The sequence below is a fragment of the Paraburkholderia sp. J10-1 genome, from assembly GCF_905220165.1.
Lineage (GTDB): Bacteria > Pseudomonadota > Gammaproteobacteria > Burkholderiales > Burkholderiaceae > Paraburkholderia.
Genome location: NZ_CAJMYW010000010.1, coordinates 115,344 through 171,545, shown reverse-complemented (window position 1 = coordinate 171,545; position 56,202 = coordinate 115,344). Strand labels below are relative to the sequence as shown.

Sequence of the window (56,202 nt, the reverse complement as noted above, 5' to 3'; positions counted from 1 at the left end):
CACAGCGGCGCGCCATGATGCGCCCCGACAAGGCCGACGACATCAAGCTCGGGCGCGGCGGGATTCGCGAGATCGAATTCAGCGCCCAGGTGTTCCAGCTCATTCGCGGCGGCCAGGATGCGGGCTTTCGCGTGCGTCCGACGCTCGCCGTGCTCGGCTACGCCGCCGCGCGCGGACTGATCGCGCCCGAGGTGTGCGGCGAGCTCACGCGCGCCTACAACTTTCTGCGCGAACTGGAGCATCGCCTGCAGTATCGCGACGATGCGCAAACGCACGCCATGCCCGTTGACGCCGAGGAGCGCGCCGCGCTCGCGAAATCGATGGGCTTCGCCGACTACGCCGCGCTGATGACGACGCTCGACGGCCACCGCGACAAGGTCGAGCGCCAGTTCGTGCAGATCTTCTCCGACAAGGTCGGCGGCGAGGGCGGCTGCCGCGCCTCTGAAGACGGCGCAGCGGCGTGGGTGTGGAGCGGCGCGCTCGCGGAAGAGGGCGCCGACGACTCGTTGCTCGAACGCCTGATGGAGCTGGGTGTCGACAACCCGGCGCCATTGCTTGCGCGTCTGCGAGGGCTTTGGCAGTCGTCGCGTTACGCCGGGCTCCCCGAAAAGAGCCGCGAGCGCTTCGACAGCGTCGCGCAGCGCGCGCTCGAATCCGCGCCTACGCTGGAGCCGCGCGAGCGGCGCGCCGACACGCTCGCGCGCATGTTCGACCTGCTCGAAGCCGTGATCCGGCGCGGCGCGTATCTCGCGCTGCTCTGCGAATATCCGGACGCGCTCGACCGCGTGCTCAAGGTGCTGGGCGGCTCGCGCTGGGCGGCGGGCTACCTGATCCGCCACCCGCAACTGCTCGACGAACTGCTCGACGACGAGGCGATGGCCACGCCCTTCGACTGGCCCGAGTTCTCGCGCCTGTTGCGCGCGCGTCTGGCCGCCGCCGCCGACGTCGAGCAACAGATGGATCTGCTGCGCCACGCGCACCAGGCCGAAGTGTTCCGCATCCTGCTCAACGACCTGGCGGGACGGCTGTCGGTTGAGCACGTGAGCGACCGGCTCTCCGAGCTTGCCGACGCCGTGCTCGACGTGACCATCGAGACCGTGTGGAAGCAGTTCGCGAAGCGCCACCGCGAGGTGCCGCGCTTCGCGGCGATCGCCTACGGCAAGCTTGGCGGCAAGGAGCTAGGCTACGCGTCGGACCTCGACATCATCTTCCTGTACGAAGACGACGACGAGCACGCCTCGGAAATCTACGCGACCTTCGCGCGCCGCCTCATCACGTGGCTCACTACGGCCACCGGTGCGGGCACGCTGTTCGATGTCGACTTGCGCTTGCGGCCGAACGGCGAGTCGGGGCTGCTCGTGACCGATCTCGACGCGTTCCGCCGCTACCAGTTGCGCGAAGGCGACGCCGCGAACACGGCTTGGGTCTGGGAGCACCAGGCGCTCACACGTGCGCGCTTCTCGGCCGGGGACGCCGCGATCGGCAACGCGTTCGAGGCGATCCGCGTGCAGGTGCTGACCACGCCGCGCGATGCCGCGCCGCTCGCGAAGGAAATCGTCGAAATGCGCCAGCGCGTGGAAGACGGCCACCCGAACCGCACCGAACTCTTCGACCTGAAGCACGACCGCGGCGGCATGGTGGACATCGAGTTTCTCGTGCAGTACTGGGTGCTGCTGCACGCGGCGCAGGACCCGGAGCTGATCCGCAACACGGGCAATATCGCGCTGCTGCGCGAGGTGTCGCGCTTCGGGCTGATGAGCGAGGAGGAAGCCGAGACGATAGGCTCGGCGTACCGGCTTTATCGCAAGCTGCAGCACCAGTTGCGCCTCGACGGCATGGAGAAGGCGCGTGTGAATCCGGCGCGTGTGGAGCGCGAGCGCGAGGCGGTGCTGGCGTTGTGGAAGCGGGTGTTCGGGGAGCGCGGGGAGGCTTAGGGCGAGTGCGCTACGCGCCAATGGCCGGTGCGGCTGGCGCGTGAGGCGCAGCCTTCCTCAAGCTGCCAACATCTCTTTCGCATGCCGCCTGGTGGTCGCGGTAATCTCCAGCCCGCCCAGCATGCGCGCGACTTCTTCCACGCGGCCGCCCTTGTCGAGCGGCGTGACGGCCGAAACTGTGCCGCCGTTGCCGTCGCCGGACTTCGCCACCTGGAAGTGGTGATCGCCGCGCGCCGCGACCTGCGGCAAGTGCGTGACGCACAGCACCTGGCGCGCGCGCCCGAGCTGGTGCAGCAAACGCCCGACCACTTCGGCCACGCCGCCGCCAATGCCCGTATCGACTTCGTCGAAGATCAGTGTGGGCGTGGGGCTCGCCGCGCTCGCGATCACGGCGAGCGCGAGGCTGATGCGCGCGAGTTCGCCGCCTGAGGCGATCTTCGCGAGCGGGCGCAGCGGCACGCCGGCATGGCCCGCCACGCGGAATTCGATCTGCTCCAGACCGTGCGCGCCGCCGATCGGCTCGCCAGTCGAACTGTTGCCAAGCGCCACGAGCGCGACTTCGAAGCTGCCGCCCGCCATCGACAGTTCCTGCATGCCCTGCGTGACCGCCGCGCCGAGCGCCTTCGCCGCCTTGGCGCGCGCCTTCGAAAGCTGGCGTGCCTGTACGAGATACGCCTCCTGCGCCTTGTGCTCGGCGGCGCGCAGGCCGTCGAGATCGGCCGCGGCGTCGAGCGCCGCTAGCTGCTGGCGGCGTGCCGCGTGTTCCTCGGGCAGCGTTTCTGCCGGGAGGCGGAACTTGCGCGCCGTCGAATGCAGCGCGTCGAGGCGCCGTTCAACCTGCGCGAGATGTTGCGGATCGAGATCGAGACGCTGCGCGTAGTGCGAGAGCGAGTACGCCGCTTCCTGGATCTGGATTGCGGCCGGTTCGAGCGCCGCGAGTGCGTCGTTGAGTTCGGCGTCGACCTCGGCGAGACTTCGCAGCTTCGAGACGATCGAGTTCAGCTGCGAGAGCATCGCCTCGTCGGATTCGGACAGCGCCGCGAGCGCGCCTTGCACGCCTTCGATCAGGTTGGCCGAGTTCGAAAGCCGCACGTGTTCCGCGTTCACTTCTTCCCATTCGCCCGGCTGCGGCGCGAGCTTGTCGAGTTCGGCGAGCTGCCACGCAAGGCGCTCGCGCTCGAGCTGCAATTCGCGGTCGCGCGACATGGCGCTTTGCAGCGCGAGACGAGCATCGCGTGCGTCGCGCCACGCACTCGTGACGGTTGCGGCGAGATCCGTGAGGCCTGCGTGCGTGTCGAACAGTTCGCGCTGTGCGTCGGGGCGCATGAGCAGCTGGTGCGCATGCTGGCCGTGGATGTCCACGAGCATTTCGCCCAGTTCGCGCAACTGCGCGAGCGTCGCGGGCGTCCCGTTGATGAAGGCGCGCGAGCGCCCGCCGCTATCCACCACGCGGCGCATCATGACGGTCTGCTCGCCGTCCCCGTTCGCGAGTGCTTGCTCGTCGAGCCAAAGCGCTGCGTGCGGCGGCACATCGAACTCGGCGGTGATGTCGGCGCGGCTCTCGCCCGTGCGCACGACGCTCGCGTCGGCGCGCGTGCCGAGCGTGAGCGCGAGGGCGTCGATCAGGATCGACTTGCCCGCGCCCGTCTCGCCGGAAAACACGGTGAAGCCGCTGTCGAATTCGAGGTCGAGCGCCGCGACGATCACGAAGTCGCGAATCGAAAGATGGCGAAGCATGGCGTCTGGTTCTGCTTGTTTTGGTTGGCTTGGGTTACCGTGGGACTGCTGGCGGCGTGGCAACTGCATGGCAACTGCGTGGCAACTGCGTGGCAACGACCACGCGCGCTTCACGCGAAGACGCGGGTTTAGTCCTCCGGATCGCCCTGCAGCGAGGGGTGCTCGTTCCAGTGCAGTTTCTTGCGCAGCGTGCGGAAGTAGCTATAGCCGACCGGGTGCAGGAAGGGCACCGTGTGGCGCGAGCGGCGCACCTCGATCACGTCGTTCAGTTCGAGTGCCGTGAACGATTGCATGTCGAAGTTCACGTTGACGTCGCGGCCCGCCACGATCTGGATGCTCACCTTGGAGTCGTCGGGCAGCACGATCGGGCGGTTCGAGAGCGCGTGCGGCGCGATCGGCACGAGCACGATGCCTTGCAGCTGCGGATGCAGGATCGGCCCCTGCGACGAGAGCGCGTAAGCGGTCGAGCCGGTGGGCGTCGCGACGATCAAACCGTCCGAGCGCTGGTTGTACATGAAGCGGCCATCCACGTTCACGCGCAGCTCGGCCATGCCGGAAAAGCCGCTGCGGTTCACGACCACGTCGTTGAAGGCTAGCGCGTGGTAGATCGGGTCGCCGTCGCGCGTGATGCGCGACTCCAGCAGCGAACGCTCCTCGCGCTCGAACGAGCCCGCGAGCAGTTGCGGCACGACTTCCTGCATCTCGGAGAACGCGATGTCGGTAATGAAGCCGAGCCGCCCATGGTTGATGCCGATGAGCGGCGTGCGGTACGGCGCGAGCTGGCGGCCGATGCCGAGCATCGTGCCGTCGCCGCCGAGCACGACAGCCACGTCCGCGCGCGCCCCGATCTCGGCGGGTTGCAGCGCGGGATAGCCTTGCGTGCCGATTTCCTCTGCGGTCTGCGCTTCGAACACGACCTCGAAGCCGCGCTTCGAAATGGTCTGGGCGAGCGCCATCAGCGGCTCGGCGATGCCTGGCGTATTGCTGCGCCCAACGAGCGCAACAGTCTTGAACTGGCTCTGGATCTTCTGGATCTGCATGCCGGCATTACACCATAGTCACGTCGCGAAAAGAACCTGGCGCAGACCGGGACAGGCCCGCCGGGCCTTGCGCGCCACGCCTTCCAGCCCGCCGCCGGTGACACGGCGATGACAAGGCGCGAGCTATCGCGCGAAGTACCGGGGCGCCGCACCCCGAGCCGAAGGTACGCCCGCCAGGCACGGTCTGGCGGCGCACTCGCGGCCAACCCGCCGTTAGGCTAAAATTTTGAGTCATGCTAGATCCTCGCGCACAAACCCTCCTCAAAACGCTGATCGAGCGCTACATCGCCGAAGGTCAGCCGGTCGGCTCGCGCACGCTGTCGCGCTATTCCGGCCTGGAATTGAGCCCGGCGACGATCCGCAACGTCATGTCTGACCTCGAGGAGCTGGGTCTCGTGTCCAGCCCGCATACGTCGGCGGGGCGTGTGCCCACGCCGCGCGGGTATCGCCTGTTCGTCGACACCATGCTCACCGTCGAGCCCGGCTCCGACGACGACGCGGTGACGCGCGCGGTGAAGACCACGCTACGCCCCGGCGAGCCGCAGAAGGTGGTGGCGGCCGCCGCCAGCGTGCTCTCGAACCTCTCGCAGTTCGCGGGCGTGGTGCTGACGCCCCGGCGCAGCCACGTGTTCAAGCAGATCGAGTTCATGCGCCTGTCCGACAAGCGCATCCTGCTGATCATCGTGACGCCCGAAGGCGATGTGCAGAACCGCATCATGGCGACGCAGCGCGACTTCTCGCCTTCCGAGCTCGTCGAAGCTTCGAATTACATCAACGCGCACTTCGCTGGCCTGTCGTTCGACGAGGTGCGCCGCCGCCTGCGCGAGGAAATCGACGCGCTGCGCGGCGACATGACCTCGCTCATGCACGCGGCCGTGACCGCGAGCACCGAAGAGCCCGAAAGCGGCGACACCTTGCTCATTTCCGGCGAACGCAACCTGCTCGAAGTGGCCGATCTTTCGTCGGACATGGCGCGCCTGCGCAAGCTCTTCGACGTGTTCGACCAGAAAACCAGCCTCCTGCAGCTGCTCGACGTCTCGAGCCACGCGCAGGGCGTGCAGATTTTCATTGGCGGCGAGTCCCAACTCGTGCCGATCGAGGAAATGAGCGTGGTGACGGCGCCCTACGAGGTGAACGGCAAGATCGTCGGTACGCTCGGCGTGATCGGGCCGACGCGCATGGCGTACAACCGGGTGATTCCGATCGTCGATATCACCGCGCGCCTGCTCTCGCTCACGCTCAGCCAGAACTGAGCGCCGCCACCGGCCCGCTGCATCGGCTATCAGGCACACCTGTCTTTCCGAAGATCATCCCCGAAACGCTTGCCGCGCGCCATCGGCCGAATGGCCAATGCCAGGCAAACTCAGGCAACCCCTGACAACGCACGGCGACCCGCGCCGGCGCGGGCCGGTTTGGGCCGCCAGGACCGCCCGCTATAATGATTGTTTCGTGTAACCGTTGCTGCGCACTCGCGCGGCGCCACTGATCGCCTATGCGTTTCGACCTGGAGCGGCCTTCGCAGTCCGCCGCGGCGCATCGCGTCGCCGTGCTGCTCATCAACCTGGGTACGCCGGACGCGCCCACGCCGCGCGCCGTGCGCCGCTATCTCGCGCAGTTTCTGTCCGATCCGCGCGTGGTCGAGATTCCGGCCCCGATCTGGCAGGTCATCCTGCGCGCGTTGATCCTGCCGTTTCGCGGCCGTTCGTCGGCGAAGAAGTACGCGGCGGTCTGGACGCCCGAGGGCTCGCCGCTGCGCGTGCACACGCAAAAGCAGACCGAGGGCCTGCGCCATCTGCTGCAGATCAACGACTACACGGTCCTCGTCGATTACGCGATGCGCTACGGCACGCCCGACATCCCGGCGATGCTGAACCAGCTCAAGCTGGCGGGCGCGGAACGCATCCTGCTCGTGCCGATGTATCCGCAGTACTCGGCGTCGACCACGGCCACGGCGTTCGACGCGGCCTTCGTCGCGCTGCGCCGCATGCGCAACCAGCCGGAAGTCCGCACGGTGCGTGGCTACCACGACCATCCGGCGTATATCGCGGCGCTCGCGGCCCAGGTGCATCAGTACTGGCACGCGCACGGCAAGCCCAATTTCGCGGCGGGCGACCGCCTCGTACTGAGCTTTCACGGCGTGCCGAGCCGCACGCTCGATCTGGGCGACCCGTACCACGACCAGTGCCAGCAAACGGCCGCGCTACTCACGCACGCGCTGGAACTGACGCCGGTCGAATGCCGGGTGACCTTCCAGTCGCGCTTCGGGAGGGCGCAGTGGCTGCAGCCATATACGGCGCCCACGCTGCGGGAACTGGGCGCCGGCGGCGTGCGCCGCGCAGATGTGTTCTGCCCCGGTTTCACGGCCGATTGCCTTGAAACCATCGAGGAAATCGGCATGGAAGTGCGCGACGAATTCCTGCACGGCGGCGGCAAGGAATTCCATCGCATCCCGTGCCTGAACGCTTCGCACGCGTGGATCGCGGCGCTGGGCGAAATTGTTGCGCAACACCTGCAGGGCTGGCCGGTGCAGGCCGCGGCGCCGGCCGGTGCGGTGGCGTGACCCTGCAGATTGAGCGGCGCATTGCGGAAAGCCTCTGATGAACTACAAGATTTCGACTGAACCTGGCGCGCGGCTGCGCATCGACAAATGGCTATGGGCGGCGCGCTTCTTCAAGACGCGCTCGCTCGCCTCGGACGCCGTAGGCAAGGGGCACGTGCGCATTGGCGGCGACGCCGTGAAGGCATCGAAGGACGTGCGCGTGGGCGACCTCGTCGAAATTGAGATCGATCACGTGGTGTGGGAAGTGCAGGTGCTGGGAATTTGCGAGGTGCGCGGCCCGGCCAGCATCGCGCAAACGCTCTACGCGGAAACCGAGGCCGGGCGCGAGAGGCGCGCGGCGGAACAGGAGCGGCGCCGGCTCTTTCGCGAACCGGCTGCCGTGTTGCAAGGCAGGCCGACCAAGCGCGACCGCCGCACTATCGACAAATTTTCGCGTGAGGGTTGAACAGCGCTTCCATCGTAGCGTGCACGCCCCCGTATTCCGTCGTGTTTTCGTTCACGGCGCCCGACATGCAGATGGTCGTAGTTCCGGCGATGAGTACCAGCGCGACCACCGATATGGCAAAGGTCAGTTTCACGGTACTCCCCTTGGGATCGCGGCAAAACGGCCAGTTTCTGGGCCCGGTTAGCGTTTTTATGTGCAGCGAAGCCGCTAAACAAATTTGCTGACCGCAGGCCCATTCGGTGCGGTGCCAGGCTCAGGGTAAACGCGCCGTGAGCAGCACCTGTTCCTGAGTGTAGGTCAGGGATGTCCCGTACTCAATTTCATTTTTGCGGCGGTGCAGTAATGATTGTTACAGGCAGTTTCGCGGCTTTGATCTCTGTATAAAAAAGCCGCGGGAGCCTCTTGAAACAAGCGATCCGGCACCCATGTGCTGTCGCAATGTACAAAGCCAATGTCGCGCCGGCGCAACGGTCGCCGGTGTAGCAGGGAGGGCCGCCGAAACGGCGCCCGACGCTTTGTTCCCTTTTTCACTATTCAACGACGTTCAGCGACATGGAAAACACGCAAGAGAACCCGACGAGCCAGAACCCCACGCCCGCGGACGAGGCGTCGCAAGCAGCAGCCCAGCCGCAAGCGGCTGAGGCGGCCGAGCAGGCAGCCCAAGGCGGCGTGGACCAGAACGCCGCGGCCCTTGCCGAGGCCGCGCTGGCCGAAGCGCAGGCTAAGGTCGCCGAATTGCAGGACGCGTTCGTGCGGGCCAAGGCCGAGACGGAGAACGTCCGCCGCCGCGCGCAGGAAGACGTCGCCAAGGCGCACAAGTTCGCCATCGAGAACTTCGCCGAACATCTGCTGCCGGTCATGGACAGCCTCGAAGCCGCGCTCGCTCATAACTCGGACGACCTCGCCAAGGTCAACGAAGGCGTCGAGCTCACGCTCAAGCAGCTGACCGGCGCGCTCGAGAAGGGCCGTGTCCTCGCCATCAACCCCGTTGGCGAGAAGTTCGACCCGCACCGTCACCAGGCCATCTCGATGGTGCCGTCCGAGCAAGAAGCGAACACGGTGGTCAGCGTGCTGCAAAAGGGCTATGTGATCGCCGACCGCGTGCTGCGTCCGGCGCTCGTGACCGTTTCGGCACCGAAGTAATGAAAACGTAATAAATGCGACGGCCTGAAGGCAGCAAAAGGGCCCCGCAATTGAAAAAAATGATGGAACGCATAGCCCAAACCCCTTGAAATCGCCGTAACGGCACTTATTTGGGCAGCAGTTCCGTATTGAAGTGGACGCCAGCCGCGCACAAGGGAAAACGCGGCTCGAGCATGCAGTTACCTGCGCAGCGCGAAAGCGGCGTCCGCACAGCGATCAAAATCTGGAGATTTGAGAAAAATGGGCAAAATCATCGGTATCGACCTCGGCACCACCAACTCGTGCGTGGCGCTGATGGAAGGCAATCAGGTCAAGGTGATCGAGAACTCGGAAGGCGCTCGTACGACGCCGTCGATCATCGCCTACATGGACGACAACGAAGTGCTGGTCGGCGCGCCGGCCAAGCGCCAGTCGGTCACCAACCCGCGCAACACGCTGTACGCAGTCAAGCGCCTGATCGGCCGCCGCTTCGAAGAGAAGGAAGTGCAGAAGGACATCGGCCTGATGCCCTACAAGATCGTCAAGCACGACAACGGCGACGCATGGGTCGAAGCGCATGGCTCGAAGCTCGCGCCGTCGCAGGTTTCGGCTGAAGTGCTGCGCAAGATGAAGAAGACCGCTGAAGACTACCTCGGCGAGCCGGTCACCGAAGCCGTGATCACGGTTCCCGCGTACTTCAACGACAGCCAGCGTCAGGCAACCAAGGACGCCGGCCGTATCGCCGGTCTGGAAGTCAAGCGCATCATCAACGAACCGACGGCAGCCGCGCTCGCGTTCGGTCTGGACAAGGCCGAAAAGGGCGACCGCAAGATCGCCGTGTTCGACCTCGGCGGCGGCACGTTCGACATCTCGATCATCGAAATCGCGGACGTTGACGGCGAAATGCAGTTCGAAGTGCTCTCGACCAACGGCGACACGTTCCTCGGCGGCGAAGACTTCGACCAGCGCATCATCGATTACATCATCGGCGAGTTCAAGAAAGAGCAGGGCGTCGACCTCTCGAAGGACGTGCTCGCGCTGCAACGCCTGAAGGAAGCTGCGGAAAAGGCCAAGATCGAACTGTCGTCGGGCCAGCAGACCGAAATCAACCTGCCGTACATCACGGCGGACGCCTCGGGTCCGAAGCACTTGAACCTGAAGATCACGCGCGCCAAGCTGGAAGCGCTGGTCGAAGACCTGATCGAGCGCACCATCGAGCCGTGCCGCGTCGCGATCAAGGACGCAGGCGTGAAGGTCGGCGACATCGACGACGTGATTCTCGTCGGCGGCCAGACGCGTATGCCGAAGGTGCAGGAAAAGGTGAAGGAGTTCTTTGGCAAGGACCCGCGCCGTGACGTGAACCCGGACGAAGCCGTGGCCGTTGGCGCCGCGATTCAAGGCCAGGTGCTGTCGGGCGACCGCAAGGACGTGCTGCTCCTCGACGTGACCCCGCTGTCGCTCGGTATCGAGACGCTCGGCGGCGTGATGACGAAGATGATCAACAAGAACACCACGATCCCGACCAAGCACGCTCAGGTGTACTCGACGGCGGACGACAGCCAGTCGGCCGTGACGATCAAGGTGTTCCAGGGCGAGCGCGAAATGGCGGCGGGCAACAAGCTGCTGGGCGAGTTCAACCTCGAAGGCATTCCGCCCGCACCGCGCGGCGTGCCGCAGATCGAAGTGAGCTTTGACATCGACGCGAACGGCATTCTGCACGTGGGCGCGAAGGACAAGGCGACCGGCAAGGAAAACCGTATCACCATCAAGGCGAACTCGGGTCTGTCGGAAGCCGAAATCGAAAAGATGGTGAAGGACGCCGAAGCGAACGCGGAAGAGGATCACCGTCTGCGTGAGCTGGCCGACGCGCGCAACCAGGGCGACGCACTGGTGCACAGCACGAAGAAGGCCGTGGCCGAGTACGGCGACAAGATCGACGCCTCCGAAAAGGAAAAGATCGAAGCCGCACTGAAGGACCTCGAAGAAACGCTGAAAAGCTCGTCGGCCGACAAGGCGACGATCGAGGCGAAGGTCGAGGCGCTGTCGACCGCTTCGCAAAAGCTCGGTGAAAAGATGTACGCCGACATGCAGGCTCAGCAAGCCGGCGCGGCCGGTGCAGCGGGTGCGGGTGCAGCAGGGGCCGGTGCAGCCGAACAAGGCGCGCAGAACAACGCCGACGACGTGGTCGACGCCGAGTTCAAGGAAGTCAAGAAGGACTAAGCCGGTTCGTGGCGGCCATGACCGTTCTGCCTGATCAGCGAACGGTCGTGGTGCTACGAAAGCGGCCGCATCGGTTACGATGCGTGTCAGCATTGCAGCGCCTGGCGAGCCATCCGGCTCTCCGGGCACATTTGTTTTATGGAGGCCGTTCTCTTTCAGGGGCCGCCGCGGCGCAAGAAGCGTCCGTGCGGATGTTCAAAGGAACGGCAAACGGGTCACGAGATCCAGCATTCAAGAGGAGCCGGCGCGCGCCGTGAAGCGCGAGGCCGGCGTTGAACCGATATGGCGAAACGGGATTACTACGAGGTTCTGGGCGTCGCGAAGAACGCGAGCGACGACGAAATCAAGAAGGCGTATCGCAAGCTCGCGATGAAGTACCACCCCGACCGCAATCCGGACAACAAGGATGCGGAAGAGCATTTCAAGGAGGCCAAAGAGGCCTATGAAATGCTGTCGGACTCGCAAAAGCGCGCGGCTTACGACCAGTACGGCCACGCCGGCGTCGATCCCAATATGGGCGGAGCCGGCGCGCAGGGTTTCGGCGGTTTCGCGGACGCTTTCGGCGACATCTTCGGCGATATCTTCGGCCAGGCCGCAGGCGGCGCACGCGGCGGCCAGCGCGCCGGCCCGCAGGTGTATCGCGGCGCGGACCTGCGCTACAGCATGGAAATCTCGCTGGAGCAGGCGGCGCACGGCTACGAGACGCAAATTCGCGTACCGGGCTGGAGCGGCTGTGAAGTCTGTCACGGCTCCGGCGCGAAGCCCGGCACGAAGCCCGAAACCTGCCCGACCTGCCATGGTTCGGGTTCGGTGCGCATGTCGCAGGGCTTCTTCAGCATTCAGCAGACCTGCCCGAAGTGCCACGGCACGGGTTCCTACATTCCTGAGCCGTGCACGAACTGTCACGGCGCGGGCAAGGTGAAGGAAACCAAGACGCTGGAAGTGAAGATTCCGGCGGGCATCGACGACGGCATGCGCATTCGCTCGGCCGGCAACGGCGAGCCAGGCATCAATGGCGGACCGTCGGGCGACCTGTACGTCGAGATTCACATCAAGCAGCACGCGGTGTTCGAGCGCGACGGCGACGACCTCCACTGCCAGATGCCGATTCCGTTCACCACGGCGGCGCTCGGCGGCGAGATCGAAGTGCCGACGCTCGCGGGCCGCGCGACCTTCACGGTGCCCGAAGGCACGCAGTCGGGCAAGACGTTCCGTTTGCGCGGCAAGGGCATCAAGGGTCTGCGTTCGAGCATCGCCGGCGATCTGTATGTGCACGTCCAGGTGGAAACGCCGGTCAAGCTCACCGATCACCAGCGCGAAATGCTTCAGCAGTTCGAAAAGTCGCTCGTGGAAGGCGGTTCGCGCCACAGCCCGCAGAGCAAGAGCTGGTTCGACCGCGTGAAGAGCTTCTTCGACTGATGCGCTTTTCCGGCGTCACCATGCAGTAAGCAGGTCAATGGCAGGTAGTTAGCGTAATGGCAGTCAATCCTGGCGGCACGGCGGGTGCCGCAATTTTCGCGCTGCTCGACGACGGCGACTCGACTGCGGACAACCGCTCGAGCCGCCTCTACACGGGGTTCGTGCGCGAGCTTGCCTGCGAGCGCGCCGCGGATCTCGACGCGGTGTGTTCGCAGGTCAACGCCGAACTGAGCGCAGGATCGCATGCGCTCGTGATCGGCGACTACGAGTTCGGGCGCGCGCTCGAATTCACGAAACGCGACACAGCTTCATCCATCGAAACGCAGCACGGCCACGCCGCGCTGCGTTTTTTATTGTTCGAACGCTGCGAAAAGCGCTCGCGCGACGAGGCCGATGCGTGGCTCGCGGCGCAAGAGGGCAACGAGGCACCCGCGCCGGCAGGCGTGGCGGGCGTGACGATCGGTGTCGATCGCGCGCGCTTCGAGCAGGACATCGCCGCCGTGCAGGACGCCTTGCGCGCGGGCGACTCGTATCAGATCAACTACACATATCGGCTCGGCTTCGAGGCGTATGGTTCGCCGCTCGCGCTTTACCGCCGCTTGCGTGAGCGTCAGCGTGTGCGTTACGGCGCGCTGATCGCGTTGCCGGGCGATCGTTGGGTGCTCTCGTGTTCGCCGGAGCTATTCGTGGAGAAGCGCGGCGAAACGTTGCGCGCGAAACCAATGAAGGGCACGGCCGCGCGTTGCGCCGACGCGCAGCAAGACGCCGCCGCCGCGCGTTTTCTCGCGAGCGATCCGAAGAACCGCGCTGAAAACGTGATGATCGTCGACCTGCTGCGCAACGACCTTTCGCGCGTCGCGCAAACCGGCTCGGTGCGCGTGCCGGCGCTCTTCAGCGTGGAGCCCTATGCTTCGGTCTGGCAGATGACCTCGACAGTGGAAGCGACGCTGCGCGAAGGCACGACATTCGCCGACGCCATGCGCGCGCTCTTTCCGTGCGGGTCGATCACGGGTGCGCCCAAGCATCGGACGATGGAGCTGATCGAAGCACTCGAGCATGCGCCGCGCGGGCTGTACACGGGCACGATAGGCTGGCTCGAAGCGCCGGCGGCAGACGAGACTTGCGGCGACTTTTGCCTCTCGGTCGTGATCCGCACGTTGACACTCGATGCGCCTTCCAGGGGCGCGGGAGGCGCGCGGCGCGGCGAAATGGGTGTAGGTGCGGGCATTGTGCTCGACAGCGTGGCCGCCGACGAATACGAGGAGTGCCGCTTGAAAGCCCGTTTTCTGACCGATGCCGATCCGGGTATCGAATGCTTCGAAACAATGTACGCGACGCGTGCTGGCGGCGTGCGCCACGTGGAGCGTCATCTCGCGCGGCTCGCGGCGAGTGCTGCGTGGTTCGGTTTCCCATGCGACGTGCAAGCCATGCGCGCGCGCATCGACGAAACTTGCGCCACGTTTGCAGACGATCACGCGCCGCACCGTATGCGCCTCGCGCTCGGCAAGAGCGGGGCGGCCACGCTGACGAGCGCGCCGCTCGCCGCGCTCGCGCACGATACCGTGGGCGTGCTGCTCGCGCCCGACCACGGTTTTGCGCCGATCGAATCCGCCGACGCGCTGTTGCTGCGCAAGACCACACGCCGCGCCGAATTCGATCGCGCATGGCGCGAGGCCGAAGCGCTGGGCGGCTTCGACATGCTGTTCTTCAACGAGCGCGGCGAGCTGACCGAAGGCGGCCGTTCGAACGTCTTCGTGAAGCTGAACGGCACGTGGTTCACGCCGCCGCTCGCCTCGGGCGTGCTGCCGGGCGTGATGCGCGGTGTAATGCTCGACGACGAGACGTTCGGCGCACAAGAGCGCGTGCTTACGCGCGACGATGTGCTCAACGCCGAAGCCTTGATGCTGACGAACGCGCTGCGTGGCGCGGTGCCGGCGCGCTTGCAGCGATGAAGCAGCCGTAGCACGCACCATATAAAAAGCGCGCTCAATCTGGAGCGCGCTTTTTTTTCTGCGAAGCAAAATCGCCGGATCAGAACACGTGTTCCGGGCCAGGGAACGTGCCTTCCTTCACCGCCTGCACATACGCGCGTACAGCCGATTCGATATCGGGCTGACCGGCCATGAAATCCTTCACGAAGCGCGGCCGCTTGCCGGGGAAAATGCCGAGCATGTCGTGCAGCACGAGCACCTGGCCCGAGCAGTCCACGCCCGCGCCAATGCCGATCGTCGGAATGCGCAACTGCTTCGTGACTTCCGCACCGAGCCCCGCGGGCACGGCCTCGATCACCACGAGTTGAGCGCCCGCGTCCTGCAGCGCGAGTGCGTCGCGAATCAGCTGGGTGGCGGCCGCATCGCTCTTGCCCTGCACCTTGAAGCCGCCGAAGGCATGCACCGACTGGGGCGTAAGGCCGATGTGCGCGCACACGGGCACGGCGCGCTCCACGAGCATCTTCACCGTGGGCGCGAGCCACTCGCCGCCCTCGATCTTCACCATCTGCGCACCGGCGCGCATGAGTTTCACCGAGTTCGCGAACGCGTCTTCGGGCGTGCCGAAGGTGCCGAACGGCAGGTCTGCAACGATCAGCGCCTTGGTTTGCACACGCGCCACACACGCCGTGTGATACGCGATGTCGTCGATAGTGACGGGCAGCGTCGTGCTGTGGCCCTGGAGCACGTTGCCGAGCGAGTCGCCGATCAGCACCGTATCGACGCCCGCGCGGTCGCACAGCGCCGAGAAGCTCGCGTCGTAGCAGGTCAGCATGGCGATGCGCTCGCCGGCGTCGCGCATGGCCTGGAGTTTGGGCACGGTGACCGCGCTGCGGCTCGTTTCCTGCAGGTAAGTCATGGGGAAATCCGTTGGGAAAGGGAAAAACGGGGAGGGGCTGCGCCGCTCGTTCGATCGATCGAGTCGCTATAGCCGTTGAAACGGCTATAGCGACGTGCCCTTGACGAAGGATTCCTTGCGGCCGCGCATCGTCTCGATACGTTCGGCAACGAGCGCGAGGTCCGCATCGGAATCGAGCAGATCCAGATGTTCCGCGCCGACGGTGAGCACCGGCGCATGATCGTAATGATAGAAAAAATCGTTGTAGCTGTCGCAGAGCGCACGCAGGAAGGCGCTCGAGATAGGCAGCTCGCGCGGTGTCGCCCGCTTCTGGATGCGCGCGTAGAGCGCCTCGGGGCTCGCCTGCAGGTAGACCACGAGGTCGGGTGCAGGCGCGGACGAAGTCAAACGCGAGGCGAGCGCGCGGTACAGCGGCAGTTCGTCTTCAGCGAGCGTGAGGCGTGCGAAGAGGTCGTTGCGTTCGGCGAGGAAGTTCGTGACGAGCGGCGCGTTCGTTGCCCGGCGCATGGCCACTTCGCGCGACAGCTGCTCGCGCTGCAAGGCGATATGCAACTGCGCGGCGAGCGCATGCGACGAAGGCGCGGTGTCGCGATAGACGCGTTCCAGAAACGGATTGTCTGCGTTCGATTCGAAGAGGGTCTGCATCGACCAGCGTTCTGCGAGGCGCGTGGCGAGCGTGGTCTTGCCCGCGCCGATCGGCCCTTCGATGACGATGTACTGGAGCGCCGCGGGCCGCGTGGCGCGCGCGCTGACGACGGGCAGGGGGGCCGTGCTCATCGGCAGTTGCCGGCGGGCGGTGTGTCCGGCGCGGGCGCTGTGCCCATGCACTGGCACAGTGGCTTGACCTTCTCGATGCGCTGGTCGGCCACGGCGGCGAGAAACGCGCTGGCAGGCCCCAGACCCGGAATCACGAGTTCGGGGTCGATCTCGACGAGCGGCACGAGTGCGAATGCGCGGCCCGTCATGCGCGGATGCGGCACGACAAGGTCGGTTTCGTCGATGGAGGCGCTGCCGTAAATCAGGATGTCGATGTCGAGCGTGCGGGGCGCGTTGCGAAAGGGACGCTCCCGGCCGAAGTGATGCTCCACGCGCTGGCAAAGCGCGAGCAGCGCGTGAACGTCGAGACTCGTCTCGATCTTCACGACGCAGTTGTAATAGTCGTCGCCGCCCGCGTCGATGGGCGCGGTGCGGTACAGACTCGATTTGGCGACGACGGTGAGGGTGTGCTGTTGTGCGAGGCACACCACCGCGTCTTTGAGGGTTTGGCGCGCATCCCCCAGATTCGCGCCAATTCCCAGCCAGGCAACCGTCATGGCTTCACTTCCTGCGACTTTTGTTGCTGTTCGACACATGTGCATCGCGGCTTGCCGCGACGCCGCACGGCGTCAGTCCTCATGCGGACCGGTGTGGCCGTCATAGTCTGCACTGCTGGCTTCCTGCTCGTCACCGCCTGCGTCGGCTTCCGACGCAGCACCTTCACCCGTTCTGCGGCTTTTCGCGCCGCCGCGGCGGCGGCGCTTGCGCGGCGAGCGTTCCTTGCCGCCCTGCGAGAGCAGCGCCTCGCGCGCGGCGATGTCGCCGGAAATGAAGTCTGTCCACCATTGGCCGATTTCGGCGTCCAGTTCGCCCGATTCGCAGCGCAGCAGGAGGAAATCATACCCTGCTCTAAATCTTTGGTGTTCCAGCAGCTTGAGCGCGCCGCGGCCTCGCTTTTCAAGGCGCAGCTGCAGGCCCCAGATCTCGCGCATGTCCGACGAGAAGCGGCGATGGATCGCGAGCTTCTCTGTTTGCGCGTCGATTACGTCGTCCATCGCGCGATGCAGCGCCGGCACCGGGATTTCGCCCGCAGCCGTGTACTGTTGCCAGCGCTGCTGCACGTCGTGCCAAAGCAGCGTGGCGAACAGGAAGCCCGGCGACACCGGCTTGCCCGCGCGCACGCGCGCGTCGGTGTTCGAGAGCGCGAGCGTGATGAAACGCTCACCCTGCGGCTGCTCGAGAATTACGTCGAGGAGCGGCAGGAGGCCATGATGCAGGCCTTCCTTGCGCAGCCACCGCAGGCACTCGAGCGCGTGGCCGGAGAGCAGCAGCTTGAGCATTTCGTCGAACAGACGCGCCGCAGGCACGTTGTTGATGAGGTCCGCGAGTTTCGTGATCGGCTCGCGCGTGTTCTCCTCGATCTCGAAGCCGAGCTTCGCCGCGAAACGCACGACGCGCATCATGCGCACCGGATCTTCGCGGTAGCGCGTGGCCGGGTCGCCGATCATGCGCAACAGGCGCGCGCGCATGTCGGCCATCCCGTTGTGATAGTCGAGCACCGTCTGCGTGGCCGGATCGTAGTACATCGCGTTGATCGTGAAGTCGCGGCGCGTGGCGTCTTCGTGCTGCTCGCCCCAGACGTTGTCGCGCAGCACCCGGCCGCTCGCATCGACGGCGTGGGTCTTGCGGTCGAGCTCGTCGCGGCGCATGCGCTTCGCGGGCGCCGGAGCGGGCGCGGCATCGGCGGGCGGGGCGTCCACCAGCGCGCGGAACGTCGAGACCTCGATGATTTCCTGGCCGAACTGCACGTGCACGATCTGGAAGCGCCGGCCGATGATGCGCGCGCGACGGAACAGCTTCTGCACCTGGTCGGGCGTGGCGTCGGTGGCCACGTCGAAGTCCTTCGGCGCGACGCCGAGCAGAAGGTCGCGCACCGCGCCGCCCACGATGAACGCCCGGAAGCCCGCTTGCTGCAGGCCTTCGGTCACGCGCACGGCGTTGCGCGAGATGAGCGCGGGGTTGATGCCGTGGACGTCGGCGGAAAGGATGACGGGCGTGGCCGGATCGGGCGCGCCTTTGCTGCCGCGCGGCTTCGACGTCTTCTGCGCGCTGGCCGGTTTGCGGCGCGCGCGGGTCGCGCCGGCAGCGGCGGCCGCGCCTTCATGCGAGGCCGTGTGCGGATCGGCGGCGGGGGCTTCGGTGTCTTGCGCCGCTTCGGCGTCGTCCTGGCCGAACAGCTTGCGGATGAGTTTCTTGATCACTGGGCTTGGAACAAATCGAGGATGCGCCAGCCCGCTTGTTGCGCGTGAGCGCGCAGGGTGTCGTCGGGGTTGGTGGCGATCGGGTCGGTGACTTTTTCGAGCAGCGGGATGTCGTTGTGCGAGTCGCTATAGAAGTAGCTGTGCTCGAAGTCCGACCAGCTTTTGCCAAGCGACGCGAGCCAGGCTTCGACACGCACGATCTTGCCTTCGCGGTAGCTCGGCGTGCCCGTCGGGCGGCCGGTGAAGGCCGATGCCGGATGGCCGTCCACGGTTTCGACTTCGCACGCGATCAGCTTGTCCACGCCGAACACCTCGGCGATGGGCGCCGTGATGAATTCGTTGGTGGCCGTGACCACGCAGCAAAGATCGCCCGCTTCCTTGTGCTTCTTCACGAGTTCGACCGCGCTCGGCAGGATGGTCGGCTTGATCACCTCGTGCATGTACTGGTCGTGCCATTCCTTCAACTGCGCGCGAGAATATTTCGCGAGCGGCGTGAGCATGGCGACGAGGTACGCGTGGATGTCGAGCTTGCCGGCCTTGTAGTCGGCATAGAAGCGGTCGTTTTGCTCCGCAAAGCGCTCGCCGTCGACAATGCCGAGCTTCACCATGAAGCGGCCCCATTCGTGGTCGCTGTCGGTGGGGATCAGGGTGTGATCGAGGTCAAAAAGTGCAAGGTTAGCCATGGGCGCTCATTTTACTTGAAGCGGGGGACGCCGTTGCCGCCGCCGGCGGGCGGCGTCGGCGCGGCGGGGTCCGCGGGGGATTCGGGTGCGGGAGGCGTCTCGCTTGCGGCGGACGATTCGCTGTCTTGCACGTGGGACGGATCGGGCGTTGCCGGCGCTTGGGCCGATGTTTCTTGCGGCGCTTCACCGGTGCTCACGGCGACGCTTGCCCCGCTGGCGGCGCTCCCGCCCGGCGGATCGAGATCGCCGCGCAGCTCGCCGGTCATTTCGTTGCTCACGTCGGCTTCGACTTCGCCCTTGAGGTCCGTGCCCAGTTCCTTGTGGACGACGTGACGGTATTTGGCCCCTAATTCGCCTTCGACGTTGTCGGTCGGTTTGTCGAAGGGCACGGGCGCCTGTGCGCGTGCCTGCAGGGCCGGTGCTTTCGGCGCTTCGTAGGGCTGGGCGTCGTCGTCGGGCTCTGCCGCGGGCGAAGGCGGCGCGGTCGGCGCATCGAGACCGGCGAGTTGCGCCTGCGCCACGATTTCTTCATCCGGAGCCGCGTCGCGTTCGTCTGCTTCGTCTGCTTCGTCCGCTTGTGCCGCTTCGTTCGTTGGCGCCGGTTCTTCACCGGGAAGCGCATCGTCCGTCGCCGGCGTGCTCGCTACGCTCACCAGATCGCCCACGCCGTTGGCGAGCATCGTGCGCAAGAGGGGCAGCGTCACCGCGCGCTTCTGTTCGAGCGAGAAGCGGTCGAGCGCGTCGAGCAGGCCCATGAGGCTCGGCATGTCGCGCCGGAAGTGCGTGAGCAGGTAGGCGGGCACGTCGTCGGCAAGCGCAATGCCGCGCTCGCGTGCGGCGAGCTTGAGGATCGCCGCCTTGCCTTCGTCGGAGAGCGGCGCGAGGTGGAACACGAGGCCCCAGCCGAGGCGCGTGCGCAGGTCCTCGCGCACGGCGAGACCCATGGGCGGCGCGTTGCCCGTCGCGACGAGCGCGCAGCTCGGGTAGGAGCGCACCTCGTTGAACAGGTTGAAGAGCGCGATCTGCTGCGCGCCCGAGAGCGAATCGCAGTCGTCCACCGCGTAGATCGTCACGCGCGGATCGAACGTGAACGCGGCCAGCGCGCTTTGCGGGCCCAGATAGCGCACGTGGCCCGGCGGCGCCTCGTCGGCGAGCGCGTGCAGCAGATGGCTGCGCCCGTTGCCCGGTTCGCCCCAGACGTAGAACGTGCGATCAGCGACCGGGCCCGCGGTGAGCGCCGCGTCCAGACCGCGCAGGCGCGCGACCAGCTCGGCGTTGGCGCCGATATGGAAGTTGTCGAAGGTCGATGGCGGCGGGGTGCCGAGATCGAGCGTTAACTGTCGCTGCACGGTGTGTCTGGACGGAATCGGTTCTAGTAAAGCGTGCTCTCGCGAGAACTGCGCTGAGATCTGCGGAGATCACTGAGCCGCGAGCGCCGCAGCACGTGGCCGAGGGCGAGCGCGATCCCGGTCCAGATTGCGGCCCGACGCGGGTACTGCGCGAAATACAGTGTGTTCTGCGGCAAAACTCGGTTTCCGGTGGTGGGGCGTCAAGCGAGGCGCGTTCCAAATCTCGCTCCACCCGCGGCGGCGGGGCGCCGTCAATCGGTTAAAATCGCATTTTACCGACCTTCTGGCGCTTCCCCATGAATCAACCGAAATCCGGCCCCGCTAATCAGCCCCAAGGCCTCTCTTACGCCGACGCGGGCGTGGACATGGTCGCGGGTGACGCGCTCGTCGACCGCATCAAGCCCTTTGCGAAGAAGACCCTGCGCGAAGGCGTGATGGGCGGCATCGGCGGTTTCGGCGCGCTCTTCGAAGTGCCGAAGAAGTACAAGGAGCCCGTGCTCGTCTCGGGCACCGACGGCGTGGGCACCAAGCTGCGCCTCGCGTTTCATCTGAACAAACACGACACGGTCGGCCAGGATCTCGTCGCGATGAGCGTGAACGACATCCTCGTGCAGGGCGCCGAGCCGCTGTTCTTCCTCGACTACTTTGCCTGCGGCAAGCTGGACGTCGATACGGCGGCCACCGTCGTGAAGGGCATCGCGCAAGGTTGCGAGCTGTCGGGCTGCGCGCTGATCGGCGGCGAAACGGCCGAAATGCCGGGCATGTACCCCGACGGCGAATACGATCTGGCCGGTTTCGCGGTGGGCGCGGTCGAAAAGAGCAAGATCATCGACGGCAGCACGATCGTCCCGGGCGACGTGGTGCTCGGTCTCGCTTCGAGCGGCATCCACTCGAACGGTTTCTCGCTCGTGCGCAAGATCATCGAGCGCGCACAGCCTGACCTCGCCGCCGACTTCGACGGCCGCTCGCTCGCCGACGCGCTGATGGCCCCCACGCGCATCTACGTGAAGCCGCTGCTCAAGCTGATGGAAACCATCACCGTGAAGGGCATGGCGCACATCACGGGCGGCGGCCTCGTCGAGAACATTCCGCGCGTGCTGCGCGAAGGCCTCACGGCTGAGCTGGATCACGCGGCATGGCCGCTGCCGCCGCTCTTCACGTGGCTGCAACAGCACGGCGGCGTGGCCGATGCAGAAATGCACCGCGTATTCAACTGCGGTATCGGCATGGCCGTGATCGTGGCGGCGGATCAAGCCGATGCGGCGCTCGCGCTCCTGGCCGCTGCGGGCGAGCAAGTGTGGAAGATCGGCGTGGTGCGCGAAAGCAAGGAAGGCGAAGCGCAGACCGTGGTGATCTAAGCTTCACGCGTTGCCGCGCAAAAAAATGCCCGCCATCGATGGCGGGCATTTTTCGTTTGGGCGTAGCGAAATGCGTTACAGCACCGTGCGCACGTGCCAAAGCTCGGGGAACAGCACGACGTCGAGCATCTTGCGCAGATACGGCGCGCCGTTCGTGCCGCCCGTGCCTTGCTTGAAGCCGATGATGCGCTCGACCGTCGTCACGTGGCGAAAGCGCCATTGACGGAACGCGTCTTCGAGATCGACGAGTTCTTCGGCCATCTCGTACAAATCCCAGTACTCCGAAGGATTGCGATACACCTCGAGCCACGCCGCCTCGACCGTGGGGTCGTGTTCGGTCGGCCGCGACCAGTCACGGTTCAAGCGCTCGGGTGCGATGGCAAAGCCGCGCCGCGCGAGCAGGCGAATCACTTCGTCGTAGAACGAGGGCGCTTCGAGCGTCGCTTTGACCTGCTCGAAAATCTCGCCCCGATGCTCGTGCGGCTTGAGCATCTGCGCGTTCTTGTTGCCGAGCAGGAATTCGATCTGCCGGTACTGGTACGACTGGAAGCCCGACGACGCGCCCAGGTACGGCCGCATGGCCGTGTACTCGGAGGGCGTGAGCGTCGAGAGGACGTTCCACGCCTGCACGAGCTGCTCCATGATGCGCGAGACGCGCGCAAGCTGCTTGAACGCGGGCGGCAGCGCGTCGCGATGCACGTTGGCAAGTGCCGCGCGCAGCTCGTAGAGCGCGAGCTTCATCCACAGCTCGCTCGTTTGATGCTGCACGATGAACAGCATCTCGTTGTGGTCGGGCGAGAGCGGGTGCTGCGCATTGAGCACGGCGTCGAGCGCGAGGTAGTCGCCGTAGCTCATCGACTTCGAGAAGTCGAGTTGCGCGTCGTGCCAGCCTTCGCCTTGCGCCGCTTGTTCGGGCGTTTGCGCCGTCGGCGCGACCGCGCCGTGTCCGAACGGGCAGCCGCCGCGTGCGGCGGCTGTGGTTGCACCCGCGGTTTCACCGGCGTCGGGCATGCCTGGGACTTGCATGTGATCGTTCATCTGCCGCTCCTCAGGTCACCGCGCCGCGCTCGGCGAATTCGGGCTTGCGCCAGGCTTCGGTGGCGAGCACATCGCGCAGCGTTTCCACGGCGTCCCACACATCGACGTAACGCAGATACAGCGGCGTGAAGCCGAAGCGCAGCACGCGCGGCTCGCGATAATCGCCGATCACGCCGCGCGCGATCAACGCCTGCATCACCTCATAACCGTGCGGATGCTCGAAGCTCACGTGCGAGCCGCGCTGCGCGTGCTCGCGCGGCGTGACGAGCGTGAGGCCGTATTCCTTGCAGCGCGTCTCGACCAGTTCGATGAAGAGGTCGGTGAGCGCGAGCGACTTGCGTCGAATGGCCTGCATGTCGGTTTGCAGGAACACGTCGAGACCGCATTCGACGAGCGCCATCGAAATGATCGGCTGCGTGCCGCAGAGGTAGCGGGCAATGCCGTCGTCGGGGCGGTACACGGGGTTCATCTCGAACGGCGACTTATGCCCCCACCAGCCCGAAAGCGGCTGCGAGAACGCGCTCTGGTGGCGCTTGGGCACCCACACGAAGCCGGGCGAGCCGGGGCCGCCGTTCAGGTACTTGTACGTGCAGCCCACGGCGTAGTCGGCGTTCGCGCCGTTCAGGTCGACGGGCACGGCGCCCGCCGAATGCGCGAGATCCCACAGTGCGAGCGCGCCTTGTGCGTGAATATGCTCGGTGAGCGCGCGCATGTCGTGCATCTCGCCCGTGCGGTAGTTCACGTGCGTGATCATCGCGACCGCCACGTCTTCGCGGATGGCGGCGCGCAGCTCGGAAGGATCGTCGACGAGGCGCAGTTCATAGCCGCGGTCAAGCTGCTCGATGAGCCCTTGCGCGATGTACAGGTCGCTCGGAAAGTTCGAGCGCTCCGACACGATCACACGGCGCTTCGGGTCGCGCGCGTTCTGCACGCGCAGCGCGGCGGAAAGCGCCTTGAAGAGATTGATCGAGATGGTGTCGGTGACGACGACTTCGTCATCGGCCGCGCCGATCAGCTTCGCGAGCTTGTTGCCGAGGCGCTTGGGCATGGCGAACCAGCCCGCCGTGTTCCAGCTGCGGATGAGGCCTTCGCCCCATTCGCCGCCGATCACGGCCTGCGCGCGCGCGGCCGAGGCCGAGGGCGGCACGCCGAGCGAGTTGCCGTCGAGATAGATGGTGCCGGCCGCGAGCGTGAATTGCTCGCGCAGGGCGGCGAGCGGATCGGCGCGATCGGCTGCCAGGGCTTCGTTGCGGTCGTTCATGTCTGCGTTTCGTGATGTGGCGGGTTTAGCGGGGATTGGGTCGGCGGCGGCTCAAGGCAACGCGCGCAGCACGGCGCGCACGGGGCTTGCGTCTAGCGTCGAGAACTTCAGCGGCAGTGCGATCAGTTCGTAGTCGCCGGGCGTGACGTCGTCGAGCACGACGCCTTCGAGGATCGCCATGCCATGCGCGCGGATGCGGTGATGCGCGTCCATCGTCTTCGATTCCTGCGGGTCGAGCGAAGGCGTGTCGATGCCGATGAGACGCACGCCGTGCGCGGCCAGCAGATCGATCGTCTCCGGCGCGACGGCGCAAAACTTGCTGTCCCAGTGGTCCTGCGGCGCGTGCGCATAGGTGCGCAGCAGCACGCGCGGCGGGATGCCGGGCAGCGCGGCTTCCACGTGTTCGGGCAGCACGAGGGGCGCTGCGCCCACGCAATGAATCACGCGGCACGCACCGATATACGTGTCGAGCGGTACTTCGCCGATCGGCGCGCCTTCGGCGTCGTAGTGCAGCGGGGCGTCGGTGTGCGCGCCGGTGTGCGGCGACAGCGTCACGCGCGCGACGTTGACCGGCGAGCCCGCCTCCATGCGCCAGACGCGCTCGACGCTCACGGTCGTATCGCCAGGCCAGACGGGCGTTGCAGGGTGAATCGGCGGGGAAATGTCTTTGATCTGCGTCATGTCGGTGACGATGTCTCTCCTGATGCTTCGAATGATAGGCAACCCTGCGCGAAATGTGCTTGCGAAAAAAACGCCGCAAACTCCCGTTGTTGGCACATAATTTGTCTTAAGACGGGAATGGAGACCAAATATGAACGCAATCTCGCTTGATGCTACCGATTGCCGTATTCTCGCCGTGCTACAGAACGAGGGGCGGATCAGCAATCTCGACCTTGCGGAGCGCATTTCGCTCTCGCCATCGGCATGCCTGCGCCGTTTGCGGCTGCTCGAGGAGCAGGGCGTGGTGGAGCGTTACCGTGCGAGTCTGAACCGGGAGATTCTCGGCTTCGAGATGGAGGCTTTCGTGCAGGTGTCGATGCGCAACGACCAGGAGAGCTGGCACGAGCGTTTCGTCACGGCGCTGCGCGACTGGCCGGAGGTGGTGGGGGCGTATGTGGTGACGGGCGAGACGCACTACCTGCTGCGCGTGCTCGCGCACAACCTCAAGCACTACTCGGACTTCGTGCTCAACAAGCTGTACAAGGCGCCGGGTGTGATGGACATACGCTCGAACATCGTGCTCACGACGCTCAAGGTGGAAGTGGGCGTGCCGGTGGACCTGATCGCGCAGCGCGAGCCCAAGAGCGCGCCGGCGTAACTGGCAGGGTGCCAATAAGGCGCACTCGGCGCCTTATCGGATATTTCAGAGCGACTGGAGCCGGTGGAACGCGCCGCCGTGGAACACGAGCGGCGAAGCGTCGGTGCCGTCTTCGCGCACGCCGCAGCGTTCCACTTCTCCGACGAAAATCACGTGGTCGCCTTCGTCGTAGCGGCTGCGGTTGTGGCACTCGAACCACGCGATCGCGCCGTCCAGCACGGGCATGCCGGTGTCGCTGGCCGCGTGCGAGACACCCTCGAAGCGGTCGCCCTTCACGGTCGCAAAACGCTTGCACAGGTCGAGCTGCGACGCGGCGAGCACATTGATCACATAATGGCTGTTCGAGCGGAACACGGGCATGGAAGCCGAGCGCGTGGCGAGACTCCACAGCACGAGCGGCGGATTGAGCGAGACCGAGTTGAACGAGCTGGCCGTAATGCCGATGAGCGTGCCGTCGGGCGCGCGCGTCGTGATTACGGTCACGCCGGTGGCGAACTGGCCAAGCGCACGGCGAAATGCGCCGTCGTCGAAGTTGGGCGGGCTGGCGCGGCGGGTCATCGGGGCAGGCCTTCACGGGCCGCGCGCGCGGCGGCGGGAGCAGAAATCGGGATCAACGTCATGTGGAAATTCGGCGAATTGTCACAATTTTAGCGGAAGCGGCGGATGGCGGGTCGCGCGGGGCACCGCGCGGTAGTGTCCGAGGCGAGGCCCGTAACCGCGTCCGCAATCACGATCAAAGGAGCGAACAGCATGAGTCAGACAGTCGAAACGGCCACCCTGGGCGGCGGATGCTTCTGGTGCCTGGAGGCGGTGTATCTGCGCGTGGAGGGCGTCAATGCCGTGGAGTCGGGCTACGCGGGCGGCCACGCGGCGAACCCGAGCTACGAGCAGGTCTGCGACGGCGAGACCGGTCACGCCGAGGTCGTGAAGGTGGACTTCGATCCCGCGAAGATCAGCTATCGCGAGATTCTCGACATCTTTTTCGCGATTCACGATCCCACGCAGCTGAACCGCCAGGGCAACGACGTGGGCACGCAATACCGCTCGGTGATCTTCACGCACTCCGAGGCGCAGCGCGAAACGGCCGAGCAGGCGATTCGCGAACTGGCCGCCGAGGGCGTGTACGACGGCAAGATCGTCACCCAGGTGCTGCCGCTCGACGGCAACTATTTCCCCGCCGAGGCGTACCACCAGAACTACTTCGCGCAACACCCGAACCAGGGCTATTGCTCGTTCGTGGTCGCGCCGAAGGTCGCGAAATTCCGCCAGAAGTTCGCGCACCGGCTCAAGCCGGAATAAGCGCGAGCTGGCGCGCGAGGTTTCGATACCGCGCGCGTCAGTCTTCGTTTTGTTCTTCTTCCTGCGCGCCGGGCGATGCGTCGTCCGGCGTCGCGTCGTGCGCGGCTTCCGGCGCCATTTCCCCGCGTAAGCGTTCCATCTCTTCCGCAATCGCCCGCGCGAGCTTCGCGCACGTGAGCGGTGCCGATCCTTCCGCCTTGTTGTTCGTCGTGATCAGCACGGGCTGGCCCGCCATCGCGTAGCGTGCGGCGAGTTCCGCGAGCGTAACGCGCGTGTGCGGGTCTTCGTCCACCAGCTTGTCGAACGGCTCGTAGCGCGCCTTCGCCTGTTCGTACTTGAAGCCGCTATGCAGGCTCCAGCGCACGATCAGCGGGCCGGCCGGCGCTTCGCCGTCCATCAGCGCGAGCGCGGCGGCCTGGCGCAGCGGGTCCGGCATGCGGGCGTGCAGGCCCACGCAGTAGCGCACGCCCGCGGCGCGCAGCGTGCGCACGAAGCGCGGCGTGAGCAGGATCGCGTCGCGAATCTCGACGGCGTAGCAGGGACCGTCGCCGGCTGCGCAGGGATCGGGTGGTTTGGGCAGGGGCGGCAGCGCGGCGAGGAAGGCGGTCAGCCGTTCGACGAACACCGCCGGGTCGGCCAGCAGCTGATCGGGCAGCGGCGGGAACTGGAACACGAGCGCGCCTGCCTTGTTGCCAAGCCCTGCGAGGCACGGCTCGACGAATTCGCGCGCAGCCATCTCCGCATTGAGAAAGCACGGGTTCGCCGAGACAGGCTCGCCACGTTCGCCGCGCACACTGGCGTCGGTGACGAGCGCCGGCGCCTTGGCGATGAAGCGGAAGTGGTCCGGCACCTGCTGTGCGTAGCGCAGGTAATCGGTGACGGTGAGCGGCGCGTAAAACGAGCGGTCGATGCTGACCGAGCGCAGCAGCGGATGCGCGCCGTAGGCCGAGAGGCCGTCGCGGGCGAGCTTGGACTGGCTGTAGTCCTCGCCGTAGACAATGCCGCGCCAGCCGGGAAACGACCACGACGAGGTGCCGAGCCGCACGCTCGCAGGCAGCGCGGCGGCGACGTCGAGCGTGTCTTGCGTGGCCACGGCGGGCAGCACGCCGCGGCCGCGGCGCTTGGGGGCGTCGCTGCTGGGCGCAGGCTTCTTCGGTGATTTAGGGCGCGGCTCGCCTTCATCGCGCGCTTCGACTGCGGCGTCATCGTCGCGCGTGGCGCGGGCGGGGCGCTGGCTCGCGGATTTCGCGGCGGGCTTTGGCGCAGGCACCGGCGCCGAAAAGCCGAACAAGTCGGGTTGCGGCTCGGCGCGGGCTTCGGCTTTCGGCGTGTTGTGGCGTGCGACCGGGCGCGCAGCCGGGCGTGCGGCGTCGAGTCCGGGTTCGTTGGCCGACCCAATCTTCATGTCGCCAAACAGGTCGTGGCCGTCGTCGCGATCGTTCATGCAGTGGCGTCTTGATGGCGGTCGTTGGGCGAAGCCGCCTGAGTCGGGCGCAACTGCGGGGACAGTCGATGCGCCGGCGGCGCGGCGAACCGCGCCGCCGCCCGCGTCAGAGCGGCTTCTCGTACATATACCGGCGCGACCACGGCAGCGTTGTCGCGCTGCGGCCGGCCTTGCGGCAGACGATCTGGAAGATCGACACGTCGTCGTGCTCGAACGCGTACGCGCAACCCGCCAGATAAACGCGCCAGATGCGGAACTTCTCGTCGTCGACGAGCTGTTTCGCTTCCTCGGCGCGCGCCTCGAAATTCTCCGCCCACAAATCGAGCGTGTGCGCATAGTGACGGCGCAAGCTCTCCACGTCAACCGCTTCGAGGCCGCCGCGCTGCGCCGCTTCGAGCGCGAGGCCGATGTGCGGCAGCTCGCCGTCGGGGAACACGTAGCGGTCGATGAACTCGCCGCCGCCGAGCGCCGTTTCGCCCGAGTCGGCGTCCGACGAAGTAATGCCGTGATTCATGGCGACGCCGTCGTCGGCGAGCAGGTCGTGGACCTTGCGGAAATAGCCCGGCAGATTCTTGCGCCCGACGTGCTCGAACATCCCCACGCTCGTGATGCGGTCGAACTGGCCCTGCACATCGCGATAGTCCTGCAGCCGGATCTCGATGCGCTTTTCCAGACCCGCGGCCTTCACGCGCGCGGTGGCGAGATCGAACTGGTTCTGCGAGAGCGTCACGCCCACGCAGCGCGCGCCGAACTTCTGCGCCGCGCGCAGCACGAGCGCGCCCCATCCGCAGCCGATATCGAGCAGCGTCTGGCCTTCCTGCACCTGGATCTTGGTGAGGATGTGGTCGATTTTCTTGAGCTGGGCGGTCGCGAGGTCTTCATCGCCGTTCTCGAAGTAGGCGCACGAATAGACCATGTTCTCGTCGAGCCAGAGCTTGTAGAACTCGTTCGAGACGTCGTAGTGGTACTGGATCGCCTGTTTGTCCGTGGACTTCGAATGCGTGAAATAGCGGCGCACGCGCGCGAGCTTGCCGGCGCTCGTGACGGTGTTGCGTGCGAGCGAGTAGCTGATGTTGATGATGTCGGCGAGCTTGCCTTCGATGTCGATCTTGCCCTTCACGTAGGCCTCGCCGAGATTGTCGAGGCTCGGCGTGAGCAGGAGCGGCAGAGCAGAAGCGCTATTGACCTTGAGCGTGACCCGAGGCGCGGTGAAGTGGCCGAAGTCGTATTGCTGCCCGCTCCAGAGCACGAGGCGGGCGGGCAGGTTGGCCTTGCTGCGCACTTCTTCTGCCCACTGTGCGAGTTTTTTCTCCCAGAACATGCGTTTCTCTCCCTGTCAGATGAACGATTGAAGCCCAATGACAAAAGCGAATTGCGATGCTTGATGTATGTCGGCAGCGAGGAACTGAATGACGCGAAGCTAAAGCGGTGAGACGAAAACAAGGTGGGCGCGGCGCGAGTGCAGCACGCCGCGCAAATGAGATCAGGGGGCGAGGCGCTCGATCGTCCACGGAGCACTCGCGCGCTCACGCGTGTAGCGGATACGGTCGTGCAGCCGCGACGGCCGGCCCTGCCAGAACTCGATCGCTTCCGGCACGAGCCGGTAGCCGCCCCAATGCGGCGGGCGCGGCGGCGCGTCGCCGTACTGCGCGACGATTTCGCGCTCGCGTGCTTCGAGCGTCTCGCGGTTCGCGATCACCGTGCTCTGCTCCGAGGCCCACGCGCCAATGCGCGAGCCGAGCGGGCGCGAGTTGAAGTAGGCGTCGCTTTCCTCCACGCTCGTGAGTTCGACCGTGCCCTCGATGCGCACCTGGCGCTCCAGCTCGATCCAGTGAAAGAGCAGCGCCGCATGCGGATTCGCGCTCAGTTCGCGGCCCTTGCGGCTCTCGTAGTTCGTGAAGAACACGAAGCCGCGCTCGTCCACGCCCTTGATGAGCAGGATGCGGGCGGCCGGGCGGCCTTGCGCGTCGACAGTGGCGACCGTCATGGCGTTGGGCTCGGGCAGCTTCGCGTCGAGCGCCTGGGCGAACCAGGTCTGGAACTGGCGGATCGGATCGGGCTCGACGTCGGCGGCGTCGAGCGAGCCGAGCGAGTAAGTCTTGCGGAGATCGGCGAGGGATGTCATTTTTTATGCAAACGCTTCAAAGCGGAGGAGTCTATCGAACAGGTGGGCAAGCAAGGGGCACTCGGCCTCGTTTGGCGCGATCAGGCAAAATACGGGTCTTGCAAGGACCGCGACAGCAGCGTGTGACCGGTCCGAGGTCCGCTTACGTTTGCCTACCGTCATGTCCAGTACCCCGATTTCCCCTGCCGCCGGCTCCGTCGATCTTACCGCGAGCCCTGCCGACGATGTTGCCGACCGCGCCCGCCGATTCGGCGGAATCGCGCGGCTTTATGGCGCACCCGCGCTCGACGCGTTCGAGCGCGCCCACGTTGCCGTGATCGGCATTGGCGGCGTGGGCTCATGGGCCGCCGAAGCGCTCGCGCGCAGCGCGATCGGCAAGCTCACGCTGATCGACCTCGACAACGTGGCCGAGAGCAACACCAACCGCCAGATCCACGCGCTCGACGGCAACTACGGCAAGCCGAAGGTTGAGGCCATGGCCGAGCGCATCAAGCTCATCGACCCGGCCTGCGACGCGCGTCTCGTCGAGGATTTCGTCGAGCCGTCGAACTTCGCCGAGCTGCTGGGCGGCGGCTTCGACTACGTGATCGACGCCATCGACAGCGTGCGCACCAAGACCGCACTGATCGCCTGGTGCGTCGAACACCGCGTGCCGCTCATCACGGTGGGCGGCGCGGGCGGGCAGCTCGACCCCACGCGGATTCGCATCGACGATCTCGCGCTCACGATCCAGGACCCGCTGCTGTCCAAGGTGCGCGGCCAGTTGCGCAAGCAGCACGGCTTTCCGCGCGGTCCGAAGGCGAAGTTCAAGGTGAGCGCCGTGTATTCGGACGAACCGCTCATCTATCCCGAAGCCGCCGTGTGCGATATCGACGCCGAGGCCGAGCACGTGACCACGTCGCCGGGGCATCACGGTCCGGTGGGGCTGAACTGCGCGGGCTTCGGTTCGAGCGTGTGCGTGACGGCGAGCTTTGGCTTTGCAGCGGCTTCGTACGTGCTCCGAACGTTGGCGCATCAGGCCAACGGGCGTTGAATCCGGGCCGCCCGAACGCAAGAAAGCGTGCCTCGTGAGGCACGCTTTTTTTGTAGCCCTGGAAAGCGAACGAGCCGCGAGTGGGCCGCCTTATTCGACGGCTTCCGCCTCGTGCAGGCGCGGCAGCAGACGATCGAACTCGCGGCGTACGAGACCATAGCACTCGCAGGCGCGCGCTTCGAGGCGCTCACGGTCCAGCACGCGGATCTTGCCGCGGCTGTGATGGATCAGGCCTTCGTCGTGCAGCTTGCCGGCCGCTTCGGTGATGCCTTCGCGGCGCACGCCGAGCATGTCGGCGATCAGTTGTTGCGTGACGCTCAGATCGTACGAGTCGACGCGATCCACTTCGATCAGCAGCCACCGGCACAGCTGCTTGCTGAGCGAGTGGTGACGGTTGCACGCGGCCGTCTGCGCGACTTGCGTGAGGAGTGCATGCATGTAAAGCAGCGTGACGCGGCGCAGGAGGTCTGAGCGCGCGAACTGCTGCTTGAGCGCCTGTGCGCTAATACGGTAAGCGAAGCCAGAGCTTTGCACCTGCACGCGGTTCGGCATGGTTTCGCCTCCCGTCAGCACCGGCACACCGGTCATGCCTTCGCGGCCCACGGCTGCAATTTCGACGGAGCTGCCATCCTCCATTGTCGAGAGCATCGAGATGACTGCCGTCGTCGGAAAGTACACGTGATGAATACGCTGGCCACAATCGCAGAGCAGTTGTTCAGTGCGCAGCTGAACAAGTTCGAGGTGGGGCGCGAGCGCCTGCCACTCGTGCGACGGAAGTGCGCCCAGCAGATGATTGCCGTGCAGATCAGATTGAAGGGTCAACATGATTGGTCCTCGCGTGAAGCGGCGTGCCGCCCCCTGTTTTTTCTGACTCCGGTCTCCGAACTTGTTGTTATCGCCGTTACCCGTACGGCTATACGTTCGTTGCGCCGGCCCCATGAGCCCCATAGCGCTTTCCGATCTCGATTGTCGGCATCTACGCCTCGGTGGCGAACTCTACTTAGCAGGGGTTGTGCCAGCAGCGGCAAAAGTGAGAACGCTTGCGGGTTCGCGCGGTGCGAGCAATTTCCAGGACGACCAATTGCCGCATTATTGTTTCAGTTCTGTACAGCATCCGTGCGGCGCCACTTGCCAATCAACAGAAGTTTATTGTCGCTAACTCATTGATTTATTTTGATATTGTCGTTCTGTATGCGGCTGGACGGAAATGAGTCCTCCTTGAAACATCGTTGAGCCAAGGCCTGGAGGGCGTTGTGCACCGGCCTCTGAAGCGAAGCGGTTTTGATTCAACTCTGTTGGTGCTGCACTGACACTCTCGCAAAAACGTTCGGATGTGAAACATCACGTCGCGCAGCCATCTTTGTGCTTCGTGCGCTGCCGCACATAACGACGGCTGCGCCTGCGTCTCGCCGAAAAATTTCGTGATGGCCCCGGCGATCAATGTGGCTGCGCGTACAGATTCGCGCGGCGTGTCTTGTTCAAATGTCACCCGTACGCGAATACATACGAGACCAGGCGCATTGCTACGGGGGAGTGATCCAGATGAACAATGACGTGACATCTGCGGGCCTGATGGCCGCCGCCAACGAAGGCGAAGCCGAGCTAGTCGTTCAGCCCGTGGTGCTGGCGGGCGGTTCCGGCACGCGGCTATGGCCGCTTTCGCGCGAATACTGTCCCAAGCAGCTGATCGATCTGCTCGATGGCGAGTCGCTGCTAGAGGCGACCGTGCGGCGCCTCGACGGCGTGTTTCTGCGCAGCGCCGTCTCACTGCCTGAATCGCACACTGCGGTTCGCAAGGCTGCGCCGTTCGTCGTGAGCAGCGAGGACCTGCGCCATCTGACCGCTGATCGTCTCGGACGCAGTGGCATGGCAGCACGCTTCGTGCTGGAGCCGCTCGCACGCAACACGGCGCCCGCACTGACGGCGGTGGCCCTTGCCGCGAGCCGCGACGGCGATCCCGTGCTCGTTGCAATGCCCGCAGACCATCTGATCGCCGATGGCGCCGCGTTCGCTGCCGCGCTCGAAGAAGCCGTGACGCATGCGGCGCGTGGCGCCATCGTCACGCTCGGCGTGCCGCCGCAACGTGCCGAAACGGGCTATGGCTACATCGGCGCGGGATTGCCGCTTGGCAGCAGCGGGGCGCGCAGCATCGAGCATTTTGTCGAGAAGCCCGATGCGCAGCGCGCGGCGAGCTATGTGGCCTCGGGCAACTATCTATGGAACAGTGGGATTTTCGTTGTGCGCGCATCGGTCTGGCTCGCGGCGATCGCGCATAGCCGGCCGCTCATTGCGGCGCAGTGCTCGGCGGCATTTGAAAGCGCCGCCGTCGACGCCGACGGCACCGTCCACTTGAACCGCGACGCGCTCGCCGCCTGTCCATCCGATTCGATCGATTACGCGGTGATGGAGTCGGTCGGCGTGAATGCGCGGCTCGCGGGCGTGGTCGTGCCGCTTCGCTCCGGCTGGTCGGACGTCGGGGCGTGGGATGCCCTGTGGCAGGTCTCGGAGAAGGATGAGAATGGTAACGTCGCGCGCGGGCGCGTGCTATTCGAGGATGCGACGGATACCTTCGTGCATTCGGACGGCCGGCTCGTTGCCTGCGTGGGCGTGCGAGGCATGGTGGTGGTCGAAACGGCGGACGCCGTGCTCGTTGTCGCGAAAGAGCGCGTTCAGGACGTCAAGTCAGTGGTCGCGAAGCTCAAGGCGCAGCATAGCGAGGTGGCGCGCCAGCACCGGCGCGTGGAGCGCCCGTGGGGCTGGTACGACTCGGTCGATCAGGGCGAGCGCTTCCAGGTCAAGCGCATTGTCGTGAAGCCGGGTGGTCGGCTCTCGCTGCAGATGCATCACCACCGCGCCGAGCACTGGACCGTGGTGCGCGGTACGGCCCGCGTCACACGCGGCGACGAGGTGCTCCTGCTCTCAGAGAACGAATCGACCTATATTCCGCTCGGCATGACCCACCGGCTCGAGAACCCCGGCAAGACGGCGCTCGAGATCATCGAGGTGCAGTCGGGCTGCTATCTCGGAGAGGACGACATCGTGCGCTTCGATGACCAGTACGGTCGTGTTCAGGCATAGCTGACTGAACGTCGTGCGAGGACGCACGGGGCGTCCTCGCCCTGCGCGAGATCAGTTCAGCGTTGCGCTCAACTTGCGCCGCCACTCGCTTACGAGCTGCGGCTGATGCGCCGCGAGATCGAACACGGAAAGCATGGTCTTGCGGCCCGCGTCGTCGCGGAACGCGCGGTCGCGCTTCACGATCTCCAGCAGATGCTCGAGCGCGCCCGCATACTTGCGCCGGGCAATCAGCGCATTCGCCAGATCGAAGCGCGCTTCGAGGTCGGCGGGGTTGGCGGCCACCTGGGCTTCGAGCGCGTCGGTGGGCGGCAGGTCGGCGGCGGCGTCGAGCGCGTCGAGGCGAGTCTTGAGCGCGTTGAAGCGCGCGTCGATACCCTGCGTGGTCTTGGGCGAAAGCAGCTCGACTTCCTTTTGCGCTTCGTCGGCGCGGTTGTCGGCGAGCAGCATCTCGATCAGGTCCATGCGCACTTCGTCGTTGCCCGGATCGAACGCGAGCGCGGCCTGCAGCGCTTCATAGGCTTCGTCGCGGCGGCCTTCGGCCAGTGCTTCCTGCGCGGCGCGGCGCGCGGCGTCGGCGCCGTCGGGGATCAGGCCGTCGAGGAACTGGCGCAGCTGGCCTTCGGGCAGCACGCCAACGAACTGATCCACCGCCTGGCGGTCGGCGAATGCCACGACGTGCGGAATGCTGCGCACGCCGAAATGCGCGGCAAGCTCCTGGTTTTCGTCGACGTTCACCTTCACGAGCTTCCATTTGCCCGCGTAGTCGGCCTCGAGCTTTTCGAGCATCGGGCCGAGGCTCTTGCAAGGGCCGCACCAGGGCGCCCAGAAGTCGACCAGCACCGGCGCGAGCGCCGACGCTTCGATCACGTCTTTTTCGAAAGTGGCGAGAGTGGTGTCCATTGCATCCTCGTTGAGAAATCCGTTATGCCGCTAGTTGGGGACGAAACGTGCAGGTTTCAATCGTCCTCTGTACGCGGCGAGCCGTGTTGAGCCCCAGCGGGAGCCTTAGCGGAGCCTCAGCGCGGCTTCTTTTCCGGCAGCGGAATCCATTCCGTTTCGCCGGGAACATGCCCCATTTCCTGGCGCGTCCATGCTTCTTTCGCGGCTTCGATCTTCTCGCGCGAGCTTGCGACGAAGTTCCATTCGATGAAGCGCTCGCCTTCGAGCTTTTCCCCGCCGAGCAGCATCACGCGGGCGCCATTCGTGCTCGAGAGCGTGACGGTTTCGCCCGGCACCAGCACGGCCATGCTGTGCTGTTCGAGCGGCGTGCCGTCGATCGCGAGATCGCCTTCCACGAGATAGACGCCGCGCTCTTCGTGCTCCGCGTCGAGCGCGATTGCGCTGCCCGGCGCGAAATCTGCGGCGACGTAAAGCGTGCCGGAGAAGGTCTCGACCGGCGCGGTCGCGCCGAACGCCGTGCCGGCGATCACGCGCATCGTCACGCCATTGCGCTCGATTTCGGGCAGTGTGGCGGCGGCGTGATGGAAGAACGACGGCTCGGTGTCTTCGTGATCGAGCGGCAGCGCCACCCAGGTCTGGATGCCGTGCATGGTGAGGCCGGTGGCGCGGTCCTCGTCGGGCGTGCGCTCGGAGTGGACGATGCCGCGTCCGGCCGTCATCCAGTTCACGTCGCCTGGCACGATCTTCTGGCTCGAACCGATGCTGTCGCGATGCATGAGCGCGCCGTCGAACAGGTAGGTGACCGTGGCGAGCCCGATATGCGGATGCGGGCGCACATCGACGCCCGAGCCCGGAGCGAGCGTGGCGGGGCCCATGTGGTCGAAGAAGATGAACGGGCCGACGAGGCGTGCGGCGAGCGCGGGCAGCACGCGCCGCACATAGAGATTGCCGATGTCGCGTTGATGAGGCTTGAGAACCGCTTTGATCGATGAGGACATGATGCTTCCTGGATGAGTCGTACGGTGCCCGTGTTGGGCCAGCTAGTGGGCGAAATCGGCGCGCGGGACAGGCCGCGCGCGAGGCTGGCGCTCATTCTAACGCCGGTGTTCCCGGCGTGCGGCTAACGCATGGGCGTGGCGCTGGCGGCACGGCGCGAGGGGGCGCGAGGCGGTAAGATCGCCGCTTCGAAGAAAAGGTATGACGCAAAACAGGAGAAAGGGGATGTCGCCGAAGGACTTGTTGCTCGCGCTGGTGGTGGTGCTCGCGTGGGGCGTGAATTTCGTCGTGATCAAGGTGGGGCTGCACGGCGTGCCGCCGCTCCTGCTCGGCGCGCTGCGCTTCATGCTGGCGGCTTTTCCCGCCGTGCTGTTCGTGAAGCGCCCGCAAATGCCGCTGCGCTGGCTGCTGGCCTACGGCGCGACCATCTCGCTCGGTCAGTTCGCGTTCCTTTTCACCGCCATGTACGTGGGCATGCCCGCGGGCCTCGCTTCGGTCGTGCTGCAGGCGCAGGCGTTCTTCACGCTCGGCTTTGCGGCGGTGTTTCTGCATGAGCGCTTTCACGCGCAGAACGTGGTCGGCTTGTTGATCGCCGCGGGTGGCCTGGCGCTGATCGGCGTGCAGTCGATGGCGGGCGGGGCACAAGGCATGACGATCGCCGGTTTCGTGCTCACGCTGTGCGCGGCCTGCATGTGGGCGCTCGGCAATATCGTCACGAAGAAGGTGGGCAAGGTGGATCTCGTCGGCCTCGTGGTGTGGGCGAGCCTCGTGCCGCCGCTGCCGTTTCTCGCGCTCTCGTACTGGATGGAAGGTCCGCAGCGCATCGTGGCCGCGCTCTCGGGCATCGGCATGACTTCGGTGGGCGCGATCGTCTATCTCGCGTTCGTCGCGACGCTCATCGGCTATAGCCTCTGGAGCCGCTTGCTCTCGAAGTATCCCGCAAGCCAGGTGGCGCCGTTTTCGCTGCTCGTGCCGATCGTCGGGCTCGCCTCGGCGTCGCTGCTGCTCGGCGAGCAGTTGAGCGCGGCTGAGATCGGCGGCGCCGTGCTCGTGATGGGGGGGCTCGCTGTGAACGTGTTCGGAGGCTGGGTCAAGCAGCGCATCGGGGCCGCGCGCTCGTAGTCTTCCCGCTGCAAATTTCCCGCTGCAAATGAAAGCGCCGCGCGAGCCCGAAGGCGTGCGCGGCGCTTGCCTGGATGCACAGGAGGCCCGGCTTGCGGGCCTGAGCCTCAGGTCATACGGCTTTTCGCAAGGGGCGGATTGGCCGCGAAATAGCGCTTGATGCCCTTGAGAATCGCGTTCGCCATCTTGTCGCGATAGGCGTCGTCGTTGAGCCTCGACTCTTCTTCGGGATTGCTGATGAAGGCCGTCTCCACGAGGATCGACGGAATGTCGGGCGCCTTGAGCACCGCGAAGCCCGCCTGCTCGACCGAGCCCTTGTGCAGCTTGTTGATCTCGCCGACCTCGTCGAGCACGAAGCCGCCGTAACGCAGCGAGTCGCGGATCTGCGCCGTCGTCGACATGTCGAAGAGCGCGCGGTTCACGGCGGCGTCGGCTGTTTGCACGCTGATGCCGCCGATCTGGTCCGACGAGTTCTCCTTGTTCGCCATCCAGCGCGCCGCGGCGCTCGTCGCGCCGTGCTCCGAGAGCGCGAACACCGATGAGCCGCGCGCCGCGGGCGTCGTGAACGCGTCGGCATGAATCGAGACGAAAAGGTCCGCACCCACGCGGCGCGCCTTCTGCACGCGCACGTTCAGCGGCACGAAGAAGTCGGCGTCGCGCGTCATCATCGCGCGCATGTTGGGCTGGGCGTCGATCTTCGCGCGCAGCTTCTTCGCGATGTCGAGCGCCACGTGCTTTTCGTAGGTGCCCGCGCTGCCAATCGCGCCGGGGTCTTCGCCGCCGTGGCCCGGATCGATCGCGACGGTCAACAGGCGCGTGGTGCCGCCCTTGGCGGACTTCGGCGCGGTGAAGCCGTAGTTGTCGTCGGCGCTGGCGCTGTCGTCGTTGTTGTTGCGCTGGGCGACGACGGGCGGCTTCGGCACGGCAGGCTTACCCGCACGCGGTACAACGGTGGCAGGCGGGACCGGCGGCGCGGGACGCGGCGCGCCCGGCGAGGCGCCCGAGTCGCTCTGCGCGTAGCGCTCGAAAAACGCGTCGCTGTTGTCGTGCGCGGGCGGTGCGCTGATTCCTGCATTGGGACCCGCGAGCGTGGAGGGCGGCGCGCTGTCCTTCATCGCCTGGTGCGCGTCGAGCTGTTGCTGCTTGCGCTCGGTCTGGGCCAGCAGGTCCATCAGCGGGTCGGGCGCGACCGCCGGATAGAGGTCGAACACGAGCCGGTACTTGTACGAGCCCACCGGCTGCAGCGCGAACACCTGCGGCTTGACCGACCCCTTGAGGTCGAACACCATGCGCACGACGTGCGGCTGGTACTGGCCCACGCGCACGGCCTGGATCTGCGGATCGTTCGGCGTGATCTTGGAGACGAGGTTCTTGAGCGCGTCGTCGAGATCGAGCCCGGTGAGGTCGACGACGAGACGATCGGGGCCTTGCAGCAGTTGCTGTGTGTTCTGCAGCGGCTGGTCCGATTCGATCGTGACGCGCGTGTAGTCGCGCGCGGGCCACACACGCACGCCAACGACCGAAGTCGCCCACGCAAGACGCGGCACGGCAAGGCCGAGCACGAGCGTGGAGGCGCCCGCCTTCAGAATCTGCCGGCGACGCCAGTTGTGCGTGGCGGTGGCGGCCGATTCGATCGAGCGGAACGGTTTGATTAACATCTTTCTAGACATGCCTTTCCTGATGCGCTGTATGCGTACGCGGTGAGCACGCGGCCTTCGCCGCTTGCATCGGGCTCGAGCGAAAACACGAGATCGGGTACGCCAAGCAGGCCGCCCGCGCGTTGCGGCCATTCGACGAGACACACCGCACCTTGCGCGAAATATTCGCGAAAGCCCGAGTCGGCCCATTCGGCCGGATCGCTGAAACGGTACAGATCGAAGTGATAGAGCTGGAGTTCCCCATTCGGCGTGGCGACCGCGTACGGTTCGACGAGCGTGTAGGTGGGGCTGCGCACACGGCCCGTGTGGCCGAGCGCGCGCAGCGTGGCGCGCACGAGCGAGGTCTTGCCCGCGCCGAGGTCGCCGTGCAGCTGCACGTGCAGGCCATGAAAGGGCGGTGCGTTGTGATCTTGCGCGCCGTTTTGTGCGGCGCTTCGTGCAGTATTTGCGCGCAACGAATCGAGCGCATGCGCAAAGCGTGCGCCGAAGGCGTCGGTGGCGTCGGCATCGGCGAGATCGAAACGGCGCTCGAGGAGAACGTCGGCGGAGGGATCAAGCGAAAACGGCGAGTGGTCGTGACCGGGCGTGTCGGGCATTCTCGTAAAATGACGTAATGAACCCCACGCATTCCCCTTCCAACTCCGCGCAGGATGCGCGCGCGTCTTCGGAGGCGCTCGACCCAACGTCCGCTCAGGCGTGTGCTCAGGCACAGGCGGCGCGAGATTTGTCTGCGCCGGCCGGCGAGCCGGCCACGCTGCTCGATGAGGCGGCGCTCGCCGCGCTCGCGGCGCGCATCCGGACGTGGGGGCGCGAGCTGGGGTTCGGTGCGATCGGTATCAGTGACACCGACCTTTCCCATGCCGAGGCGGGCCTCGCCGCGTGGCTCGAAGCAGGCTGCCACGGCGAGATGGATTATATGGCCAAACATGGGATGAAACGCGCGCGGCCAGCCGACCTTGTGGCCGGCACGCGACGCGTGATCACCGCACGCATGGCCTATTTGCCCCTCGATACGCTCGCGCCGAATGCGGCGGGAAAGACGCGCGAAAGTGCTTCGCAAGGCAGCTCGCATCGCAGCGAGGACGCTGGCGCCCAAGTTGGCACGAACGTTGCCCACGAGAGCATTCACGCCGACTGGCGACTGCGCGAGCACGCGCGGCTCGCCGACCCGCATGCCGCCGTCGTGTCGATCTACGCACGCGGGCGCGACTATCACAAGGTGTTGCGCGCGCGGCTGCAGCAGCTTGCCGAACGCATCGAGGCCGAGATCGGCCCGTTCGGTTTTCGCGTGTTTACCGACTCCGCGCCCGTGCTCGAAGTCGAACTCGCGCAGAAGGCCGGCGTGGGCTGGCGCGGCAAGCACACGCTGCTCCTGCAGCGCGACGCGGGCTCGCTCTTCTTTCTCGGCGAGATCTACGTGGACGTGCCGCTGCCCACCGACGCAGACGACCCGGCCAGCGCCGCACCGGAAACGCCGGGCGCGCATTGCGGCAGTTGCACGCGCTGCATCGACGCGTGCCCCACGGGTGCGATCACCGGGCCGTATCGCGTGGACGCGCGCCGTTGCATCTCCTATCTGACGATCGAATTGAAGGGCAGCATTCCCCTGGAACTGCGCGAGCTGATCGGCAATCGTGTGTATGGCTGCGACGACTGCCAGCTCGTGTGCCCGTGGAACAAGTTCGCGCAGGCCGCGCCCGTCGCCGATTTCGACGTGCGTCATGGGCTCGATCGCGCGAGTCTCGTCGACCTGTTCGCCTGGAGCGCGGCGCAGTTCGACGAGCGCATGCAGGGCAGTGCGATACGGCGCATCGGTTATGAAAGCTGGTCGCGCAATCTCGCGGTGGCGATGGGCAATGCGCTGCGCGCGCCGCAGCATGAAGGCGCGGATAGCGAGCGCGACGCCGCGCGCGCCGCGATCGTGAAGGCGCTGCGCGAGCGCGAGCATGACGAGTCGGCAATCGTGCGCGAGCATGTGCTTTGGGCGCTGGAGGCAGCGTGATGGGAGCGGAAACGGCAGAGGCTGACATGGACATGACACTGAACGACGGCGCACTGGAAATCGCGCGCCCATCGCGGCACCATGGCGTGCAACGTTCGCGCACGGCTTTGCATGGGATCGGCGCAAGCGCTGAAGCGCTAACTCCGAATCGACAGGAGACGACGATGTTCAACGCAGTGATCGACGCGCCATTCGGCAAGGTCGGCATCCGAACCGTCGGGCCGGCGCTGCGCGAGATCGTCTATCTGCCGGGTCACACGGCGAGCGTCGAGCCCGATTGCGAACTCGCCGCGCGCGCGGCCGAACAGATCGCGCAGTATTTCGAAAACGCCGACGCCGGCTTCGACCTGCCGCTCGCCCCGCTTGGCACCGAATTCCAGCGGCGTGTGTGGGATGGCATCTGCGCAATCGAGGCGGGTGAAGTCCTCACCTACGGCGAACTCGCGAAGCGTATTGGCGGCCTCAGCCCGCGCGCCGTGGGTCAGGCGTGCGGCGACAATCCGTTTCCGCTCGTGATTCCGTGTCATCGCGTGGTGTCGGCGAGCGGTCTCGGCGGTTTCGCGCATCACGGCGGCGAAGGGTTCTTTCGCGACGTGAAGCGCTGGCTGCTCGCTCACGAATGCACGTCGAACCGATTTCAACTGCGCTGACACGATGACGATGACGACGAATCCGCCGCCGCTTGCCGTAAGCGATGCCGCCGACGAAGCGGAACACGCGCTCGACCCCGCCGCGGCCGAAGCGCTTGCCACGAGCCTCACCGCCATCGACACGTTTTGCGACGCCATGTGGCTCGAACACGGCCTCTCGCGCAACACGCTCGACGCCTACCGGCGCGATTTGCGCCTCTTTGCGCAGTGGCTCGCGCGCGAGCGCTCCAACGCGCTCGACACGACCCACGAAGACGATTTGCTCGCCTATAGCGCGCGCCGCAAGGACGACAAATCGACTTCGGCGAACCGGCGCCTTTCGGTGTTTCGCCGCTACTACGGCTGGGCGCTGCGCGAGCAGCGCGTGCACTCGGACCCGACCGTGCGCATCCGCTCGGCGAAGCAGGCGCCGCGCTTTCCGTCCACGTTGAGCGAGGCGCAGGTCGAGGCGCTGCTCGGCGCCCCCGATGTCGAGACGCCGCTTGGCCTGCGCGATCGCACGATGCTCGAGTTGATGTACGCGAGCGGCCTGCGCGTGACCGAACTCGTCACGCTCAAGACCGTCGAGGTGGGCATGAACGAAGGCGTGGTGCGCGTGCTCGGCAAGGGCTCCAAGGAGCGGCTCATTCCGTTCGGCGAAGAGGCGCACGCGTGGATCGAGCGCTACCTGCGCGAGGCGCGGCCGGCGTTGCTCGGCGCGCGCACGACCGACGCGCTCTTCGTGACCGCGCGCGCCGAAGGCATGACGCGCCAGCAGTTCTGGCACATCATCAAGCGCCACGCGGCAGCGGCGGGCGTGCATGCGCCGCTCTCGCCGCACACGATGCGCCACGCGTTCGCCACGCACCTGCTCAATCACGGCGCGGACTTGCGGGTTGTGCAGCTTCTGCTCGGCCACAGCGACATTTCCACGACACAGATCTATACGCACGTCGCGCGCGAACGGTTGCGCCTGTTGCACGCGAAGCATCATCCGCGCGGGTGATCCTCGCAAACCTGGCGGTGCGGCCCTTGCGAGTCCACCGATTACAATGCGCCGATGAGCAAAACGAAACATGTATCCGAAACGCCCGCCACGCAGATGCTGCGCCGCGCGGGCGTCGCGTTCGGCGAGCATCCCTACGAGTATGTTGAGCATGGCGGCACGGAAGAGTCCGCGCGCCAGCTCGGCGTGGACGAGCATCGCGTCGTCAAGACGCTCGTGATGGAGGACGAGCACGCGAAGCCGCTCATCGTCCTCATGCACGGCGATCGCAAGGTGTCGACGAAGAATCTCGCGCGGCAGATCGGCGCGAAGCGTATCGAGCCGTGCAAGCCCGAAGTCGCGAACCGTCATTCGGGCTATCTGGTGGGCGGCACCTCGCCCTTCGGCACGAAGAAAGCCATGCCCGTGTACGTCGAATCGACCATACTCGAACTCGACGAGATCTGGCTCAACGGCGGCCGGCGCGGTTATCTCGTGAGCCTCGCTCCCACGGTGCTCACGACGCTCCTGAACGCGAAGCCGGTGCAGTGCGCAAGCGTCGACTAACGCGCGGCGTTCGCTCACCGTCCTCCCGCCTGTTCCCGTTGCTTCCCTGATTTACCCTGGTTTGTGCGCGGTTGTGCCGTCGGCGCGGGCAGGGCGTGCCCGCGCTTCGGTAGAATGAGCGCCGTCGCGCGTTGCCGGGCGGTGACGATCATCACTTCGGCCCGGCGCGCATCGTTCCACTTCCTCCGGGTTTCGTGCATGTACAACCTGTTCGTCGCCGTTCTTGCCTATCTGATCGGCTCGGTTTCGTTTGCCGTGATCGTGAGCGCCTTCATGGGCCTCGACGATCCCCGCTCCTACGGCTCCGGCAATCCCGGCGCGACCAACGTGCTGCGCAGCGGCAACAAGCAGGCCGCGATCCTCACGCTGATCGGCGACGCGTTCAAGGGCTGGCTGGCCGTCTGGCTCGTCGCGCGCTTCGGCCCGGGCTACGGTCTCGGCGACACAGCCGTCGCGCTCGCCGCGATCGCCGTGTTCCTCGGCCACCTGTACCCGGTGTTCTTCCGCTTCAAGGGCGGCAAGGGCGTCGCCACCGCGGCCGGCGTGTTGCTCGCCGTGAATCCGATCCTCGGCTTAGCCACGCTCGCCACCTGGCTCATCGTCGCGTTCTTCACGCGCTATTCGTCGCTCGCGGCGTTGGCGGCCGCCGTGTTCGCGCCGCTTTACTACGTGTTCATGTTCGGCCCGCGCATTGTCGCGCTCGCCATCCTCGCCATGAGCGTGCTGCTGTTCTGGCGGCATCGCGCGAACATCTCCAAGCTTATCGCGGGCAAGGAGAGCCGCATCGGCGAGAAGAAGGCTGCCGGCGCCGGCAAGTAATGCGTCGCCATCTATTTGTCTGATAATTTCGCTTATCCTCCGCCAACTTCTGACAAATAGGCGATTCAAGGCGCATCTTCCACCGTTGCGCCCTCAAGAATGCCGTGTGGTTTGCCGTAATCCCCGATAGGTCCAGATCAGGTATGACGGCTTTCCTCTTTCTTCCCCACACGGCATTCCCTCCCGATGTTTTCCACTATCCGCGCGCGCATCGTCGCGCTATGCGTTGTTATCGTCGTGACCGCGCTGGCCGCGAATACGGCGCTCAACTATTTCGTCGCTAACTCACACAACCGGGATTCGATCGACAGCACGCTCACGGCGCTCGAAGAGAGCCACGCGCAAGGCGTTGCCGACTGGGTCGCGACGCACGTGCGGATGATTGACTCGCTGCAGGACGCCGTGCTCGCGCCGGACCCCGTGCCGGCGCTCAAGCAGATCGCGGCGGCGGGCGGCTTCACCAATGTCTACGTCGGTTATGCCGACCGCACGGCGAAATTTTCCGACGCGACCGGCATCCCGCCCGACTATGACCCGACCGGGCGCCCCTGGTACAAGCAGGCCGTCGCGGCGGGCAAGGCCGTGGTCACGCCGCCTTACGTGGATGTGGGCACGGGCAAGCTCGTGGTGGCGTTCGCCGAGCCCGTGATCCGCGACGGCGCGGTGAAGGGCGTGATTTCCGGCGACGTGGCAATGGACAGCGTGATCGACAACGTCCGCTCAATTCACCCCACACCGGCGAGCTTCGGCATGCTGGTCGACGCGAGCGGCGCGATCGTTGCGCACCCCGACCCGAAGCTCACGCTCAAGCCCGTCTCGGAACTCGCGCCTGATCTGGCAGGCGATCGCCTGAACGCGTTGTTCACGGCCACCGCGCCGTTGAAGGTGGACGTGAACGGCGACATCAAGCTGATGCGTGCGCAAACGATTCCGGGCACCGACTGGCGCGTGATCGTCGCCTTCGACCGCGCCGATGCGACGGCGGCCATGCGCTCGCTTCTCACGGCCTCGCTCATCGCGCTCGTCGTCGTTGCGCTGGCCGCTGCGGCGATCGTGGCGGCGGCGACAGCCGTGTCGTTCCAGCGCCTCTCGCGCGTGCGCGACGCGATGGACGCGATCAGCGCTGGCGAAGGCGATCTCACGAAGCGCCTGCCCGCCGTGGGCAACGACGAAGTGGCGCAGATCGCGCGTTCGTTCAACGCGTTCATGGACAAGCTGCGCGACGTGATGCGCCACATCCGCGACGCGAGCGAATCGGTGCGCACGGCGAGCGACGAGATCGCGGCGGGCAACGTCGACCTTTCGGGCCGCACCGAGTCGGCGGCGGCGAGCCTCGAAGAGACGGCGGCGTCGATGGAGGAAATCACGGCGACGGTCGCGCAGTCGGCGAACGCGGCGCAACAGGCCGACGTGACGGCGGCCACCGCTTCGCAGGCAGCTTCGCGCGGCGGCTCGGTGATCGGCGACGTGGTGCACACGATGGGCGACATCGAGAAGGCGTCCGTGAAGATCGCTGACATCATCGGCGTGATCGACGGCATTGCGTTTCAGACCAACATTCTCGCGCTGAATGCGGCGGTCGAAGCGGCGCGGGCGGGTGAGGAGGGCCGCGGTTTCGCCGTGGTGGCGGGCGAGGTGCGCAGCCTCGCGCAGCGCAGCGCGCAGGCGGCGCGCGAGATCAAGGGGCTGATCGAATCGACCGTAACCAGCGTGACTTCGGGCTCGCAGCTCGTGCGCCGCGCCGGCTCGACGATGGACGAGATCGTGGCGAATGTCTCGAACGTGACGACGATCATCTCCGAAGTCACCAACGCAACCGGCGAGCAGACGCGCGGCATCCAGGAAGTGAACCGCGCGGTGAGCCAGCTCGACGAGATGGTTCAGCAGAACGCGGCGCTCGTCGAACAGTCGACGGCTGCCGCGGCCGCGCTGCGCAGCCAGGCGGCCAGTCTCGCGGATGCGGTCGGCCAGTTCCGGCTCGACTGAGGCGCGCGAGCGCCAATGGGGTGAGAGAACGGCGCTGCGGCGCCGTTTTCGCATGTTCAGCCCGCCAGTCGCCTGTCTTCGGCCGTTCAGAAACGGCCTATCCCTAACGGATGACTTTTCCCCAAACGCCACGTTGATAAGCTGGGTTCACGCAAACGCCAAAGTTTGTCGTGAGACAAAGGCCGTGCGCGTGCGCCTCAAATCGAGGTTTTGGAAACCCAACGTTAGGTTATTATCCGACCCATGCCCACTGTTCATCGCGTAGCGGGATATCGCGTGGCGATCTTTTCGCATGACCATCGGCCCGCCCATGTTCATGTCGCCAGTCCGCAAGGATCGTGTGTGTTCAAGCTGAATTGCCCTGAAGGTCCGCTCGAATTGCGTGAGCTTTACGAACTCGCGGAGCAGCAGGTTGCGCGCCTCACACGCGCGCTCGAGCCGGAAATCAACATGTTGTGCATGGCGTGGTGGAGGATCCATGGTTTCCATTAGCAAGAAGCAGATTGCCGCGGCGCGCGAGGCTGGCGCGCAGAGTCCGGTTGCTGTATCCGCGCGCTATAGCCGTGTGCGCGCCCGGCTCGAAATCGAGTTCGCCAACGGTGTGGCCATTGGCGTGCCCGTTGCGCTGATCCAGGAGTTGCAAAGCCTCGAGCGTGCGCCAACGGCCGCGCAGCTGGCCGAGGTCGAAATTTGGGGCGGCGGTCAGTCGCTTTACTTTCCGCGGCTCGATCTTTTGCTGTGGGCGCCCGGCCTGCTGCAAGGCGTGTTTGGCACGCAGGAATGGATGCGCGAACTCGCGCGCGCAATGGGTTCGTCCACGTCGCCGGCCAAGGCCGCCGCAGCGCGCGCGAACGGGCGCAAGGGTGGCCGCCCGCGCAAGCAGCCAGGCGATCAGGCGAAGGATGAACCGGACGATGAAACGGCTGATCCGGTAGAGGCTCAGGCAAGCGCTACGGCGACGTGACGCGCCTTCATCGCTGCGGTGCCGTTTTCTTACCTTGACATGCAACCACGGGGTTGCATAATCAATGCATGAACGACGACGCCGTATTCCGCGCGCTGGCGGACGCGAGCCGCCGTCAACTGCTCGATCGCCTCCACGCGAAAAACGGGCAGACGCTGACCGATTTATGCCAGGGGCTGGCCATGTCGCGCCAGGCGGTCACGAAGCATCTCGCGGTGCTGGAGGAGGCGAATCTCGTCGCGACGCAGCGCCATGGACGCGAGAAGCGGCATTTCATCAATCCGGTGCCCATCGGCGAGATTGCGGCGCGGTGGATCGGCAAGTTCGAGCGCGAGCGCGTAGGCGCGCTCGTCGGCCTCAAACGCTCACTCGAAGGAGACAGTCATGAGTAGCGAAAAGCACGCGCAAGCTGGCGCCGCTGGCGACTCGACGTTCGTCTACGTCACGTTCATCCGCACCACGCCGCAAGCGTTATGGGCGGCGCTCACGAGCCGCGAGTTCACCGAGCGCTACTGGTTCGGCATGCATCACGAATGCGACTGGCAAACGGGCTCGCCGTGGTCGTTGCGCTTTGCCGACGGCCGTATCGCCGACTCGGGCACGGTGGTCGAGGCCGATCCGCCGCGCCGGCTCGTGCTGCGCTGGCGCAACATGTTCCTCTCCGAACTGCATGCCGAGGGCGATTCGCACTGCACGATCGACATCGAGCCCGTCGAGCACGCGGTCAAGCTCACGATTACGCACAGCATGGCGCGGCCAGGATCGATCTTCATCGAGAAGGTGTCGGGTGGCTGGCCGCGCATTCTCTCGAATCTCAAGACGCTGCTGGAAACCGGCGAGGTGCTCATGCCGCTCGTGGTGACGGCGGACTGAGCGCGGGAAAAGACGGAGGGGCGAAACGAAAACGGGGCGGCCGAAGCCGCCCCGCAATGCAATGGACTTGCCGCTTTAATGCGCTCTAATCCGCCTTAATCGCGGAAGTTGTTGAAGTCGAGCGGCGTGTCGGTCACGTCCTTGCGCAGCATGGCGATCACGCTTTGCAGGTCGTCGCGCTTGGCGCCCGTCACGCGCACGGCGTCACCCTGAATGCTGGCCTGGACCTTGATCTTGCTGTCCTTCACGAGCCTCACGATCTTCTTCGCGAGGTCGCCCGACACACCCTTCTTCACGGTGATGACCTGCTTGACCTTGTCGCCGCCGATCTTCTCGATCTTGCCGTAGTCGAGGAAGCGGACGTCCACATTGCGCTTGGCCATTTTTGAGACCAGCACGTCCTTCACCTGGCCGAGCTTGAAGTCGTCGTCGGCGAACGCGGTCAGCTCGCGCTCTTTTTGCTCGACGCGCGAATCCGAGCCCTTGAAGTCGAAGCGCGTGGAGATCTCCTTGTTGGATTGCTCCACGGCGTTCTTTACTTCGATCATGTTGGCTTCGCTGACGACGTCAAACGATGGCATTGCTTTCTCCAAAAAGTACGAGGTGCGCAAACGGCTAGGCAAACGCTATGCAAACTACGCGCCCGCGACCCGCAGCCGCATTTTCAGGCAGCGGTTCGCGCACTCGCTATAATCACGGACCGACGCCATTCTACCGGCGCCATTGCGTTTGCCCAAGGCGGCTTGCCGCCGCCAGTTGGCGAGATCCGCGGTCATGCGCGGTGCAAGGGTGTCCGCCGGCGGCCTTTCCGGCCTTTTTCCGTCTGCTGTCCGTAATCCGCTCTCCCCCATGCCTGTCGTCCAAACGCCCGTCGCTACGTCTCCAGTGTGGTTCGCCGCCGGCTTTGCGCTGCGCGCGCACAACACGTTCGGCTTTGACGTGCGCGCGCGCTACGCGTGCCGGATCGAAAGCGAGGCCGATCTCGCCGCCGCCGTGCGCGATCCGCGCGCGCAGGGCTTGCGCACGCTCGTGCTGGGCGGCGGCAGCAACGTCGTACTCACGCGCGACTTCGACGGCCTCGTGCTGCTCATGGCGCTGGCCGGCAAGCGCGTAGCCCACGAAGACCGCCAAGCCTGGTATGTGGAAGCGGCCGCGGGCGAGAACTGGCACGATTTTGTGTCGTGGACGCTCGAGGCGGGCATGCCGGGCCTCGAGAACCTGGCACTGATTCCAGGCACCGTGGGCGCGGCGCCCATCCAGAACATCGGCGCTTACGGGCTCGAGATGGCCGAGCGCTGCGTCTCGGTGCGGGCCATCGAGATGGCGACGGGACAAGCCGTGGAGTTCGATGCGGCTGCCTGCCGTTTCGGCTATCGCGACAGCTTTTTCAAGCGAGAAGGGCGCGAGCGCTTCGTCATTACCTCGGTCACGTTCCGCTTGCCGAAGATGTGGCAGCCCAACGCGGGCTATGCCGATCTCGCGCGCGAACTGGCACAGCACCACGCCGGCGAGACGCCGCATGCGCGCGCCGTGTTCGACGCCGTGGTCGCGGTGCGGCGCGCGAAGCTGCCTGACCCGCTCGAACTCGGCAATGCAGGTAGTTTCTTCAAGAACCCGGTGATCGAAGCGCAGCAGTTCGATATGCTCGTCGTGCGCGAACCGCAGATCGTTTCGTATCAGCAGGCCGACGGGCGCGTGAAGCTCGCGGCGGGCTGGATGATCGACCGGTGCGGCTGGAAGGGCCGTGCGCTGCGCTCCGCGGCCGTGCACGAGCGCCAGGCGCTCGTCCTCGTCAATCGGGGCGGCGCGACCGGCGCGGACATTCTCGAACTCGCAGAGGCGATCCAGCGCGACGTGCTCGCGCGCTTCGGCGTGGAGCTGGAGCAGGAACCCATCAGCCTGTAAGGCCTCAGGCGCCGCTTCGCCGCGCCTGCCTCACCCTCAAACCACCTTGTCCTGGGCCGCGAACACCGGCCCTTGCACGAAGCGCACGTCGTACTGCTGCAACTGTTCGAACTGCGCCGCATCGGTCACGCGGTTGAAAATGAGCGGGATGCGCAGCCTCGCCGCATAGCTCACGAGCGGCTTGACCATCGAATCGCGCAGCGCGGACGATGCATCCATCTTCACGAAATCGGGCCGCGGCACGTCCGACACAGAAAGAATCTGCCCCGCATTGGGCAGATTGCCAGCCACCTTGAACCCGTACCGCTGATAGCTCTTCGTGAGATAGCCGAGGAACGTGCGGTGCGCCACCGCCGCCGCCGGCAGTTCGATCACGATACGCCCGGGATTGAGCCCGAACGACACCAGCACGTTCGAGAAGTGCCGCCCATGGTCGTACTTCACGCTCTTCAGGAGCCGCTCGTGCACGCGCAGAAAGAGCAGCCCGTGCTGCTGGCCACCCAGAAAATTGATGGCGTGCAGCGCGCGCACCATGCGGTCGACCGCGACGAGGTCGGGATCGTCGAGCGTGTCGCTGAATGCGTCGCAGGGCGCGAGCAGGCCGTTCTGCTCGCGCAGCGTGACCGCCTGATAGCCGAGTTCGTCGCCAAAGCGCGAGGCCATCGCGAGATCCGCGGTCAGCGACTGCGCCCCGCTGTGCACGCTGATGTCGTAAATCGGCTCATAGGCGCTCAATAGCTCCACGCCGCGCCGCCGCGCCACGGCCTCTTTGGCGTGCGCGCCAGTGCCCATCGCCAGGTGCTCGCCGAGAAACGGATGGTCGGCGGCGCGGGCAACGAGCTCGGGAATAGTGGGAGCGATCATGGTGATGTAGCGGGGAGCGGGTGAAAAGCGCGAGCCCGGCACGGGGTCGCATGACCCGATGGTAGCAGCCCGCAGCCGCGCCGGATGGACTGTTTGGTCATAACGTTATCGGCCGTTCATCCACGTTCTGCAGGCCACGAACGACTTCCAGGGGTTAACGCTTAATTTCACTAAACGTAATTCGTTTTACCATCCGTAAATCGCGTGACCTGATGTCACGGCCCGAGAACGTGGAGAGACAGCAATGAACGCACCCCTGCGGCACCCAACCGAAGTCCAGCACGGCTACATGAGCGGCTTTGCCAACGAGTTCGCGACCGAGGCGCTGGCGGGCGCGCTGCCGGAAGGCCAGAACTCGCCGCAGCGCTGTGCCTATGGTCTGTACGCCGAGCAGCTATCGGGCACCGCGTTCACCGCGCCGCGCTCGCACAACCGCCGCACGTGGTTCTACCGGATCCGTCCGGGCGCCGTGCACCAGCCGTTTGCGCCGGTCACCGCGCGCCTGAACGTGAACGGTGCACCGCGCCTCGTCGCCGATTTCGGCGAGGTGCCGCCCACGCCGCCCAACCAGCTGCGCTGGGACGCGCTGCCCATGCCCACGGAGCCCACCGATTTCATCGACGGCTGGGTGACGATGTCGGGCAACGGCTCGGCGGCCTCGATGAGCGGCTGCGCCATCCACCTGTACGCGGCGAACCGGCCGATGGTGGACCGCTTTTTCTACAACACCGACGGCGAGCTGCTGATCGTCCCGCAGCAAGGGCGCCTTGCGATTCGCACGGAAATGGGCCGCCTCGACGTCGAGCCGTTCGAGATCGTCGTGATTCCGCGCGGCGTGCGCTTCACGGTGGATTTGCCCGACAGCGAAGCGCGCGGCTATATCTGCGAGAACTTCGGCGCGCTCCTGCGTCTGCCGGACCTCGGCGTGATCGGCTCGAATGGGCTCGCGAATCCGCGCGACTTCCTCACGCCCGTCGCCGCGTATGAAGACCGCGAAGGCGAGTTCGAACTCGTCACGAAACTCAACGGCCAGCTCTGGCGTGCCGACATTGGCCATTCGCCGCTCGACGTGGTGGCATGGCACGGCAACTACGCGCCCTACAAGTACGACCTGCGCCGCTTCAACACCATCGGTTCGATCAGCTACGACCATCCCGACCCGTCGATCTTCCTCGTGCTGCACGCACCCACGGACACGCCGGGCGTCGACTCGATCGACTTCGTGATCTTCCCGCCGCGCTGGCTCGCGGCCGAGAACACGTTCCGCCCGCCCTGGTATCACCGCAACGTGGCGAGCGAGTTCATGGGCCTCGTGCACGGCGTGTACGACGCCAAGGCCGAAGGGTTCGTTCCGGGCGGCGCGAGCCTGCACAACTGCATGTCGGGTCATGGCCCGGATGCCGAGACCTTCGAAAAAGCCTCGAACGCCGATACGACCAAGCCGCACAAGGTCGGCGACACGATGGCCTTCATGTTCGAAACCCGCACGCTGATTCGCCCGACGCGCTATGCGCTCGAAACGAGCCAGCTGCAGGCGCATTACTACGAGTGCTGGCAAGGCCTCACGAAACACTTCAATCCGGAGCAGCAATGAACAGCACCCTGACCGACGACCTCAAGGCGACGCTCGACGCGAAGCGCAAGAGCTGGGTCGAGAGCGCGAACGACGCGCAGTGCGATTTCCCGATCCAGAACCTGCCGTTCGGCGTGTTCAGCACGACGGGCAATGGAGAGGCGCGCGTGGGCGTGGCGATCGGCGACCTCGTGGCCGACCTTGCGGTGCTGCACGAAACCGGGCTGCTGCGCTTGCCCGCGAGCGCGCCGCAGGACGTGTTTGCCCGTCCCGCGCTGAACGACTTCATCGCGCTTGGCCGCGACGTGTGGCGCAGCGTGCGCGTGCAGCTTTCGTCGCTGCTCGCGCTTGACACGGCCACGCTGCGCGACGACGCCGCGTTGCGTGAGCGCGCCTTCGTGAAGCTCGCCGACGCGAAGCTGCATCTGCCCGTGCAGATTCCCGGCTACACCGACTTCTATTCGTCGAAGGAACACGCGACGAACGTCGGCTCGATGTTTCGCGATCCGAAGAATGCGCTGTTGCCGAACTGGTCCGAGATGCCGATCGGCTATAACGGCCGCGCGTCGTCGGTGGTGGTGAGCGGCACGCCGGTGCGCCGCCCGAACGGCCAGTTGAAGCTGCCCGATCAGGAGCGTCCGGTGTTCGGCGCGTGCCGCAAGCTCGATATCGAGCTGGAAACGGGCTTCATCGTCGGGCGCGGCAATGCGCTCGGCGAGCCGATCGCCTGTGAAGATGCCGAGGACCACATCTTCGGCATGGTGCTGCTCAACGACTGGAGCGCGCGCGACATCCAGCAATGGGAATACGTGCCGCTCGGACCGTTCAACGCGAAGACCTTCGCTTCGACGATTTCGCCGTGGGTCGTCACGCTTGATGCGCTCGAGCCGTTTCGCGTCGCGCAGCCGGTGCAGGAGCCGCAGCCGCTCGAATACCTGCGTCACGCAGGCGACCATGCGTTCGATATTGCGCTCGAAGTGCTGATGCGTCCCGAGGGCGCTCAGGAGGCCACGACCATCGCGCGCACGAATTTCCGCCACATGTACTGGTCGATGGCGCAGCAGCTCGCGCATCACACCGTGGCGGGCTGCAACACGCGTGTGGGCGACCTGATGGGTTCCGGCACGATCTCGGGCCCCACGCCCGACTCGTTCGGCAGCCTGCTCGAACTCACGTGGAACGCGAAGAACCCGCTCGAACTGAAGAGCGGCGGCACGCGCGGCTTCATCGAAGACGGCGACGAACTCACGCTCGCGGGCTGGTGCCAGGGCGACGGCTATCGCGTGGGCTTTGGCGCCTGCGTTGGCAAGATCCTGCCGGCGTTGAAGTAACGGCGCATTCGCCTGAAAATCTGAAAAGCAAAACGGCCGGTGCGCTTCGAAAGCGCATCGGCCGTTTTTTCGCTTGTGCTCACGCTATGCCCGCGCTTGCGCGAGCCCCCGCGAGCGTTCCCAACGCAGCGCGCCGAGAAACACCAGCGCGCCCGCGAACAACACCCACAGCATCGCGTCGCGGCCCGCATGCTCCATCAGCGCGCCGGTGATGATCGGGCCGCCGAAGCTCGCCGCGCTCCACGCAGCGCTCACGAGCGCGCTCGCGGAAACGAGCGCGACGCCCTCGAAGCGCTCGCCGCACGCAACGATAGCCAGCGTGTAAATGGAGCCCGCCGCCGCGCCCAGCACGAAGAGGAGCGGCCAGCGCAGCCAGGGCGTATCGACCACGAACGGCAGGAGCGGCAGCAGCGCCGCGACGATCAGGCCCATGAGCGCATGCACGCGCTCGCGGCCTAGCCGGTCGGCGAGCCAACCGATGGGGAACTGCATGATCGTGTCGCCGAGCAGCACGACCGAGGCGAACAGCACCGCCATTTCGCTGTTAATGCCGTGGCCCATCGCGAAGAGCGGCAACAGCGATAGCGCGAGCGTGTCGAACAGCGCGAAAAAGCCCGTGGCGATGATGAGCGCGGGCATTTTCGGCATCACGTGGCGCCAGCTGCCGTGCGGCTCGTGCATGTCGGTTTGCTGCGGATTCGAGCGGATCGCCGCGAGCATCGGCAGCGCGATGAGAAAGAGCGCGCCGCAGATCGCGAAGCGCCACGCCGTGTACGCCGCGATCTGGCTCACGAGCACCGGGCCCGACATCTGGAACAGTGTGAACGTAGTCGCGTAGATGCCCACCACGCGGCCGCGGTTCGAGTCGTCGGCGAGTTCGTTGACCCAGGCCTCGCCGATCGTGAAGAGCAGCATGAGCGCCGCGCCGCACAGCATGCGCAGCACGGCCCAGAGCCACAGGTTGGCGCTTGTCTGCATGAGCGCAGTCGCAACGGCCACGGTCAGCACCGAGCCGACGATCACCTGACGTGAGCCGAAGCGCGTGGAGATCCATGCTGTGACCGGCACGACGGCGAGGCCGCCCAGCGCCTGGGCGGCCGTGAGCAGGCCGACGATGGCGGTGCCGTAGCCGGCGTCGGTGAGGGCGAGGGCGGTGAGCGGGAGTGTCGCGCCGGAGCCTAAGCCAACCACGGCTACGCTCAGGATCAGCGCGAGAAAGTCGCGGGTGAGGACGGTTTTCATCGGGCGAGATTGGGGCCTGCTCGCGCTAATAACCGGCTTGCGAACGTGCCTTTGCGGCCGCAGCGCAAGGAGTTAGGAGCGCCGTTTGGCTGAGCCAAACAAGCGACGCGCGACGCCGCAATGCGGCCGGAAAGGCGCGTTCCCCAAAAAAGAAAATGTGCATTCTACGGGCTGGGCGCCAGAAGGGCCGATCGCTGCGTCATGCTCCTCACGAATACGTCGGGTATTCGCTTCGTCTCAATCCTTCCGCTCGGCCCTTCTGGCGCCCAGCGCAAGCCTGTTATCGGCGCGAGCAGGCCCCACTACGGGCGCTCGTACTACGCGGCGCAGTTGTGCCTCACGTTGAGCATGCGCGCCTCAACGCAACGCCCGTTCGTGCACGCCTGCGTCGAAAAAGACCTCACGCGCAGGAAGTCGGCCCCGAAACGGCCACGCGGCGGCGCGTGCGCCGTTCGATCTGGGCCGAAACCAGCGTCAGCGCGAGTGCTGCGAACGCGGTGACCACGCCCACCCACGGCAGCGCCGTGAGCGGCGCGCCCGCGCTGATCGCGACGCCCCCAATCCAGGCGCCACCCGCGTTGCCAAGATTGAACGCGCCCTGGTTGAGCGTGGAGGCGAGGTTGGGCGCGTCGCTCGCGCGGTTGACGATCAGCATCTGCAGCGGCGGCACGATCGCGAACGCGAGAATGCCCCACACGAAGATCGTCGCCATGGCCGCGATCGGGTCGTGCATCGTCAGCGAGAACACGGCGAGCACCACGGCGATCATGGCGAGGAACGTGAGCAGCGAGCGCATGAGCTTCCAGTCGGCGAGCTTGCCGCCGAGCGTGCTGCCTACCGTGAGCCCGAGGCCGAACAGCAGCAGCACGAACGTGACTTCATGCGGCGAGAAACCCGTCACGTCTTCGAGAATCGGCGTGATGTAGGTGAACACCGCAAAGAGGCTGGCCGAGGCCAGCACGCTCATGCCGAGCACCATGAGCACCTGCGGGTTCTTCAGCACGCCGAACTCATGCACGAGGCTCGCCTTCTGCATTTCGATCTTCGCGGGCAGGCACACCTGCAGTGCCGCCGCCGCGACAATGCCGATGGCCGTCACGGCCCAGAACGTCGTGCGCCAGCCTGCGATCTGGCCGAGCGCCGTGCCGAGCGGCACGCCCAGCACATTGGCGAGCGTCAGGCCCGTGAACATCAGCGCGATGGCCTGGGCGCGGCGGTTCGGCGCGACGAGTCCTGCCGCGACCACCGAGCCGATACCGAAGAACGCACCATGGCAGAACGCGGTGACGATGCGCGCGGCCATCAGGATCGAGTAGTTCGGGGCGAGCGCACACAACAGGTTGCCGACGATGAAGATGCCGATCAGCCGCATGAGCGCCTGCTTGCGCGGCACGTTGGCGATGGCAATGGCGACGATGGGCGCGCCGATCGTCACGCCGAGCGCGTAGGCCGAGACGAG

General features: G+C 65.9%; 50 protein-coding genes and 1 pseudogene (2 of these 51 running past the window's edge). 27 read left to right on the top strand and 24 right to left on the bottom strand.

The annotated features are described in order from the left end of the window. Positions 1-1,934 carry the 3' portion of a bifunctional [glutamate--ammonia ligase]-adenylyl-L-tyrosine phosphorylase/[glutamate--ammonia-ligase] adenylyltransferase gene (gene glnE / locus U5A65_RS27925; RefSeq protein WP_321934248.1) on the top strand. Its footprint begins 886 nt before the window's first position, so the window shows 1,934 of its 2,820 coding nt (coding positions 887-2,820); the start codon falls outside the window, past its left edge; the stop codon is at positions 1,932-1,934. 57 nt (positions 1,935-1,991) lie between these two features. Here the strand turns inward: glnE and recN are convergent, their stop codons facing one another. Continuing rightward, entirely contained in the window at positions 1,992-3,671 is a 1,680-nt protein-coding gene (recN, locus tag U5A65_RS27920; RefSeq protein WP_321948557.1) for a DNA repair protein RecN, read from the bottom strand. Positions 3,672-3,799: 128 nt separating this feature from the next. Then, complete coding sequence (locus tag U5A65_RS27915) at positions 3,800-4,711, bottom strand: NAD kinase (protein ID WP_321913114.1); 912 nt, start codon at positions 4,709-4,711, stop codon at positions 3,800-3,802. Between the two features lie 233 nt (positions 4,712-4,944). Here U5A65_RS27915 and hrcA point away from each other — a divergent pair, with 233 nt between their 5' ends. From hrcA to pabB, 7 genes are all read left to right on the top strand, one after another. Next, positions 4,945-5,964, top strand: coding sequence for a heat-inducible transcriptional repressor HrcA (gene hrcA / locus U5A65_RS27910; protein ID WP_321913113.1), 1,020 nt, complete (start codon positions 4,945-4,947; stop codon positions 5,962-5,964). Positions 5,965-6,203: 239 nt separating this feature from the next. Then, on the top strand, positions 6,204-7,271 hold the full coding sequence (gene hemH / locus U5A65_RS27905; RefSeq protein WP_321948556.1) for a ferrochelatase: 1,068 nt from the start codon (positions 6,204-6,206) through the stop codon (positions 7,269-7,271). 37 nt (positions 7,272-7,308) lie between these two features. Next, the gene (locus tag U5A65_RS27900) at positions 7,309-7,716 is read left to right on the top strand and encodes an RNA-binding S4 domain-containing protein (protein WP_321934246.1); all 408 of its coding nucleotides are present in this window, start codon (positions 7,309-7,311) and stop codon (positions 7,714-7,716) included. Between the two features lie 552 nt (positions 7,717-8,268). Beyond that, complete coding sequence (grpE, locus tag U5A65_RS27895; protein ID WP_321934245.1) at positions 8,269-8,859, top strand: nucleotide exchange factor GrpE; 591 nt, start codon at positions 8,269-8,271, stop codon at positions 8,857-8,859. Positions 8,860-9,099: 240 nt separating this feature from the next. Continuing rightward, complete coding sequence (dnaK, locus tag U5A65_RS27890) at positions 9,100-11,058, top strand: molecular chaperone DnaK (RefSeq protein ID WP_321913109.1); 1,959 nt, start codon at positions 9,100-9,102, stop codon at positions 11,056-11,058. Between the two features lie 282 nt (positions 11,059-11,340). Further along, positions 11,341-12,477 (top strand): molecular chaperone DnaJ, encoded by a 1,137-nt coding sequence (dnaJ, locus tag U5A65_RS27885; protein WP_321913108.1) that lies wholly within the window; start codon positions 11,341-11,343, stop codon positions 12,475-12,477. A 56-nt stretch (positions 12,478-12,533) separates the two neighbouring features. Continuing rightward, the gene (gene pabB / locus U5A65_RS27880) at positions 12,534-14,429 is read left to right on the top strand and encodes an aminodeoxychorismate synthase component I (RefSeq protein ID WP_321948555.1); all 1,896 of its coding nucleotides are present in this window, start codon (positions 12,534-12,536) and stop codon (positions 14,427-14,429) included. A 79-nt stretch (positions 14,430-14,508) separates the two neighbouring features. Here pabB and panB read toward each other — a convergent pair whose 3' ends face one another. The 6 genes and pseudogenes from panB to hda form a co-directional block, all read right to left on the bottom strand. After that, positions 14,509-15,324, bottom strand: coding sequence for a 3-methyl-2-oxobutanoate hydroxymethyltransferase (gene panB, locus U5A65_RS27875; RefSeq protein ID WP_321913106.1), 816 nt, complete (start codon positions 15,322-15,324; stop codon positions 14,509-14,511). An 84-nt stretch (positions 15,325-15,408) separates the two neighbouring features. Then, positions 15,409-16,101, bottom strand: coding sequence for a deoxynucleoside kinase (locus U5A65_RS27870; RefSeq protein WP_321948554.1), 693 nt, complete (start codon positions 16,099-16,101; stop codon positions 15,409-15,411). Continuing rightward, positions 16,098-16,637, bottom strand: a complete 540-nt coding sequence (gene folK, locus U5A65_RS27865; RefSeq protein WP_321913104.1) for a 2-amino-4-hydroxy-6-hydroxymethyldihydropteridine diphosphokinase — start codon at positions 16,635-16,637, stop codon at positions 16,098-16,100. Before folK ends, U5A65_RS27870 begins: the two co-directional genes overlap by 4 nt. 72 nt (positions 16,638-16,709) lie before the next feature. Then, a complete protein-coding gene (gene pcnB, locus U5A65_RS27860) occupies positions 16,710-18,341 on the bottom strand; it encodes a polynucleotide adenylyltransferase PcnB (protein WP_321913103.1) in 1,632 nt (543 codons plus the stop codon). After that, on the bottom strand, positions 18,338-19,024 hold the full coding sequence (locus U5A65_RS27855; protein ID WP_321913102.1) for an HAD family hydrolase: 687 nt from the start codon (positions 19,022-19,024) through the stop codon (positions 18,338-18,340). The genes pcnB and U5A65_RS27855 overlap by 4 nt, the downstream gene beginning before the upstream one ends. Positions 19,025-19,632: 608 nt before the next feature. Next, positions 19,633-20,373 (bottom strand): annotated as a pseudogene (gene hda, locus U5A65_RS27850) (DnaA regulatory inactivator Hda); the annotation flags it as partial. A 296-nt stretch (positions 20,374-20,669) separates the two neighbouring features. Here hda and purM point away from each other — a divergent pair. Next, positions 20,670-21,731, top strand: a complete 1,062-nt coding sequence (purM, locus tag U5A65_RS27845) for a phosphoribosylformylglycinamidine cyclo-ligase (RefSeq protein WP_321948553.1) — start codon at positions 20,670-20,672, stop codon at positions 21,729-21,731. Positions 21,732-21,806: 75 nt separating this feature from the next. Here purM and kynA read toward each other — a convergent pair whose 3' ends face one another. From kynA to kynB, 3 genes are read right to left on the bottom strand one after another with little or no spacing between them, the layout of a single operon-like run. Then, complete coding sequence (kynA, locus tag U5A65_RS27840) at positions 21,807-22,769, bottom strand: tryptophan 2,3-dioxygenase (RefSeq protein WP_321948552.1); 963 nt, start codon at positions 22,767-22,769, stop codon at positions 21,807-21,809. 10 nt (positions 22,770-22,779) lie between these two features. Continuing rightward, positions 22,780-24,030, bottom strand: coding sequence for a kynureninase (kynU, locus tag U5A65_RS27835; RefSeq protein ID WP_321948551.1), 1,251 nt, complete (start codon positions 24,028-24,030; stop codon positions 22,780-22,782). 51 nt (positions 24,031-24,081) lie between these two features. Next, the gene (gene kynB, locus U5A65_RS27830) at positions 24,082-24,711 is read right to left on the bottom strand and encodes an arylformamidase (protein WP_321948550.1); all 630 of its coding nucleotides are present in this window, start codon (positions 24,709-24,711) and stop codon (positions 24,082-24,084) included. Between the two features lie 130 nt (positions 24,712-24,841). On the opposite strand from kynB, the gene U5A65_RS27825 reads away from it, so the two are divergent. Further along, a complete protein-coding gene (locus U5A65_RS27825; protein ID WP_028202039.1) occupies positions 24,842-25,348 on the top strand; it encodes an Lrp/AsnC family transcriptional regulator in 507 nt (168 codons plus the stop codon). A 45-nt stretch (positions 25,349-25,393) separates the two neighbouring features. Here the strand turns inward: U5A65_RS27825 and U5A65_RS27820 are convergent, their stop codons facing one another. Further along, on the bottom strand, positions 25,394-25,906 hold the full coding sequence (locus U5A65_RS27820; RefSeq protein ID WP_321913097.1) for a flavin reductase family protein: 513 nt from the start codon (positions 25,904-25,906) through the stop codon (positions 25,394-25,396). 192 nt (positions 25,907-26,098) lie between these two features. Here U5A65_RS27820 and msrA point away from each other — a divergent pair, with 192 nt between their 5' ends. Beyond that, positions 26,099-26,647: a peptide-methionine (S)-S-oxide reductase MsrA gene (gene msrA / locus U5A65_RS27815; protein WP_321913096.1), complete on the top strand. Its 549-nt coding sequence runs from the start codon at positions 26,099-26,101 to the stop codon at positions 26,645-26,647. A 37-nt stretch (positions 26,648-26,684) separates the two neighbouring features. Here msrA and U5A65_RS27810 read toward each other — a convergent pair whose 3' ends face one another. The 3 genes from U5A65_RS27810 to pdxH all read right to left on the bottom strand — a co-directional run bounded on the left by U5A65_RS27810 (position 26,685) and on the right by pdxH (position 30,216). Continuing rightward, positions 26,685-28,091, bottom strand: a complete 1,407-nt coding sequence (locus tag U5A65_RS27810; protein ID WP_321948549.1) for a DUF72 domain-containing protein — start codon at positions 28,089-28,091, stop codon at positions 26,685-26,687. Between the two features lie 106 nt (positions 28,092-28,197). After that, the gene (locus U5A65_RS27805) at positions 28,198-29,412 is read right to left on the bottom strand and encodes a cyclopropane-fatty-acyl-phospholipid synthase family protein (RefSeq protein WP_321913094.1); all 1,215 of its coding nucleotides are present in this window, start codon (positions 29,410-29,412) and stop codon (positions 28,198-28,200) included. A gap of 162 nt (positions 29,413-29,574) precedes the next feature. Beyond that, complete coding sequence (pdxH, locus tag U5A65_RS27800) at positions 29,575-30,216, bottom strand: pyridoxamine 5'-phosphate oxidase (RefSeq protein ID WP_321948548.1); 642 nt, start codon at positions 30,214-30,216, stop codon at positions 29,575-29,577. 160 nt (positions 30,217-30,376) lie between these two features. Here pdxH and tcdA point away from each other — a divergent pair, with 160 nt between their 5' ends. Next, complete coding sequence (tcdA, locus tag U5A65_RS27795) at positions 30,377-31,249, top strand: tRNA cyclic N6-threonylcarbamoyladenosine(37) synthase TcdA (RefSeq protein ID WP_321948547.1); 873 nt, start codon at positions 30,377-30,379, stop codon at positions 31,247-31,249. A 90-nt stretch (positions 31,250-31,339) separates the two neighbouring features. Here tcdA and U5A65_RS27790 read toward each other — a convergent pair whose 3' ends face one another. Further along, positions 31,340-32,074: a Crp/Fnr family transcriptional regulator gene (locus U5A65_RS27790; protein ID WP_321913091.1), complete on the bottom strand. Its 735-nt coding sequence runs from the start codon at positions 32,072-32,074 to the stop codon at positions 31,340-31,342. 717 nt (positions 32,075-32,791) lie between these two features. Here U5A65_RS27790 and U5A65_RS27785 point away from each other — a divergent pair. Continuing rightward, on the top strand, positions 32,792-34,327 hold the full coding sequence (locus U5A65_RS27785) for a mannose-1-phosphate guanylyltransferase/mannose-6-phosphate isomerase (protein ID WP_415765725.1): 1,536 nt from the start codon (positions 32,792-32,794) through the stop codon (positions 34,325-34,327). A gap of 51 nt (positions 34,328-34,378) precedes the next feature. Here U5A65_RS27785 and trxA read toward each other — a convergent pair whose 3' ends face one another. Both trxA and U5A65_RS27775 read right to left on the bottom strand, forming a co-directional pair. Next, on the bottom strand, positions 34,379-35,227 hold the full coding sequence (trxA, locus tag U5A65_RS27780; protein ID WP_321934238.1) for a thioredoxin: 849 nt from the start codon (positions 35,225-35,227) through the stop codon (positions 34,379-34,381). 116 nt (positions 35,228-35,343) lie between these two features. Beyond that, positions 35,344-36,225, bottom strand: a complete 882-nt coding sequence (locus U5A65_RS27775; protein WP_321934237.1) for a pirin family protein — start codon at positions 36,223-36,225, stop codon at positions 35,344-35,346. Between the two features lie 223 nt (positions 36,226-36,448). Between U5A65_RS27775 and U5A65_RS27770 the strand changes: the two genes are divergently transcribed. Next, positions 36,449-37,345, top strand: coding sequence for an EamA family transporter (locus U5A65_RS27770; RefSeq protein WP_321913088.1), 897 nt, complete (start codon positions 36,449-36,451; stop codon positions 37,343-37,345). Between the two features lie 107 nt (positions 37,346-37,452). Here the strand turns inward: U5A65_RS27770 and U5A65_RS27765 are convergent, their stop codons facing one another. Continuing rightward, the gene (locus U5A65_RS27765; protein WP_321948546.1) at positions 37,453-39,015 is read right to left on the bottom strand and encodes an N-acetylmuramoyl-L-alanine amidase; all 1,563 of its coding nucleotides are present in this window, start codon (positions 39,013-39,015) and stop codon (positions 37,453-37,455) included. Further along, positions 38,997-39,599 (bottom strand): tRNA (adenosine(37)-N6)-threonylcarbamoyltransferase complex ATPase subunit type 1 TsaE, encoded by a 603-nt coding sequence (tsaE, locus tag U5A65_RS27760; RefSeq protein ID WP_321948545.1) that lies wholly within the window; start codon positions 39,597-39,599, stop codon positions 38,997-38,999. The genes U5A65_RS27765 and tsaE overlap by 19 nt, the downstream gene beginning before the upstream one ends. 128 nt (positions 39,600-39,727) lie before the next feature. Here tsaE and queG point away from each other — a divergent pair, with 128 nt between their 5' ends. From queG to U5A65_RS27710, 10 genes are all read left to right on the top strand, one after another. Continuing rightward, a complete protein-coding gene (gene queG / locus U5A65_RS27755) occupies positions 39,728-41,005 on the top strand; it encodes a tRNA epoxyqueuosine(34) reductase QueG (RefSeq protein WP_321913085.1) in 1,278 nt (425 codons plus the stop codon). A gap of 164 nt (positions 41,006-41,169) precedes the next feature. Next, positions 41,170-41,655: a methylated-DNA--[protein]-cysteine S-methyltransferase gene (locus U5A65_RS27750; RefSeq protein WP_321913084.1), complete on the top strand. Its 486-nt coding sequence runs from the start codon at positions 41,170-41,172 to the stop codon at positions 41,653-41,655. 10 nt (positions 41,656-41,665) lie between these two features. Further along, entirely contained in the window at positions 41,666-42,640 is a 975-nt protein-coding gene (gene xerD / locus U5A65_RS27745; protein WP_321913083.1) for a site-specific tyrosine recombinase XerD, read from the top strand. A 54-nt stretch (positions 42,641-42,694) separates the two neighbouring features. Further along, positions 42,695-43,186 carry a Cys-tRNA(Pro) deacylase gene (gene ybaK / locus U5A65_RS27740; protein ID WP_321913082.1) on the top strand — a complete coding sequence of 164 codons (492 nt, stop codon included), beginning with the start codon at positions 42,695-42,697 and terminating at the stop codon, positions 43,184-43,186. Positions 43,187-43,384: 198 nt separating this feature from the next. After that, complete coding sequence (plsY, locus tag U5A65_RS27735; protein WP_321948596.1) at positions 43,385-44,005, top strand: glycerol-3-phosphate 1-O-acyltransferase PlsY; 621 nt, start codon at positions 43,385-43,387, stop codon at positions 44,003-44,005. A gap of 186 nt (positions 44,006-44,191) precedes the next feature. Continuing rightward, positions 44,192-45,991: a methyl-accepting chemotaxis protein gene (locus U5A65_RS27730; RefSeq protein WP_321948544.1), complete on the top strand. Its 1,800-nt coding sequence runs from the start codon at positions 44,192-44,194 to the stop codon at positions 45,989-45,991. 243 nt (positions 45,992-46,234) lie between these two features. Further along, on the top strand, positions 46,235-46,483 hold the full coding sequence (locus U5A65_RS27725) for a DUF4160 domain-containing protein (protein WP_321913080.1): 249 nt from the start codon (positions 46,235-46,237) through the stop codon (positions 46,481-46,483). Then, positions 46,470-46,955 (top strand): DUF2442 domain-containing protein, encoded by a 486-nt coding sequence (locus U5A65_RS27720; RefSeq protein WP_321948543.1) that lies wholly within the window; start codon positions 46,470-46,472, stop codon positions 46,953-46,955. The genes U5A65_RS27725 and U5A65_RS27720 overlap by 14 nt, the downstream gene beginning before the upstream one ends. Before the next feature lie 68 nt (positions 46,956-47,023). After that, positions 47,024-47,347 carry a metalloregulator ArsR/SmtB family transcription factor gene (locus U5A65_RS27715; RefSeq protein WP_321934230.1) on the top strand — a complete coding sequence of 108 codons (324 nt, stop codon included), beginning with the start codon at positions 47,024-47,026 and terminating at the stop codon, positions 47,345-47,347. Further along, positions 47,340-47,828 carry an SRPBCC family protein gene (locus U5A65_RS27710; protein ID WP_321913077.1) on the top strand — a complete coding sequence of 163 codons (489 nt, stop codon included), beginning with the start codon at positions 47,340-47,342 and terminating at the stop codon, positions 47,826-47,828. The genes U5A65_RS27715 and U5A65_RS27710 overlap by 8 nt, the downstream gene beginning before the upstream one ends. Positions 47,829-47,923: 95 nt before the next feature. Here the strand turns inward: U5A65_RS27710 and U5A65_RS27705 are convergent, their stop codons facing one another. Then, positions 47,924-48,409, bottom strand: coding sequence for a YajQ family cyclic di-GMP-binding protein (locus tag U5A65_RS27705; RefSeq protein ID WP_028209548.1), 486 nt, complete (start codon positions 48,407-48,409; stop codon positions 47,924-47,926). A 268-nt stretch (positions 48,410-48,677) separates the two neighbouring features. On the opposite strand from U5A65_RS27705, the gene murB reads away from it, so the two are divergent. After that, entirely contained in the window at positions 48,678-49,733 is a 1,056-nt protein-coding gene (gene murB, locus U5A65_RS27700; protein ID WP_321948542.1) for a UDP-N-acetylmuramate dehydrogenase, read from the top strand. Between the two features lie 36 nt (positions 49,734-49,769). Here murB and U5A65_RS27695 read toward each other — a convergent pair whose 3' ends face one another. Further along, the gene (locus U5A65_RS27695) at positions 49,770-50,597 is read right to left on the bottom strand and encodes an EAL domain-containing protein (RefSeq protein WP_321913075.1); all 828 of its coding nucleotides are present in this window, start codon (positions 50,595-50,597) and stop codon (positions 49,770-49,772) included. A 244-nt stretch (positions 50,598-50,841) separates the two neighbouring features. Between U5A65_RS27695 and hmgA the strand changes: the two genes are divergently transcribed. Both hmgA and fahA read left to right on the top strand, forming a co-directional pair. Beyond that, positions 50,842-52,191, top strand: coding sequence for a homogentisate 1,2-dioxygenase (hmgA, locus tag U5A65_RS27690; RefSeq protein WP_321913074.1), 1,350 nt, complete (start codon positions 50,842-50,844; stop codon positions 52,189-52,191). Then, positions 52,188-53,501: a fumarylacetoacetase gene (gene fahA / locus U5A65_RS27685; protein ID WP_321948541.1), complete on the top strand. Its 1,314-nt coding sequence runs from the start codon at positions 52,188-52,190 to the stop codon at positions 53,499-53,501. The genes hmgA and fahA overlap by 4 nt, the downstream gene beginning before the upstream one ends. Positions 53,502-53,585: 84 nt before the next feature. Here fahA and U5A65_RS27680 read toward each other — a convergent pair whose 3' ends face one another. After that, entirely contained in the window at positions 53,586-54,743 is a 1,158-nt protein-coding gene (locus U5A65_RS27680) for an MFS transporter (protein ID WP_321913072.1), read from the bottom strand. Between the two features lie 400 nt (positions 54,744-55,143). After that, positions 55,144-56,202 carry the 3' portion of an MFS transporter gene (locus U5A65_RS27675; RefSeq protein WP_321934224.1) on the bottom strand. 126 nt of this gene lie beyond the right edge of the window, so the window shows 1,059 of its 1,185 coding nt (coding positions 127-1,185); its start codon lies beyond the right edge, outside the window — the gene reads right to left on this strand; the stop codon is at positions 55,144-55,146.

Bases quoted from the DNA above. Each gene is read 5' to 3' on its own strand.
- pdxH (WP_321948548.1), bottom strand. From the start codon at position 30,216: ATGACATCCCTCGCCGATCTCCGCAAGACTTACTCGCTCGGCTCGCTC.
- U5A65_RS27715 (WP_321934230.1), top strand. From the start codon at position 47,024: ATGAACGACGACGCCGTATTCCGCGCGCTGGCGGACGCGAGCCGCCGT.
- U5A65_RS27790 (WP_321913091.1), bottom strand. From the start codon at position 32,074: ATGTTGACCCTTCAATCTGATCTGCACGGCAATCATCTGCTGGGCGCA.
- U5A65_RS27915 (WP_321913114.1), bottom strand. From the start codon at position 4,711: ATGCAGATCCAGAAGATCCAGAGCCAGTTCAAGACTGTTGCGCTCGTT.
- U5A65_RS27725 (WP_321913080.1), top strand. From the start codon at position 46,235: ATGCCCACTGTTCATCGCGTAGCGGGATATCGCGTGGCGATCTTTTCG.
- grpE (WP_321934245.1), top strand. From the start codon at position 8,269: ATGGAAAACACGCAAGAGAACCCGACGAGCCAGAACCCCACGCCCGCG.
- U5A65_RS27825 (WP_028202039.1), top strand. From the start codon at position 24,842: ATGAACGCAATCTCGCTTGATGCTACCGATTGCCGTATTCTCGCCGTG.
- U5A65_RS27785 (WP_415765725.1), top strand. From the start codon at position 32,792: ATGAACAATGACGTGACATCTGCGGGCCTGATGGCCGCCGCCAACGAA.
- ybaK (WP_321913082.1), top strand. From the start codon at position 42,695: ATGAGCAAAACGAAACATGTATCCGAAACGCCCGCCACGCAGATGCTG.
- tsaE (WP_321948545.1), bottom strand. From the start codon at position 39,599: ATGCCCGACACGCCCGGTCACGACCACTCGCCGTTTTCGCTTGATCCC.
- U5A65_RS27855 (WP_321913102.1), bottom strand. From the start codon at position 19,024: ATGGCTAACCTTGCACTTTTTGACCTCGATCACACCCTGATCCCCACC.
- trxA (WP_321934238.1), bottom strand. From the start codon at position 35,227: ATGGACACCACTCTCGCCACTTTCGAAAAAGACGTGATCGAAGCGTCG.
- U5A65_RS27705 (WP_028209548.1), bottom strand. From the start codon at position 48,409: ATGCCATCGTTTGACGTCGTCAGCGAAGCCAACATGATCGAAGTAAAG.
- U5A65_RS27765 (WP_321948546.1), bottom strand. From the start codon at position 39,015: ATGTCTAGAAAGATGTTAATCAAACCGTTCCGCTCGATCGAATCGGCC.
- plsY (WP_321948596.1), top strand. From the start codon at position 43,385: ATGTACAACCTGTTCGTCGCCGTTCTTGCCTATCTGATCGGCTCGGTT.
- hemH (WP_321948556.1), top strand. From the start codon at position 6,204: ATGCGTTTCGACCTGGAGCGGCCTTCGCAGTCCGCCGCGGCGCATCGC.
- U5A65_RS27820 (WP_321913097.1), bottom strand. From the start codon at position 25,906: ATGACCCGCCGCGCCAGCCCGCCCAACTTCGACGACGGCGCATTTCGC.
- folK (WP_321913104.1), bottom strand. From the start codon at position 16,637: ATGACGGTTGCCTGGCTGGGAATTGGCGCGAATCTGGGGGATGCGCGC.
- U5A65_RS27710 (WP_321913077.1), top strand. From the start codon at position 47,340: ATGAGTAGCGAAAAGCACGCGCAAGCTGGCGCCGCTGGCGACTCGACG.
- tcdA (WP_321948547.1), top strand. From the start codon at position 30,377: ATGTCCAGTACCCCGATTTCCCCTGCCGCCGGCTCCGTCGATCTTACC.
- msrA (WP_321913096.1), top strand. From the start codon at position 26,099: ATGAGTCAGACAGTCGAAACGGCCACCCTGGGCGGCGGATGCTTCTGG.
- hrcA (WP_321913113.1), top strand. From the start codon at position 4,945: ATGCTAGATCCTCGCGCACAAACCCTCCTCAAAACGCTGATCGAGCGC.
- dnaJ (WP_321913108.1), top strand. From the start codon at position 11,341: ATGGCGAAACGGGATTACTACGAGGTTCTGGGCGTCGCGAAGAACGCG.
- U5A65_RS27770 (WP_321913088.1), top strand. From the start codon at position 36,449: ATGTCGCCGAAGGACTTGTTGCTCGCGCTGGTGGTGGTGCTCGCGTGG.
- U5A65_RS27775 (WP_321934237.1), bottom strand. From the start codon at position 36,225: ATGTCCTCATCGATCAAAGCGGTTCTCAAGCCTCATCAACGCGACATC.
- recN (WP_321948557.1), bottom strand. From the start codon at position 3,671: ATGCTTCGCCATCTTTCGATTCGCGACTTCGTGATCGTCGCGGCGCTC.
- fahA (WP_321948541.1), top strand. From the start codon at position 52,188: ATGAACAGCACCCTGACCGACGACCTCAAGGCGACGCTCGACGCGAAG.
- U5A65_RS27810 (WP_321948549.1), bottom strand. From the start codon at position 28,091: ATGAACGATCGCGACGACGGCCACGACCTGTTTGGCGACATGAAGATT.
- U5A65_RS27730 (WP_321948544.1), top strand. From the start codon at position 44,192: ATGTTTTCCACTATCCGCGCGCGCATCGTCGCGCTATGCGTTGTTATC.
- xerD (WP_321913083.1), top strand. From the start codon at position 41,666: ATGACGACGAATCCGCCGCCGCTTGCCGTAAGCGATGCCGCCGACGAA.
- kynU (WP_321948551.1), bottom strand. From the start codon at position 24,030: ATGAACGACCGCAACGAAGCCCTGGCAGCCGATCGCGCCGATCCGCTC.
- U5A65_RS27680 (WP_321913072.1), bottom strand. From the start codon at position 54,743: ATGAAAACCGTCCTCACCCGCGACTTTCTCGCGCTGATCCTGAGCGTA.
- U5A65_RS27720 (WP_321948543.1), top strand. From the start codon at position 46,470: ATGGTTTCCATTAGCAAGAAGCAGATTGCCGCGGCGCGCGAGGCTGGC.
- U5A65_RS27900 (WP_321934246.1), top strand. From the start codon at position 7,309: ATGAACTACAAGATTTCGACTGAACCTGGCGCGCGGCTGCGCATCGAC.
- U5A65_RS27695 (WP_321913075.1), bottom strand. From the start codon at position 50,597: ATGATCGCTCCCACTATTCCCGAGCTCGTTGCCCGCGCCGCCGACCAT.
- U5A65_RS27870 (WP_321948554.1), bottom strand. From the start codon at position 16,101: ATGAGCACGGCCCCCCTGCCCGTCGTCAGCGCGCGCGCCACGCGGCCC.
- panB (WP_321913106.1), bottom strand. From the start codon at position 15,324: ATGACTTACCTGCAGGAAACGAGCCGCAGCGCGGTCACCGTGCCCAAA.
- U5A65_RS27750 (WP_321913084.1), top strand. From the start codon at position 41,170: ATGTTCAACGCAGTGATCGACGCGCCATTCGGCAAGGTCGGCATCCGA.
- purM (WP_321948553.1), top strand. From the start codon at position 20,670: ATGAATCAACCGAAATCCGGCCCCGCTAATCAGCCCCAAGGCCTCTCT.
- murB (WP_321948542.1), top strand. From the start codon at position 48,678: ATGCCTGTCGTCCAAACGCCCGTCGCTACGTCTCCAGTGTGGTTCGCC.
- hmgA (WP_321913074.1), top strand. From the start codon at position 50,842: ATGAACGCACCCCTGCGGCACCCAACCGAAGTCCAGCACGGCTACATG.
- kynA (WP_321948552.1), bottom strand. From the start codon at position 22,769: ATGAACGATCACATGCAAGTCCCAGGCATGCCCGACGCCGGTGAAACC.
- kynB (WP_321948550.1), bottom strand. From the start codon at position 24,711: ATGACGCAGATCAAAGACATTTCCCCGCCGATTCACCCTGCAACGCCC.
- pabB (WP_321948555.1), top strand. From the start codon at position 12,534: ATGGCAGTCAATCCTGGCGGCACGGCGGGTGCCGCAATTTTCGCGCTG.
- U5A65_RS27805 (WP_321913094.1), bottom strand. From the start codon at position 29,412: ATGTTCTGGGAGAAAAAACTCGCACAGTGGGCAGAAGAAGTGCGCAGC.
- dnaK (WP_321913109.1), top strand. From the start codon at position 9,100: ATGGGCAAAATCATCGGTATCGACCTCGGCACCACCAACTCGTGCGTG.